This is a genomic window from Xanthomonas sp. NCPPB 3218 (assembly GCF_056725185.1).
The window spans coordinates 1,032,433-1,087,158 of sequence record NZ_CM161516.1 but is presented as its reverse complement, the minus strand read 5'-3'; the positions used below and the strand labels follow the sequence as shown (position 1 = coordinate 1,087,158).

58 protein-coding genes (1 of these 58 only partly in view) are annotated in these 54,726 nt (G+C 66.7%); 35 read left to right on the top strand and 23 right to left on the bottom strand.

Features of this window, described 5'->3' with window-relative positions:
• Positions 1–322, top strand: the 3' portion of a protein-coding gene (locus AC1PLS_RS04660; RefSeq protein ID WP_024940626.1) for an NUDIX hydrolase. 230 nt of this gene lie to the left of the window's left edge; 322 of the gene's 552 nt are visible here — the last part of the coding sequence; its start codon lies beyond the left edge, outside the window; its stop codon occupies positions 320–322.
• The gene (locus AC1PLS_RS04655; RefSeq protein ID WP_184432010.1) at positions 315–1,100 is read left to right on the top strand and encodes an N-formylglutamate amidohydrolase; all 786 of its coding nucleotides are present in this window, start codon (positions 315–317) and stop codon (positions 1,098–1,100) included. The genes AC1PLS_RS04660 and AC1PLS_RS04655 overlap by 8 nt, the downstream gene beginning before the upstream one ends.
• A gap of 176 nt (positions 1,101–1,276) precedes the next feature.
• Here AC1PLS_RS04655 and pip read toward each other — a convergent pair whose 3' ends face one another.
• Both pip and prmC read right to left on the bottom strand, forming a co-directional pair.
• A complete protein-coding gene (pip, locus tag AC1PLS_RS04650) occupies positions 1,277–2,218 on the bottom strand; it encodes a prolyl aminopeptidase (protein WP_039512881.1) in 942 nt (313 codons plus the stop codon).
• Positions 2,219–2,454: 236 nt separating this feature from the next.
• On the bottom strand, positions 2,455–3,306 hold the full coding sequence (gene prmC / locus AC1PLS_RS04645; RefSeq protein ID WP_184432011.1) for a peptide chain release factor N(5)-glutamine methyltransferase: 852 nt from the start codon (positions 3,304–3,306) through the stop codon (positions 2,455–2,457).
• Positions 3,307–3,506: 200 nt separating this feature from the next.
• Between prmC and ahpC the strand changes: the two genes are divergently transcribed.
• From ahpC to AC1PLS_RS04615, 6 genes are all read left to right on the top strand, one after another.
• Positions 3,507–4,070 carry an alkyl hydroperoxide reductase subunit C gene (gene ahpC, locus AC1PLS_RS04640; RefSeq protein ID WP_016900725.1) on the top strand — a complete coding sequence of 188 codons (564 nt, stop codon included), beginning with the start codon at positions 3,507–3,509 and terminating at the stop codon, positions 4,068–4,070.
• 216 nt (positions 4,071–4,286) lie between these two features.
• Positions 4,287–5,879: an alkyl hydroperoxide reductase subunit F gene (gene ahpF, locus AC1PLS_RS04635; protein WP_184432013.1), complete on the top strand. Its 1,593-nt coding sequence runs from the start codon at positions 4,287–4,289 to the stop codon at positions 5,877–5,879.
• A gap of 79 nt (positions 5,880–5,958) precedes the next feature.
• Positions 5,959–6,900 (top strand): LysR substrate-binding domain-containing protein, encoded by a 942-nt coding sequence (locus tag AC1PLS_RS04630; RefSeq protein WP_024940621.1) that lies wholly within the window; start codon positions 5,959–5,961, stop codon positions 6,898–6,900.
• 430 nt (positions 6,901–7,330) lie between these two features.
• Positions 7,331–7,753, top strand: a complete 423-nt coding sequence (gene rnk, locus AC1PLS_RS04625) for a nucleoside diphosphate kinase regulator (protein ID WP_016900728.1) — start codon at positions 7,331–7,333, stop codon at positions 7,751–7,753.
• A gap of 75 nt (positions 7,754–7,828) precedes the next feature.
• A complete protein-coding gene (gene tal / locus AC1PLS_RS04620; RefSeq protein WP_104608422.1) occupies positions 7,829–8,794 on the top strand; it encodes a transaldolase in 966 nt (321 codons plus the stop codon).
• A gap of 336 nt (positions 8,795–9,130) precedes the next feature.
• The gene (locus AC1PLS_RS04615; RefSeq protein ID WP_016900730.1) at positions 9,131–9,700 is read left to right on the top strand and encodes a type 1 glutamine amidotransferase family protein; all 570 of its coding nucleotides are present in this window, start codon (positions 9,131–9,133) and stop codon (positions 9,698–9,700) included.
• A gap of 71 nt (positions 9,701–9,771) precedes the next feature.
• On the opposite strand, the gene AC1PLS_RS04610 is transcribed toward AC1PLS_RS04615, so the two are convergent.
• From AC1PLS_RS04610 to AC1PLS_RS04600, 3 genes are all read right to left on the bottom strand, one after another.
• Positions 9,772–9,909: a hypothetical protein gene (locus AC1PLS_RS04610; RefSeq protein WP_161698209.1), complete on the bottom strand. Its 138-nt coding sequence runs from the start codon at positions 9,907–9,909 to the stop codon at positions 9,772–9,774.
• Between the two features lie 121 nt (positions 9,910–10,030).
• Positions 10,031–10,681: a peptide-methionine (S)-S-oxide reductase MsrA gene (gene msrA, locus AC1PLS_RS04605; protein ID WP_065032008.1), complete on the bottom strand. Its 651-nt coding sequence runs from the start codon at positions 10,679–10,681 to the stop codon at positions 10,031–10,033.
• Between the two features lie 82 nt (positions 10,682–10,763).
• Positions 10,764–11,279 carry an SgcJ/EcaC family oxidoreductase gene (locus AC1PLS_RS04600; RefSeq protein WP_024938253.1) on the bottom strand — a complete coding sequence of 172 codons (516 nt, stop codon included), beginning with the start codon at positions 11,277–11,279 and terminating at the stop codon, positions 10,764–10,766.
• A 124-nt stretch (positions 11,280–11,403) separates the two neighbouring features.
• Here AC1PLS_RS04600 and AC1PLS_RS04595 point away from each other — a divergent pair, with 124 nt between their 5' ends.
• Genes AC1PLS_RS04595 through AC1PLS_RS04585 form a run of 3 tightly spaced genes read left to right on the top strand, consistent with a single transcriptional unit; the run spans position 11,404 to position 14,479 of the window.
• Positions 11,404–12,111 carry a helix-turn-helix transcriptional regulator gene (locus AC1PLS_RS04595; protein WP_184432015.1) on the top strand — a complete coding sequence of 236 codons (708 nt, stop codon included), beginning with the start codon at positions 11,404–11,406 and terminating at the stop codon, positions 12,109–12,111.
• Positions 12,108–14,018, top strand: a complete 1,911-nt coding sequence (locus AC1PLS_RS04590; protein ID WP_184432017.1) for an ATP-binding protein — start codon at positions 12,108–12,110, stop codon at positions 14,016–14,018. The genes AC1PLS_RS04595 and AC1PLS_RS04590 overlap by 4 nt, the downstream gene beginning before the upstream one ends.
• Complete coding sequence (locus tag AC1PLS_RS04585) at positions 14,015–14,479, top strand: response regulator (RefSeq protein ID WP_024938256.1); 465 nt, start codon at positions 14,015–14,017, stop codon at positions 14,477–14,479. The genes AC1PLS_RS04590 and AC1PLS_RS04585 overlap by 4 nt, the downstream gene beginning before the upstream one ends.
• A gap of 141 nt (positions 14,480–14,620) precedes the next feature.
• Here the strand turns inward: AC1PLS_RS04585 and AC1PLS_RS04580 are convergent, their stop codons facing one another.
• Positions 14,621–14,851, bottom strand: a complete 231-nt coding sequence (locus AC1PLS_RS04580; protein WP_016900736.1) for a putative signal transducing protein — start codon at positions 14,849–14,851, stop codon at positions 14,621–14,623.
• A 1-nt stretch (position 14,852) separates the two neighbouring features.
• A complete protein-coding gene (locus AC1PLS_RS04575) occupies positions 14,853–15,494 on the bottom strand; it encodes a glutathione S-transferase family protein (protein WP_102254739.1) in 642 nt (213 codons plus the stop codon).
• Between the two features lie 242 nt (positions 15,495–15,736).
• Between AC1PLS_RS04575 and AC1PLS_RS04570 the strand changes: the two genes are divergently transcribed.
• The 6 genes from AC1PLS_RS04570 to rlmM all read left to right on the top strand — a co-directional run bounded on the left by AC1PLS_RS04570 (position 15,737) and on the right by rlmM (position 21,168).
• Positions 15,737–17,476, top strand: a complete 1,740-nt coding sequence (locus AC1PLS_RS04570) for a glutamine--tRNA ligase/YqeY domain fusion protein (protein WP_054591352.1) — start codon at positions 15,737–15,739, stop codon at positions 17,474–17,476.
• Between the two features lie 217 nt (positions 17,477–17,693).
• Complete coding sequence (locus AC1PLS_RS04565; RefSeq protein WP_046345772.1) at positions 17,694–18,623, top strand: DMT family transporter; 930 nt, start codon at positions 17,694–17,696, stop codon at positions 18,621–18,623.
• A gap of 40 nt (positions 18,624–18,663) precedes the next feature.
• Positions 18,664–18,936, top strand: a complete 273-nt coding sequence (locus AC1PLS_RS04560) for a hypothetical protein (protein ID WP_184517852.1) — start codon at positions 18,664–18,666, stop codon at positions 18,934–18,936.
• 175 nt (positions 18,937–19,111) lie between these two features.
• Positions 19,112–19,528: a hypothetical protein gene (locus AC1PLS_RS04555; protein WP_054591355.1), complete on the top strand. Its 417-nt coding sequence runs from the start codon at positions 19,112–19,114 to the stop codon at positions 19,526–19,528.
• Positions 19,528–20,088: a nucleoside deaminase gene (locus AC1PLS_RS04550; RefSeq protein ID WP_024938261.1), complete on the top strand. Its 561-nt coding sequence runs from the start codon at positions 19,528–19,530 to the stop codon at positions 20,086–20,088. The genes AC1PLS_RS04555 and AC1PLS_RS04550 overlap by 1 nt, the downstream gene beginning before the upstream one ends.
• Before the next feature lie 36 nt (positions 20,089–20,124).
• Positions 20,125–21,168 carry a 23S rRNA (cytidine(2498)-2'-O)-methyltransferase RlmM gene (gene rlmM / locus AC1PLS_RS04545; protein ID WP_184432019.1) on the top strand — a complete coding sequence of 348 codons (1,044 nt, stop codon included), beginning with the start codon at positions 20,125–20,127 and terminating at the stop codon, positions 21,166–21,168.
• 303 nt (positions 21,169–21,471) lie between these two features.
• On the opposite strand, the gene AC1PLS_RS04540 is transcribed toward rlmM, so the two are convergent.
• Entirely contained in the window at positions 21,472–22,581 is a 1,110-nt protein-coding gene (locus AC1PLS_RS04540; RefSeq protein ID WP_039530564.1) for a Gfo/Idh/MocA family protein, read from the bottom strand.
• Positions 22,582–22,840: 259 nt separating this feature from the next.
• On the opposite strand from AC1PLS_RS04540, the gene AC1PLS_RS04535 reads away from it, so the two are divergent.
• The 7 genes from AC1PLS_RS04535 to AC1PLS_RS04505 all read left to right on the top strand — a co-directional run bounded on the left by AC1PLS_RS04535 (position 22,841) and on the right by AC1PLS_RS04505 (position 29,826).
• The gene (locus AC1PLS_RS04535) at positions 22,841–23,743 is read left to right on the top strand and encodes an SMP-30/gluconolactonase/LRE family protein (RefSeq protein WP_184432021.1); all 903 of its coding nucleotides are present in this window, start codon (positions 22,841–22,843) and stop codon (positions 23,741–23,743) included.
• Between the two features lie 81 nt (positions 23,744–23,824).
• Complete coding sequence (locus tag AC1PLS_RS04530) at positions 23,825–24,547, top strand: hypothetical protein (protein ID WP_016900745.1); 723 nt, start codon at positions 23,825–23,827, stop codon at positions 24,545–24,547.
• A 166-nt stretch (positions 24,548–24,713) separates the two neighbouring features.
• A complete protein-coding gene (locus AC1PLS_RS04525; RefSeq protein ID WP_104608416.1) occupies positions 24,714–25,109 on the top strand; it encodes an EF-hand domain-containing protein in 396 nt (131 codons plus the stop codon).
• Positions 25,110–25,254: 145 nt separating this feature from the next.
• Positions 25,255–25,728 (top strand): MarR family winged helix-turn-helix transcriptional regulator, encoded by a 474-nt coding sequence (locus AC1PLS_RS04520; RefSeq protein ID WP_481104249.1) that lies wholly within the window; start codon positions 25,255–25,257, stop codon positions 25,726–25,728.
• Between the two features lie 34 nt (positions 25,729–25,762).
• Positions 25,763–26,590, top strand: a complete 828-nt coding sequence (locus tag AC1PLS_RS04515) for a p-hydroxycinnamoyl CoA hydratase/lyase (RefSeq protein WP_016900748.1) — start codon at positions 25,763–25,765, stop codon at positions 26,588–26,590.
• A gap of 83 nt (positions 26,591–26,673) precedes the next feature.
• Complete coding sequence (locus AC1PLS_RS04510; RefSeq protein WP_167763023.1) at positions 26,674–28,143, top strand: aldehyde dehydrogenase; 1,470 nt, start codon at positions 26,674–26,676, stop codon at positions 28,141–28,143.
• Between the two features lie 204 nt (positions 28,144–28,347).
• Complete coding sequence (locus AC1PLS_RS04505) at positions 28,348–29,826, top strand: AMP-binding protein (protein WP_184432023.1); 1,479 nt, start codon at positions 28,348–28,350, stop codon at positions 29,824–29,826.
• Positions 29,827–30,021: 195 nt separating this feature from the next.
• On the opposite strand, the gene AC1PLS_RS04500 is transcribed toward AC1PLS_RS04505, so the two are convergent.
• The 3 genes from AC1PLS_RS04500 to AC1PLS_RS04490 all read right to left on the bottom strand — a co-directional run bounded on the left by AC1PLS_RS04500 (position 30,022) and on the right by AC1PLS_RS04490 (position 32,365).
• A complete protein-coding gene (locus AC1PLS_RS04500) occupies positions 30,022–31,023 on the bottom strand; it encodes a LysR substrate-binding domain-containing protein (RefSeq protein ID WP_016900751.1) in 1,002 nt (333 codons plus the stop codon).
• A gap of 66 nt (positions 31,024–31,089) precedes the next feature.
• Positions 31,090–31,449: a protocatechuate 3,4-dioxygenase subunit alpha gene (locus tag AC1PLS_RS04495; protein WP_016900752.1), complete on the bottom strand. Its 360-nt coding sequence runs from the start codon at positions 31,447–31,449 to the stop codon at positions 31,090–31,092.
• A 10-nt stretch (positions 31,450–31,459) separates the two neighbouring features.
• Positions 31,460–32,365, bottom strand: a complete 906-nt coding sequence (locus tag AC1PLS_RS04490) for a gallate dioxygenase (RefSeq protein ID WP_184432025.1) — start codon at positions 32,363–32,365, stop codon at positions 31,460–31,462.
• 235 nt (positions 32,366–32,600) lie between these two features.
• On the opposite strand from AC1PLS_RS04490, the gene AC1PLS_RS04485 reads away from it, so the two are divergent.
• Entirely contained in the window at positions 32,601–33,275 is a 675-nt protein-coding gene (locus tag AC1PLS_RS04485; protein WP_024938271.1) for a GntR family transcriptional regulator, read from the top strand.
• A gap of 193 nt (positions 33,276–33,468) precedes the next feature.
• On the opposite strand, the gene AC1PLS_RS04480 is transcribed toward AC1PLS_RS04485, so the two are convergent.
• The 5 genes from AC1PLS_RS04480 to ubiH form a co-directional block, all read right to left on the bottom strand.
• On the bottom strand, positions 33,469–34,503 hold the full coding sequence (locus tag AC1PLS_RS04480) for a SphA family protein (RefSeq protein ID WP_184432027.1): 1,035 nt from the start codon (positions 34,501–34,503) through the stop codon (positions 33,469–33,471).
• A gap of 125 nt (positions 34,504–34,628) precedes the next feature.
• Positions 34,629–35,060 carry a nuclear transport factor 2 family protein gene (locus AC1PLS_RS04475; RefSeq protein ID WP_104577232.1) on the bottom strand — a complete coding sequence of 144 codons (432 nt, stop codon included), beginning with the start codon at positions 35,058–35,060 and terminating at the stop codon, positions 34,629–34,631.
• Between the two features lie 86 nt (positions 35,061–35,146).
• A complete protein-coding gene (locus AC1PLS_RS04470) occupies positions 35,147–35,869 on the bottom strand; it encodes an alpha/beta fold hydrolase (protein ID WP_054591364.1) in 723 nt (240 codons plus the stop codon).
• 114 nt (positions 35,870–35,983) lie between these two features.
• Positions 35,984–37,165 carry a UbiH/UbiF family hydroxylase gene (locus AC1PLS_RS04465; RefSeq protein WP_184432029.1) on the bottom strand — a complete coding sequence of 394 codons (1,182 nt, stop codon included), beginning with the start codon at positions 37,163–37,165 and terminating at the stop codon, positions 35,984–35,986.
• Complete coding sequence (ubiH, locus tag AC1PLS_RS04460; protein ID WP_184432032.1) at positions 37,162–38,370, bottom strand: 2-octaprenyl-6-methoxyphenyl hydroxylase; 1,209 nt, start codon at positions 38,368–38,370, stop codon at positions 37,162–37,164. The genes AC1PLS_RS04465 and ubiH overlap by 4 nt, the downstream gene beginning before the upstream one ends.
• A 269-nt stretch (positions 38,371–38,639) precedes the next feature.
• Between ubiH and AC1PLS_RS04455 the strand changes: the two genes are divergently transcribed.
• The 9 genes from AC1PLS_RS04455 (at position 38,640) to AC1PLS_RS04415 (ending at position 47,962) form a co-directional block, all read left to right on the top strand.
• The gene (locus tag AC1PLS_RS04455) at positions 38,640–39,218 is read left to right on the top strand and encodes a hypothetical protein (RefSeq protein WP_184432034.1); all 579 of its coding nucleotides are present in this window, start codon (positions 38,640–38,642) and stop codon (positions 39,216–39,218) included.
• Position 39,219: 1 nt separating this feature from the next.
• Positions 39,220–39,777: a cob(I)yrinic acid a,c-diamide adenosyltransferase gene (locus AC1PLS_RS04450; protein ID WP_024938278.1), complete on the top strand. Its 558-nt coding sequence runs from the start codon at positions 39,220–39,222 to the stop codon at positions 39,775–39,777.
• A 37-nt stretch (positions 39,778–39,814) separates the two neighbouring features.
• Complete coding sequence (locus AC1PLS_RS04445; protein WP_046345757.1) at positions 39,815–40,723, top strand: histone deacetylase family protein; 909 nt, start codon at positions 39,815–39,817, stop codon at positions 40,721–40,723.
• A gap of 126 nt (positions 40,724–40,849) precedes the next feature.
• On the top strand, positions 40,850–43,282 hold the full coding sequence (gene lptD / locus AC1PLS_RS04440) for an LPS-assembly protein LptD (RefSeq protein WP_024938280.1): 2,433 nt from the start codon (positions 40,850–40,852) through the stop codon (positions 43,280–43,282).
• Positions 43,279–44,679: a peptidylprolyl isomerase gene (locus AC1PLS_RS04435; RefSeq protein WP_184432036.1), complete on the top strand. Its 1,401-nt coding sequence runs from the start codon at positions 43,279–43,281 to the stop codon at positions 44,677–44,679. Before lptD ends, AC1PLS_RS04435 begins: the two co-directional genes overlap by 4 nt.
• A gap of 4 nt (positions 44,680–44,683) precedes the next feature.
• The gene (pdxA, locus tag AC1PLS_RS04430; protein WP_184432038.1) at positions 44,684–45,652 is read left to right on the top strand and encodes a 4-hydroxythreonine-4-phosphate dehydrogenase PdxA; all 969 of its coding nucleotides are present in this window, start codon (positions 44,684–44,686) and stop codon (positions 45,650–45,652) included.
• 113 nt (positions 45,653–45,765) lie between these two features.
• On the top strand, positions 45,766–46,554 hold the full coding sequence (gene rsmA / locus AC1PLS_RS04425) for a 16S rRNA (adenine(1518)-N(6)/adenine(1519)-N(6))-dimethyltransferase RsmA (RefSeq protein WP_024938283.1): 789 nt from the start codon (positions 45,766–45,768) through the stop codon (positions 46,552–46,554).
• A 36-nt stretch (positions 46,555–46,590) separates the two neighbouring features.
• Positions 46,591–46,974 carry a Co2+/Mg2+ efflux protein ApaG gene (apaG, locus tag AC1PLS_RS04420; RefSeq protein WP_039523655.1) on the top strand — a complete coding sequence of 128 codons (384 nt, stop codon included), beginning with the start codon at positions 46,591–46,593 and terminating at the stop codon, positions 46,972–46,974.
• Between the two features lie 28 nt (positions 46,975–47,002).
• A complete protein-coding gene (locus AC1PLS_RS04415; protein WP_184432040.1) occupies positions 47,003–47,962 on the top strand; it encodes a symmetrical bis(5'-nucleosyl)-tetraphosphatase in 960 nt (319 codons plus the stop codon).
• 208 nt (positions 47,963–48,170) lie between these two features.
• Here AC1PLS_RS04415 and AC1PLS_RS04410 read toward each other — a convergent pair whose 3' ends face one another.
• From AC1PLS_RS04410 to AC1PLS_RS04380, 7 genes are all read right to left on the bottom strand, one after another.
• Complete coding sequence (locus tag AC1PLS_RS04410) at positions 48,171–48,665, bottom strand: dihydrofolate reductase (protein WP_154831499.1); 495 nt, start codon at positions 48,663–48,665, stop codon at positions 48,171–48,173.
• Positions 48,666–48,731: 66 nt separating this feature from the next.
• Positions 48,732–49,526 carry a thymidylate synthase gene (locus AC1PLS_RS04405; protein WP_481104248.1) on the bottom strand — a complete coding sequence of 265 codons (795 nt, stop codon included), beginning with the start codon at positions 49,524–49,526 and terminating at the stop codon, positions 48,732–48,734.
• Positions 49,523–50,413: a prolipoprotein diacylglyceryl transferase gene (lgt, locus tag AC1PLS_RS04400; protein ID WP_024938288.1), complete on the bottom strand. Its 891-nt coding sequence runs from the start codon at positions 50,411–50,413 to the stop codon at positions 49,523–49,525. Before lgt ends, AC1PLS_RS04405 begins: the two co-directional genes overlap by 4 nt.
• Positions 50,414–50,467: 54 nt before the next feature.
• Positions 50,468–50,959 (bottom strand): TPM domain-containing protein, encoded by a 492-nt coding sequence (locus AC1PLS_RS04395; protein WP_024938289.1) that lies wholly within the window; start codon positions 50,957–50,959, stop codon positions 50,468–50,470.
• Positions 50,959–51,852 (bottom strand): TPM domain-containing protein, encoded by an 894-nt coding sequence (locus tag AC1PLS_RS04390; RefSeq protein ID WP_184432044.1) that lies wholly within the window; start codon positions 51,850–51,852, stop codon positions 50,959–50,961. Before AC1PLS_RS04390 ends, AC1PLS_RS04395 begins: the two co-directional genes overlap by 1 nt.
• 385 nt (positions 51,853–52,237) lie before the next feature.
• The gene (locus AC1PLS_RS04385; protein ID WP_046346231.1) at positions 52,238–52,870 is read right to left on the bottom strand and encodes a LemA family protein; all 633 of its coding nucleotides are present in this window, start codon (positions 52,868–52,870) and stop codon (positions 52,238–52,240) included.
• 263 nt (positions 52,871–53,133) lie between these two features.
• Complete coding sequence (locus tag AC1PLS_RS04380) at positions 53,134–53,514, bottom strand: diacylglycerol kinase (protein WP_104608404.1); 381 nt, start codon at positions 53,512–53,514, stop codon at positions 53,134–53,136.
• A gap of 318 nt (positions 53,515–53,832) precedes the next feature.
• Between AC1PLS_RS04380 and AC1PLS_RS04375 the strand changes: the two genes are divergently transcribed.
• The gene (locus AC1PLS_RS04375; RefSeq protein WP_184432046.1) at positions 53,833–54,534 is read left to right on the top strand and encodes an SGNH/GDSL hydrolase family protein; all 702 of its coding nucleotides are present in this window, start codon (positions 53,833–53,835) and stop codon (positions 54,532–54,534) included.
• Positions 54,535–54,726: the final 192 nt, after the last annotated feature.

The window sequence follows — 54,726 nt, the reverse complement described above, 5'->3', positions numbered from 1 at the left end:
CGAGTCGATCGAGCTGTCGGCCATTCGCGAACTGGAAGAAGAAACCGGCTGGACCGCCGAGCACGCCGAAGTGCTGATGATCGGCCCGACCTCGGCCGGCGCCAGCAGCGAGAAGATCGCCTTCGTCCGCGCCACCGGCCTGCGCAAGGTCGGCGCCGGCGGCGGCGATGCCAGCGAAGACATCACCGTGCACGAGATCCCGCGCACGCAGGTCGGCGCCTGGCTGGTGCAGAAGATGGCCGAGGGCTATCAGATGGATCCCAAGCTGTGGGCCGGGCTGTATCTGGTCGATCACGCACTGGACGGCACCCCGCGTGGCTGAAGCGACCGCTGCCCGCCTGCTCGGTGCCGACGATCCCGCGCCGTTCAGCGTGCACAACCCGCAGGCCGCCTCGCCGTGGCTGCTGATCGCCGACCACGCCGGTCAGCGCGTGCCGGCGCGGCTGGCCAATCTGGGCCTGCCGCAGCAGGAACTGGACCGCCATATCGGCTGGGATATCGGCATTGCCGAGGTCACCCGCCTGCTGGCCGATGCGCTGGATGCGGTCGCCATCGCGCAGACCTATTCGCGCCTGGTGATCGACTGCAATCGCCCGCATGGTTCGGCCACGCTGATGCCCGAGGTCAGCGACGGCACCCCGGTTCCGGGCAACCTGCAGCTGTCGGCCGACGATCGGCAGCAGCGCATCGATGCGATCTTTGCGCCATACCACGCGCGCATTGCGGCGGAACTGGATGCACGCGCACAGCGCGGGCAACCCACCGTGCTGGTGTCGATGCACAGCTTCACGCCGATCATGGCCGGCAATGCACGGCCCTGGCATGCCGGCGTGCTGTACAACCGCGACACGCGGCTGGCGCACCGCCTGCTGCAGGCCTTGCGCGACGAGCCGGATCTGGTGGTTGGCGACAACCAGCCCTACGCGGTCAGCGACACCAGCGACTATGCGATTCCGGTCTACGGCGAAGGCCGCGGACTGCTGCATGTAGAGCTGGAACTGCGCCAGGATTTGATCGCCGATGCCGCTGGGCAACAGGCGTGGGCGCAGCGCCTGGCACGCATCCTGCTGCCGCTGGCGCAGGCGCTGCTGCCGCACTGACTCCTACGGAGCATGCGGCGGCCGCGCTGATCCGCAGCCTCGGTGACGACGGTTGCCTCGTAGGAGCGCACCCGGGCGCGACAGGCCGTCCCGTTACCCTACGTCGCGCCCGGGTGCGCTCCTACCGCTGGCGCGCGAGCGCTGCTGCAGCTTCCCGTGCACGCTCGCGGTTGCGCTCAGGCGAACCCGTCGGTGGCGCGCACCAGCGCATCGACATTTTCCGGCTCGAAGGCCGAATGCCCCGATGCCGGGCTGATCTGCAGCTGTGCCTTCGGCCAGACCTTGTGCAGGTCCCAGGCGCTTTGCAGCGGGCACACCACGTCGTAACGGCCGTGCACGATCACGCCGGGGATGTCGGCGATGCGGTGCGCGTCGCGCAGCAGCTGGTCTTCGACCTCGAAGAAACCGCCGTTGACGAAGTAGTGGTTCTCGATGCGCGCGAACGCCAGGGCGAAGTGCGCGTCCTCGTGTCCGGTGACGAAGTCGGCGTCCACATGCAGGAAGCTGGTGGCACCTTCCCACACGCTCCACGCCTTGGCCGCGGCCAGACGCGTGGCTTCGTCGTCGCTGGTCAGGCGGCGATGGAAGGCGGAGATCAGATCGGCGCGCTCCACCACTGGAATCGCGTTGACGTAATGCTCCCAGGCATCCGGGAACAGCCGGCTGGCGCCCTGCTGATAGAACCATTCCAGCTCGAAACGGCGCAGCAGGAAGATGCCGCGCAGCACCAGCTCGGTGACCTGCTGCGGATGGGTCTGCGCATAGGCCAGCGCCAGGGTCGAACCCCAGCTGCCACCGAACACCTGCCAGCGTGCGATGCCCAGGTGTTCGCGCAGGCGCTCGATGTCGGCAACCAGGTCCCAGGTGGTGTTGTTCACCAGATCGGCATGCGGGGTGGAGCGGCCCGCGCCGCGCTGGTCGAACAGCACGATGCGGTACTTGGCCGGGTCATGGAAGCGCCGCATCTTGTCGTTGCAACCGCCGCCGGGGCCGCCGTGCAGCATCACCACCGGCTTGCCCTGCGGATTGCCGCACTGCTCGAAATACAGGGTATGGCGGTCGTCGACCTGGAGGGTGCCGTGGTCGTACGGCGTGATCTCGGGATAGAGCGTGCGCATGCGTCGGTCCTGCGGGAAACCGCTAGTGTATCGGCACCCGGTCTGCACACGCGGGCGCCCCATGCGATCGAGCCAGGGCGGGCGCACGGCGAAGCGCGAGGGCGTGGAGCGACGGAGCCAGGCTCCTGCACGCAGCGCCGGAAGGGCACGGTCGGTGCCCGGAAGCGGCATGTCCTGTTTCAGCTCCGAGCGCGCCGTCCCCCCTCCACCTGGCGACCGCTCCGTGGCCGGCCGCGCTAGCCCGCAGCGGGCGACCAGCGCCCCGACGTCACCCGGTCACGCTGCTCCAGGTCCTGATGCGTGGCCACCGCGTCGAAGCCACGCGCCTGCAGCAGCCCGGCCACCGCCGCGCCCTGGTCCCAGCCGTGTTCGAGCAGCAGCCAGCCGCCCTGCAGCAGATGCGCAGGCGCATCGGCGACGATCAGGCGGATGTCGTCCAGGCCATCGGGGCCGGAAGCCAGCGCACTGGCCGGCTCGTAGCGCAGGTCGCCTTCGCCCAGATGCGGATCCTGCGCGGCGATATACGGCGGGTTGCTGGCGATCAGGTCGAAGCGTTCGCCGGCCAGCGGCGCGAACCAGTTGCCCTGCCGGCATTCGACATTGCGCAAGCGGTGGCTGTCGGCATTGCGCCGGGCAACCGCCAGCGCCGCCGCGCTGGCATCGGTGGCGATCACCTGTGCCTGCGGCCGCTCGCTGGCGATGGCCAGCGCGATCGCGCCACTGCCGGTGCCCAGATCGGCAACGCGGCGGCCTGGCCGGGCATCCAGTCGCTCAAGTGCCAGCTCGACCAGCACCTCGGTGTCGGCGCGCGGGATCAGCGTGGCAGTGGAGACCGCCAGATCCAGCGTCCAGAACCCACGCGTGCCGGTCAGGTAGGCCACCGGTTCGCCGGCCTGGCGCCGCTGCACCAATGCCGCGAATGCCTGCGCGACAGACGGCTCGACCGGATCGCGGCCATGCGCGAACAGCCAGGCGCGGTCGCGGCCCAGCGCGTGCAGCAGCAGCGGCTCGGCATCACTGCGCACGATCCGCTCGACCGCACGCCGCAGCAGCTGCTCGGCGGCAAGACCGGCTGGGTCCTCACTCATACGGATCATTCACTCATGCGCAACATCGGCTGACCATTATCGGAGATGGAATCGGCCCCTGCAGCGGCAGACGCCGTCTGCAAACTTGATAGCCACAGCCTATCTATACAATTCCATCAATCGATTTGAGAAATCTATCGATCCTACCTACCATGGCGACTGTTCCATCCCCCGCCCCCTTCATCGCACGAGGAAACTCAATGTCTCTTATCAACACTCAGGTCCAGCCGTTCAAGGCGAATGCGTACCACAACGGCAACTTCATCGAAGTCACCGAGGCCAGCCTGAAGGGCAAGTGGTCGGTGCTGATCTTCATGCCGGCCGCCTTCACCTTCAACTGCCCGACCGAAGTGGAAGACGCCGCCGACAACTATGCCGCGTTCCAGAAGGCAGGCGCCGAGGTCTACATCGTCACCACCGATACGCACTTCTCGCACAAGGTGTGGCATGAAACCTCGCCGGCCGTGGGCAAGGCGCAGTTCCCGCTGATCGGCGATCCGACCCACAAGCTGACCCGTGCGTTCGGCGTGCACATCGAAGAAGAAGGCCTGGCCCTGCGCGGCACCTTCATCATCAACCCGGACGGCGTCATCAAGACCCTCGAGATCCACGACAACGCGATCGCCCGCGACGTCACCGAGACGCTGCGTAAGCTGACTGCTGCCCAGTTCGTCGCCAACAACCCTGGCCAGGTCTGCCCGGCCAAGTGGAAGGAAGGCGCCAAGACCCTGGCTCCGTCGCTGGACCTGGTCGGCAAGATCTAAACCGACTGACACCTCCGGCCTGTGGTTGAGGCCGGAGCATCTCCGGCCCAGCACTGGGCCGGGGGTGAACCGGAGCCGGTGCCGGGCTGCCCGCCAGCCATCGCCAGCACGCATTCCCGACATCGCGCCGGCTGCGGTTCATCCCCTTCCTCCCCGGCGACCTGCCTCAGCGCAGCGACGCCACGCCCTCCCCTTGCCCATTCCCAGGAGTTCTCCATGTTGGATGCCAACCTCAAGACCCAGCTGACCGCCTACCTGGAACGGGTTACCCGTCCGATCCAGATCAATGCCTCGATCGACGACAGCGCCGGCTCGCGCGAAATGCTCGACCTGCTGGAGGATCTGGTGCTGCTGTCGGACAAGATCAGCCTGGACATCCACCGCGATGACAACCAGCGCAAGCCCTCGTTCGCGCTGACCACGCCGGGCCAGGACATCTCGCTGCGCTTTGCCGGCCTGCCGATGGGCCATGAGTTCACCTCGCTGGTGCTGGCGCTGCTGCAGGTGGGCGGCCACCCGTCCAAGGCTGCCGCCGAGCTGATCGAGCAGGTGCAGCACCTGGATGGCGACTACCAGTTCGAAACCTATTTCTCGCTGTCGTGCCAGAACTGCCCGGACGTGGTGCAGGCGCTGAATCTTGCCGCCGTGCTCAACCCGCGCATCAAGCACGTGGCCATCGACGGTGCGTGGTTCCAGGACGAGGTCGAAACCCGCCAGATCATGTCGGTGCCCACCGTCTACTTGAACGGCGAGTTGTTCGACCAGGGCCGCATGACGCTGGAGCAGATCGTCGCCAAGCTCGACACCAACGCGGCCAAGCGCGACGCCGCCAAGATCGCCGCCAAGGACGCCTTCGAGGTGCTGGTGGTCGGCGGTGGCCCGGCCGGCTCGGCAGCGGCCGTCTACGCCGCGCGCAAGGGCATCCGCACCGGCGTGGCCGCCGAGCGTTTCGGTGGTCAGGTGCTGGACACCATGTCGATCGAAAACTTCATCTCGGTGCCGGAAACCGAAGGCCCGAAGATGGCCGCCGCGCTCGAGCAGCATGTGCGCCAGTACGACGTGGACATCATGAACCTGCAGCGCGCCGAGCAGCTGATTCCGGCCGGTGCCGATGGCCTGATCGAGATCAAGCTGGCCAATGGCGCCTCGCTCAAGAGCAAGACCGTGATCCTGTCCACCGGCGCGCGCTGGAGGCAGATGAACGTGCCGGGCGAAGACCAGTACAAGAACAAGGGCGTGGCCTATTGCCCGCACTGCGACGGCCCGCTGTTCAAGGGCAAGCGCGTGGCGGTGATCGGCGGCGGCAATTCGGGCGTCGAGGCGGCGATCGACCTGGCCGGTATCGTGGCGCATGTCACGCTGGTGGAGTTCGACGACAAGCTGCGCGCCGACGAAGTGCTGCAACGCAAGCTGCGCAGCCTGCACAACGTGCGCACCATCACCAGCGCGCAGACCACCGAAGTGCTGGGCGATGGTCAGAAGGTCACCGGCCTGGTCTACAAGGATCGCACCGGCGGCGACATCCAGCACGTGGATCTGGAAGGCGTGTTCGTGCAGATCGGTCTGCTGCCCAACACCGAATTCCTCAAGGGCTCGGTGGCGTTGTCGCCACGCGGCGAAATCATCGTCGACGACCGAGGCCAGACCAATGTTCCGGGCGTATTCGCTGCCGGCGACGCCACCACGGTGCCGTACAAGCAGATCGTGATCGCGATGGGCGAAGGTTCCAAGGCTGCGTTGAGCGCGTTCGATTACCTGATCCGCTCCAGTGCACCGGTCAGCGCCGACAACGTCGCCCAGGCAGCATAAGCGCACTCAAGCCAGCGCCCGGCCAGCCCGGGCGCTAAGCTCCAGTCGTACCCCGTCACCGCAATGAGGGCTGCTGCACATGAATCTGCGTGACCTGAAATATCTGGTCGCCCTGGCCGACCACAAGCATTTCGGCCGTGCTGCGACGGCCTGCTTCGTCAGTCAACCGACGCTGTCCACACAGATCAAGAAACTCGAAGACGAGCTTGGCGTGCCGCTGGTGGAACGTGCGCCGCGCAAGGTGATGCTGACCCCGGCCGGCCGCGAAGCGGCGATGCGCGCGCGCGGCATCGTGGCCGAAGTGGAACAGATGAAGGAAGCCGCGCGGCGCAGCCAGGATCCGGAAGCCGGCACCGTGCGGCTGGGCATCTTTCCCACCCTGGCGCCGTATCTGTTGCCGCATGTGGTGCCGCGGATCCGCGAGCGATTCCCGCGCCTGGAACTGCTGCTGATCGAGGAAAAAAGCGATCAGCTGGTGCACCAGCTGCGCGAAGGCCGGCTGGATGCGGCGCTGCTCGCACTGCCGTTGCAGGATGAGCAACTGCATGCCGAATTCCTGTTCGAGGAACCCTTCGTGCTGGCCGTGCCGGAAGGCCATCCGCTGTCGCGCCACGACAGCATGACGCTGGACGATCTGTCCGAGCAGCGGCTGTTGCTGCTGGAAGATGGCCACTGCCTGCGTGAGCAGGCGCTGGATGTCTGCCATCTTGCCGGCGCCCTGGAAAAATCCGAATTCCAGGCCACCAGCCTGGAGACGCTGCGCCAGATGGTGGCTGCCAATGTCGGTGTGACCTTGCTGCCGCTGCTGGCGGTCAAGCCACCGGTCGCGCGCTCGGAGAACATCCGCCTGATCCGTTTCCGCGAAGACAAGCAGCCCAGCCGCCGCATCGCCATGGCCTGGCGCCGCAGCTCGGCCATGACCGCGTTCCTGGAGCAGCTGGCGCAGTTGTTCAAGGAGTTGCCGGAGAGCCTGTTCACGCTGGACCAGCCGGCGACCGGGCCTAAGGCGGTTGCGGCCTGAGGAATCGGGAATCGGGAATCGGGAATCGGGAAATCGTTTCATGGCTGCGGTTGCTTGGCGGAATGTTTTTTCACCTGTTCTCGGACATAAGCGACGCGCAAGCGTCGTTTTTTGTTTGGCGGGTGGTTATGGCGCGATGTCTCTGGAAGCACCTGGCGGTTGTGGTGTCATTGGCACGTGGTGGACTCGGGCGGGAAACTTCAAGTCAGCCACTTGTCGCTGAGTGAAGGCGCGCACCTGAGCGCTGCAACACTGCCGTGCTTGCGTGGTTCTATGGCCACGGCCCGCAGCTGGTAGTGCCGCGCCTGCATTGCCCGACCCAGCCGGGGCACTGCGCCATCTCGCCATGCATTGCGATCGGGCAGCGGCGCCCTCATCTGGGCAGTGAGGCTTGCCATGTTGGCGAGCCGTCATCGTCAAGGAGATTGCCATGACTTCGCAGCACCACAGCGGCTTGCCGCCGTCCATCCTGGTTTCCAGCCACGACCTCGCCCGGCTCGAGGCCCTGCTCGATTCCCCCGCTTTCAACAAGCACCCGGCCGCCACCGCGCTGAGTGACGAACTGGGCCGCGCACGCGTCGTGCCGCCCGACCAGATTCCCGGCGATGTCGTCACCATGCACTCCCGCATCGATTGCGAAGATGAGCTGCATGGCGAACGACATACGCTCACGCTTGTGTATCCGCACGAGGCCGATGTGCAGCACGGCCGCATCTCGGTGCTGGCGCCGGTCGGCAGTGCGCTGCTCGGCCTGTCGGTCGGTCAGAGCATCGACTGGCGTACGCCCGACGGGCGCGACCTGCGTCTGCGTGTCAGCGCCGTGCACGATCAACATGCCCTGGCCGGCGCCTGACTTCACACGCCAGGCGCGCTACCGTAGCGCGCTGCGCCCTATCCACGACCCGTTCCACGATTCGAGAGAACCCGCATGACTGCTCCCTCCAAGCTTGCCCAGTTGCGTGACCTGTCCGTCGTCGTTGCCGACACCGGCGACTACGACGCCATCAAGCGCCTGAAGCCGGTCGACTGCACCACCAATCCCACCCTGGTCAAAAAGGCATTGGATCTGCCGGTGTATGCCGACCTGATCGAGCGCGAACTGGCCTGGGGCCGCGAACACGGCAGCGAAGACCGCACCAGCACCGTCAACGAAGTGGCCGACCGCCTCACTATCGGCGTCGGCGTCAGGCTGGCCGAGCTGGTCCCTGGCCGCGTCTCCACCGAGGTCGATGCCGACCTGGCGCACGACACCGAGGCGACCATCGCCAAGGCGCGCAAGTTCATCGCGATGTACGCCGAGCGTGGCGTGTCCAAGGACAAGATCCTGATCAAGATCGCGGCCACCTGGGAAGGCATCGAGGCTGCGCGCCAGCTGCAGCGCGAAGGCATCGACTGCAATCTGACCCTGATCTTCAACCGCTCGCAGGCGCTGGCCTGTGCGGAAGCGGGCGTGTTCCTGATCTCGCCATTCGTCGGCCGGATCCTGGACTACTACGTCGCCCAGGGGCAGACCCCGGCCAGCATCGACGAAGACCCGGGCGTGGTGTTCGTGCGCACGGTCTACAACGAGTTCAAGCAGCGCGGCTCGTCCACCGTGGTGATGGGCGCCTCGTTCCGCTCCACCGCGCAGATCGAAGCCCTGGCCGGTTGCGACCGGCTGACCATCTCACCGGAGCTGCTGGAAAAGCTCGACGCCGAACACGGCGAACTGCCGCGCAAGCTCTCGCCTGCGCAGGCCGACAACGCGCAGATCACCCCGATCGACAGCGACAGCTTCGCCACCGATCTGGCAGCCGACCCGATGGCCACCGAAAAGCTGGCCAGCGGCATCGACGCCTTCGCCAAGGATCTGCAGGCACTGCGCAAGACCATCACCGACAAGCTCGCCGGCTGATCGCAGCGCCGCCGTTCGCAGTACCAACGCCTGCAGCCTGGTGGCTGTGGGCGTTTTGGTTTTTGCAGTCTGACTGCGCAGCACGCTGCAGTCACGACGCGTAAGGCAAGGCCCTCGCGATGCTGGCATTGGAAACTGCGGCCGGCCTGGGCCGCCGTACTTTCCAGTCACCGTCGAGCTTGTGGGCGCATCGATGCCTGCGCAGCCGCCGCCGAGCTGCCATGCGCGCGTCTTGGCCTGAGCGGCGCGCGGATCTGCGTCGCTCTCCACGCGCCGCTTACACCCGCGCAAGCCGCACTGCCTAGAATCCGGGTTCCTCAACTGGCGTAGCGGACAATGGCAAACATTGCAGTGGTGATGGTCGACGGCGTGGCCGATTGGGAGATTGGCGTTGTCCTGCCGGCGGCGCGCGAATGGTTCGGCGACCAGGTCGCCATCGCCAGCATCGATGGTCAGCCGGTGCAGTCGATCGGCGGGCTGCGCATCACCCCGGACTTCGCCCTCTCCGATCTGGCGCCGCTGGATGCCGATCTCTGGATCCTGCCCGGCAGCGAGCGTTGGCAGGCCGGCGAAATCCCCGGCCTGAGCGGCCTGCTGGTCGAGCGCGTGCAGCACCAGCGCCCGGTCGCGGCGATCTGCGGCGCCACCATCGCCCTGGCCTATGCCGGCCTGCTCGACCAGCGCGCACACACCAGCAACGCGCTGGCCTTCCTGCAGGAACACGTGGTGCCGTATGCCGGTGCTGCGCAATACCGGCACGAAAAGGTGGTGACCGCCGATGGCGTGATCACCGCACCCGGCACCAGCCCGGTCGGCTTCGCGCTTGCCTGCATGCGACTGCTGCATCCGGAACGCACCGACATGCTCGCCCAGCTGCGCGGCATGTTCGCCGGCGAGTTCGTCTGATCCGGCGGATTCAGGCACGCCTGGCGCATTGGCTGCACTGACTGGATGCAGTGGGTCGCCGCACCGATCCATCACACCGATTGACTGTCGGGATTGACCGCAATGATGCGCTGGGCCGGTTCGCCGCTCGGCCACCCGCGGCGGTGCCGGCGCGTGGTGTGCACGCCGCAAAAAAAGATGGCCACGCCGTCTCCGGCGTAGCCATTCAAGTTGCCTGGCATGCACTCCCATGCGCTGCCTGATCGTGATGACGCTGCCGGTCACTGTTGGCCATCGGCACGCCGCCACGATCACGTGGATGACAGCGCTTCAATCCGGCCCGCCTTTCCGTCAGGCATCCAGCCCGATCGGGCAGCTCACTCCCGTTCCGCCAAGCCCGCAATAGCCATTGGGATGCTTGGCGAGATATTGCTGGTGATCGTCTTCGGCGTAGTAGAACGTGGGCGCCGGGAAACGGATCTCCGTGGTGATCGCGCCATACCCGGCGGCGTCTAGTTGCTGCTGGTACGCATCGCGGCTGGCAAGCGCGGCGTCGTATTGCGCCTGTGTCGTGCAATAGATCGCCGAGCGGTATTGCGTGCCGACGTCGTTGCCCTGCTGCATGCCCTGGGTGGGGTCGTGGCTTTCCCAGAACGTGCGCAGCAACTGTGCGAACGACACCGCCGCTTCGTCGTACACCACCAACACCGCTTCGGTATGGCCGGTCTGCCCGGAACACACTTCGCCGTAGGTGGCGTTGGGTGTCTCGCCGCCGGCGTAACCCACCGCCGTGGTGTACACCCCTGGCAGGTTCCAGAACTTGCGTTCTGCGCCCCAGAAGCAGCCGAGCCCGAACTGCACCTGGGCCAGGCCGGTGAACTCCCCGCGCAACGGATGGCCGTTGATCAGGTGGGTGTTGTGGAGCGGTAGTGCCTGCGCGCGTCCGGGCAAGGCCTCGCCCGGACGTGGCATGCGTTGTTTGAAAGCGCCGATTCCCAGCATGGTGCAACTCCGCAATCGTGAGGATTGCCTGCTGGATGGCGCCGGCCGTAGCGGCTTTCAAGCCACTACGGCCAATGCGGCGTTACTTCCTGGTCACCGAGGCGGTGGCGGTGTCCACTTCCGGCATCGCCGAGCTGTGGTGATTGATGATCAGCCACTTGCCGTCGCGCTTCTCGTACACGAAGGTGTAGCGCGCCTGCACGTCGGTTTTCTTGCCGTCCTTGTCGGTCAGCGTGAAGGTGTAGACGCCGGCATCCACCGCGCTGTCGTCATCGAGCACACGCACGGTGCGGTAGTTGACGACGCCCTGCGGCTTCTTGGTCAGGAACATCTCGAAGTATTTTTCGATCTGCTCGCGCGAGGCGCGGACCTCGTTGGACACGGTCGGCAGCAGCACACCATCCGGGGCATACAGATCGGCCACCTTGTCCGGATTGCCGGTAGCCAGTGCCGCGTTCCAGGTGTCGAACAGCGCGGCGACTTCGCGTTCTTCGCCGCCGGCCGGCAACGTGGCCTTGTCGGTGTAGTGCATCACGCCGCCAGCCAGCGCCGGGGTGGCAGCCAGAGCCAGAACCAGAGAGAACAGAGTGCGACGCATGGGAAATCTCCGTGTGGTTGAGGGGGTTGCCGCATCGGGCGAGCTCAGTATCGAAACCAAGCGGCCCCAACAATTCTGCCGACTGGCATATACTCGAATATGCTGATCGGCCTAGAGCGAACTCATGGAAACCCCTACCAATGCTGGCGATTGGCGCCTGACGCTACGCCGCGAAGCATCCGACAGCGCACGCTGGCAGGCGCTCTGGGAGGTCGCGGTGGCGCTGCGTCAGGCACAGACGCCGGAACAGGCCTGCGACGCGGTACTGGGCCGGGTGCTGCTGTTGCTGGGCCTGGAACATGGCGCGGTGCTGGCACAGCGCGGGCCACGCGCGCAGGTGCTGGCCAGCCGCGGCCGCGCATTGCCGCCAGGTGCCAGCGCAGCCGGCGACAGCCATGAAGCGGCCTGGCTGATGCCACCGCGCCCGGCCGATATCCGCGAGGCCAAGGTGCCGATCCAGGCGCTGGGCAGCACCCTGGGCATGCTGTGCGTGGCCTGGAACGACACCCGTCCCGCCCCCGGCAACGACGATGTGCAGGCGCTGCAGGCCTTCGCACTGCTGCTGCCGGCGATGGTGGCCGAACCGGCCAAACCGCTCGCCACGCGTCGGCGCAAGCCGGTGCAGGACGACCGCCTGGCCGCGCTCAGCAAGCGCGAGAAACAGGTGCTGTCCCTGCTGCCGCGCGGCCTCACCAATGCGACGCTGGCAGCTGAACTGGGGATTTCTCCCGGCACGGTCAAAGTGCATGTGGAGCGAATCCTGCAGAAACTTGAGGTAAAAGATCGCACCCAGGCCGCGGTGTACGCGGTCCAAGCCGGACTCGCGCTATGAATGCAATGGCGGTGCGTTGGAACGATTGGCCGATCACCCGCAAGAGCCTGGCGGTGGTGACCCTGCCCCTGCTGCTGCTGGCGGTGGCCTTGATGGCGATCTACAGCGTGGAGCGGCAGAACATCGCCGCCGAAAACGATGTGCGGCAGACGCTGGAGGTGTTGAGCGATCTGTACGAAGCACACGCGCTATTGGCCGAAACCGCGGCCGGCGTGCGCGGGTATCGGCTGGTGCGCCGCGATGAATTCCTCACCCCGTACCGCGATGCCGAGCCGCGCCTGCAACGGGTGGCCGAACGGCTGTCACAACGCATCACCGACCCGGGGCAGGCGCAGCGGTTTGCGCGCATCAAACCGTTGTTTGCGGAAAAAATGCAGGGGTGGCGCCGGTTGCTGGCACCGGATCTGAGCCGCGAAGAAGAGATCCGCCAGCTGTGGGACGGCAAGTACAAGCTCGACATCCTGCGTGCCGAACTGCGCGAACTGCGCAATTACGAAACCGCGCAATTGCAGCTACGTACCGCCAAGGCGCAGGGGCTGCGCCAGCGCAATCTCATCATCACTTTAAGTGCGGCGATGCTGGGCGGCCTGGGCGCGGTGTTCGCGGTGGCGTGGTTCGCCTCGGCACTGTCCGGACGCCTGCGCACGCTGGCCGCCAATGCCGACCGGCTGGGCGAAGGCTTGCCGCTGGCGCCGCAACCGCGCGCCGGCGACGAGCTGGGCCAGGTCGGCCAGCGCCTGGCGCAGGCCAGCGAACTGCTCGCCGCACGTGCCGCCGAAGCGCAACTGGCACGGCGCGAGGCAGAAACCGCCAACCGCGCAAAGACCGAATTCCTGTCGCGCAGCAGCCACGAATTGCGCACGCCGCTCAATGCGATCCTGGGCTATGCGCAGGTGCTGGAAATGGATCTGCCCGAGCCCGGGCATCGCCGTCATCTGCAGCATATTCTCGGCGCCGGCCGGCACCTGCTGGGGCTGATCACCGAGCTGCTGGACATCGCGCGGATCGAAGCCGACCAACTGGATCTGAGCCCGGAGCCGGTCTCGGTGCGCGCTGCCGTCCACGAGGCCTTGGGCCTGATCGCACCGGACGCGGACAAGCACGGCATCGCGCTGCAGCCGGCTGCCATCGACGGGCCGTGGACGGTGCGCGCCGATGCGCAGCGACTGCGCCAGGTATTGCTCAACCTGCTGTCGAACGCGGTCAAGTTCAATCGCACCGGCGGCCAGGTGCAGGTGAGCGCGCGACCGGATGGCGAGCAGGTGCGCATCACGGTCGCCGACCAGGGCGCGGGCCTGACGCCGGCACAGATCGAGCGGCTGTTCACGCCGTTCGAGCGGCTGGGTGCCGAGCGCTCGGCGGTGGAAGGCACCGGCCTGGGCCTGGCACTGAGCAAGCGGCTGATCGAGGCGATGGGCGGGCGCATCGGCGTGGACAGCAGCCGCGATGGCGCGCGCTTCTGGATCTCGCTGCCGCAGGGCGAACCGCAACGCAGCGAGCCGGCGCGCGCCATCGTGCCGCCGAGTAACGCGGGCACGGGCGTGTGCCGGCTGCTGAGCATCGAAGACAACCCGTCCAACCAGGCCCTGATCCGCACCCTCAGCGAACGCCGCCCGCAATGGCAGCTGCTGGAAGCGGCCAGCCTGGCGCAGGCGCGCGCGCTGCTGCAGCACGGCGTGCCGGACCTGATCCTGCTGGACCTGCATCTGAGCGACGGCAACGGCGAAGAACTGCTGCGCGAGCTGCAGGCGCAACCGGGCACCGTCGGCGTGCCGGTGGTGGTGATCAGTGCCGATGCCACCACCGCCACCCTGGCGCGCGTCGGCAATCAGGGCGTGCGCGCGTATCTGACCAAGCCGCTCGATGTGGCGGAATTCTTCACTGTGATCGACGGGCTGCTGGCATGACACGCGACGAAATCCTGGGTTCCCGCATCCTCATCGTCGACGACGAGCCGGCCAATGTGCGGCTGCTCGAAGACCTGCTGCAGCGCGAAGGCTTCCAGCAGGTCATCGCCACCACCGACCCATTGCGGGTGATGGGGCTGGTGTCGGCATTCGCGCCGGACCTGATCCTGCTGGATCTGAAGATGCCGGAACTCGACGGCTATGCACTACTGGAACAACTGGCGCGGCTGTCCGATCCCGGCCACTTCCTGCCGGTAATCGTGCTCACCGCCGACCCCAGCCGCAGCGCGCGCCATCGCGCCCTGGGCCTGGGCGCCAAGGACTTCCTGACCAAGCCGCTGGACACCTTCGAGGTCGCGCTGCGGGTCTGGAACGTGGCCGAAACCACGGTGCTGTTCAAACGCCTGCGGGCGCTGGCCGCACCGGATGCGGCGCCGCCAGGGTGGCGCCAGCCGGAATGACGCGCGCACATCGTAGGAGCGCACCCGGGCGCGACCGGGGCTGTGCCGATAACACCAGCGTAGGAGCGCACCCGGGCGCGACGTGGCTGTGCCGATGAACGCCACGTCGCGCCCGGGTGCGCTCCTACGACGGGCGCTGCGCTACAGCGCGCGGGTGACCTCGCCGCACAGGCCGATCTCTGCCAGTACCGCCTGTGCCTGGCTCAGGTGCAGGTCGGCCACGCAGACCTGCAGCACGCCGAAGGCAGGCAGTTCCCCGGCACCGCCCAAGAGCGACTCGCCAAACACGAAAGCGGTGATGCCGGCATCCTCCAGCGCGTGCTTGGCCAGATGCGCGTCGATGATGTGACTGGCGCGATACGCGATCTGCATGTCAGCCGCGCTCCAGGCGTTCGCGCGCGGCGTCCTGCTTCCACTCGCGCAGTGCCGGCAATGCATCCAGTGCGGCCAGGTAATCGCCGGCAGCCTCGAACAACGGCACGCCGTAGCTGGCAAAACGCAGCGCGACCGGGGCGAACATCGCATCGACGATGCCGAAGTCGCCGCACAGGAACTGCCCGGCATGGCCATGCTCGGCGCGCAGGCTGGCCCACAGCGCCTGGATGCGGGTGATGTCGCGCTCGGCGGCCGCGTCCCAGCGGGCCGGGCCAGGCGCGCGGGCCAGGTTCATCGGCAGCTGGGTGCGCAAGTCCACAAAGCCCGAGTGCATTTCCGCCGCCGCCGCGCGGGCCTGCGCCCGCACGGACAGCTCGGCCGGCCAGCCGCGGCCATCCAGCCAGCGTTCGTTGACGTATTCGCAGATCGCCAGCGAATCCCAGACATGCAGGGTGTCGTCCCACAGCACCGGCACCTTGCGGGTGGGCGAATAACCGGCGATGCGGGCCTGGAATTGCGGCGTATCCAGCGGCAGCGCGATCTCTTCGAACGGTACCTGGAAATGCCGCAGCAGCAGCCACGGGCGCAGCGACCAGGAGGACAGGGTCTTGTCGCCGATCACCAGGCGGGGCAAAGGCATGCGTGGGGCACTCCGAAGGATCGCCGCAGCGTACGCGCCGGCGGCGGTGCCGGCCAGCCCGCCGTGCCGCCTGCCGATGGCAGCCGGCCTGGCTGCGGCCAGCCATGCAGGCCCCGGCAGCAAGGCGCTTGCGCGCAGGACCACCGCGCGCAGGTGGCGCGCGATGGCCGGCCCCGACACGCCGCCTACCCCTAACCGGTGCCACCGCCTAAACTTGCGGTTTACCTATTGCTGATGCGCGCATGTCCGAGACCCTAGCCACCGACGCCACCGCCCCGGCGGAGAAGAAAGACTTCATCCGCCAGATCGTCCGCGAGGATCTGGCCAGCGGCAAGCACACGGTCATCCGCACCCGCTTCCCGCCCGAGCCCAACGGCTATCTGCATATTGGCCACGCCAAGGCGATCTGCCTGGATTTCGGCCTGGCCGCCGAGTTCGGCGGGCTGTGCAATCTGCGCCTGGACGACACCAACCCGGCCAAGGAAGACCCCGAGTTCGTGGTCGCCATCCAGGACGACGTGCGCTGGCTGGGGTTCGAGTGGGCGCAGCTGCGCCATGCATCGGATTATTTCCAGGTGTATTACCTGGCCGCGGAAAAACTGATCCGCGACGGCCATGCCTTCGTCTGCGACCTGTCCGCCGAGCAGGTGCGCGAATACCGCGGCACGCTGACCGAGCCCGGCCGCAATTCGCCGTTCCGCGAGCGCAGCGTCGAGGAAAACCTGGATTTGTTCCGGCGCATGCGTGCCGGCGAGTTCCCCGATGGCGCACGCACCCTGCGCGCCAGGATCGACATGGCCAGCGGCAACATCAACCTGCGCGACCCGGCGCTGTACCGCATCAAGCACGTCGAGCATCAGAACACCGGCAATGCGTGGCCGATCTATCCGATGTACGACTTCGCGCATTCGCTGGGCGATGCGGTGGAAGGCATCACCCATTCGCTGTGCACGCTGGAATTCGAAGACCACCGCCCGCTCTACGACTGGTGCGTGGACAAGGTGGACCTGGCCGCGCATCCGGAGCTGCTGCAGCCGCTGCTGGACAAGGGCCTGCCGCGCGAGGCCGCCAAGCCGCGCCAGATCGAGTTCTCGCGCCTGAACATCAACTACACGGTGATGAGCAAGCGCAAGCTCACCGCGCTGGTGGAAGAACAGCTGGTGGACGGCTGGGACGACCCGCGCATGTACACGCTGCAGGGCCTGCGCCGGCGCGGCTATACGCCGGCGGCGATGCGCCTGTTCGTGGATCGTGTGGGGATCAGCAAGCAGAACTCGCTGATCGATTTCTCGGTGCTGGAAGGCTGCCTGCGCGAGGACCTGGATGCGGCCGCGCCGCGCCGCATGGCCGTGGTCGACCCGCTCAAGCTGGTGCTGACCAATCTGCCGGAAGGCCACAACGAGACGCTGAGCTTCTCCAACCATCCCAAGGACGAGAGCTTCGGCACGCGCGAGGTGCCGTTCTCACGCGAGCTGTGGATCGAGCGCGAGGATTTTGCCGAAGTCCCGCCCAAGGGCTGGAAGCGCCTGGTGCCCGGCGGCGAGATCCGCCTGCGCGGCGCCGGCATTGCGCGCGTGGACGAGGTGATCAAGAACGACGCAGGCGAGATCGTCGAGCTGCGTGGCTGGCTGGACCCGGAGTCGCGTCCGGGCATGGAAGGCGCCAACCGCAAGGTCAAGGGCACCATCCATTGGGTCAGCGCCGCGCATGCGGTGGAAGCGGAAATACGCCTGTACGACCGCCTGTTCTCGGTGGAAAAGCCCGATGACGAGTCCGAGGGCAAGACCTACCGCGACCATCTCAACCCCGAGTCCAAGCGCAGCGTGCGCGGCTATGTGGAGCCGAGCGCGGCACAGGCTGCACCCGAGCAGTCGTTCCAGTTCGAGCGTACCGGCTACTTCGTTGCCGATCGCCGCGACCATAGCGCCGCCACGCCGGTGTTCAACCGCAGCGTGACCCTGCGCGACACCTGGGCCAAGTGAGTCAGACCGCGCCGGATGCCAGCCATCCGGCGCGGGAACGGCAGCAGGCAGCCGCAGCGAGGCCTGCGGCGATCGGCGCACCCATTGTGGTCATCACGCGTGATGCAGCCAGCGGGGACGGCGCCTCAGAGCGGTATCTGCTGAGTTGATGAACAAGCGCAATGGAGACTGCCTGCCGCACTTCGTTGCATGCTGCATGGCATGAAGGAGCAGCACGATGCGTGAGCGCTTGATGGTGGGTGTTGCCTGCGGCATCGGCGCAGGTGCGTTATGGGGACTGGTGTTTCTGGCGCCGCAGTTGCTGGCGGCGTTCACGCCGTTGCAACTGGCCGTGGCCCGTTACCTGTCGTATGGCGCGGTCGCAGCCCTGGTGCTGGCACCGCGCGCGCGCCAGACCGCTGCGCGGCTGGGGCGCACCGAATGGTGGGCGCTGGTGCGTCTGAGCCTGCTGGGCAACCTGATCTACTACGTGCTGCTCAGCAGCGCGGTGCAGTGGGCCGGCAGTGCGGCGACCGCACTGATCATCGGCCTGCTGCCGGTGGTGGTCACCGTGATCGGTACGCGGGCCGCAGGCGCGGTGCAACTGCGACGCCTGGCCGCGCCCTGCGTGTTGTGCGTCATCGGCGTGGCGCTGGTCGCCCTGGACACCTTGCAGCACGATGCCGCTCACCACGCCAGCGATCGCGCCACCCGCATCGCCGGCCTGCTGTGCGCAGTCGGTGCACTGGTGTCGTGGTCGGCCTATTCCATCGGCAATGCGCGCTGGCTGCGGCGGCGCCCGGACCTGTCAGGTGGCGATTGGTCGCTGCTGACCGGCGTGGTCACCGGCGCATTGGCGCTATTGCTGGCGCCGGCCGCACTGATCGGCAGCGCGCCACATGCGCCGATCGACTGGGCCAGTTTCTGGGGTATTTCGCTGTTGCTGGGCATCCTGGCCTCGGTGATCGGCAACGCCTTGTGGAACCGGGCCAGCCGGGTGCTGCCGCTGACTCTGGTTGGCCAGATGATCGTGTTCGAGACGATCTTTGCGTTGCTGTACGGCTTTGCCTGGGAAATGCGCCTGCCCACGCCACTGGAGCTGGCCGCCATCGCCTGCCTGCTGGTCGGCGTGCTGTGGTGCGCAGCACTGCATGCGGAAGCGAAATGACGCCGGCACCTGATGCACGCAGCGGCCTAGATTGCAGGCTGTGTCCGTCAGCAACGCCGCCATGTGCCTGCCACAACCATGTCCACGCCCGCCTGCAACCACGCTGCGCAGCGCGGTATTTTCGCTGTCGTTCGGCCTAGCGGCCTGCTCGCCGCAGCCACCCGTCTCGAACGCGGTGACCCCGGCCGAGGTGTTCTGCACGCTTCTTCCGGGCCGGCCAGATGACGATCTGCCCAGCGATCGCCGCGACGAAAGCATGCAGCAACTGGACCTTGCCACGCGCTGCCAGCGGGCGCTGCGCAGACAGCGTTGACTGCGGTGAAACTGCAGGCGTGTTGCGGTCACCCGCCGCGCCCCGGCCAGGGTCATCAGCCGCAACGCGCGCAGGGCCCCGATCCCCGGGCTTTCCGTAGCTGATCCAGCGCGCGCCACATTCCGCGCATCCGGGGCTTACCATGGCCGCTCACCTGTCTGATCGGAGCGGCCGCATGTCCCGTCTTTTGTCCCGGTGTCTGAGCACGTTGTTGCTGCTGGCCTGTCTGGTGTCGACCGGCTGTGTGGCCGCGCCGCCGGCCGATACCGCCGCGCCGCCTCCGGCGACCGGCTCGGCAAGTGGCCCGGCCACCGGCAAACCGGTCACCGTGACCACCACCTGCCGCACCGACGCCGATTGCACGGTGAAGAACGTGGGCAACTGCTGCGGCGCCTTCCCGGCCTGCGTCAACGTCAACAGTGCCACCGACCCCAAAGGCGTGATGGCGCAGTGCCAGGCCAGCGGCATGATGAGCGTGTGCGGCTTCCGCGAGATCAGCGCCTGCCAGTGCGTGGCCGGGCAATGTGCCGCAAAGGACGCCCAGGCCGATACACTGCGCCCCGCTCCCCCCTCTACAGAAATGGTCCACTGATGCTTTACGCGCAAGTCCACCTCACGCTGCCCGACTGGATCCACGCGCATGTCGACGACAGCCGCGCCTATCCCAGCGACGAGGACAAGGTGGCGCTGGCAATCGAACTGTCGCGGATGAATGTGCAAGAGCGCAGCGGCGGCCCGTTCGGTGCGGTCGTGTTCGGCCCGGACCACCGCATCATCGCCGCGGCGGTGAACCGCGTGGTGCCGCAGACCACCTCGCTGGCGCATGCCGAAAACATGGCCTACATGCTCGCGCAGCAGCGCCTGCAGACGCCGCGCCTGAACGATGTGCTGTCGCCAGTGACGCTGGCCACCTCCGCGCAGCCGTGCTGCCAGTGCTACGGCGCCACGGTGTGGGCCGGCATCGACCGCCTGCTGATCGGCGCACGCGCCGAAGACGTGATGGCGCTGACCGAATTCGACGAAGGCCCGTTGCCTGCCGACTGGGTGGGCGAGCTCACCCGCCGCGGCATCGAGGTAGTGCGCGACGTGCATCGCGATCAGGCCTGCGCGGTACTGCGCAACTATGGCGAGGGCGGCGGTGACCATTATTGATCTGCCCCGCAGCGATCGCGCACGCCAGGCACTGCGATGAGCGGCCTGCTGTGTTACTGCCGCCAGGGCTTCGAGCCGGAGCTGGCCGCCGAGTTGAGCGCGCGCGCCGCATTCGTCGGCATCGCCGGCTATGCGCGTACCCAGCGCAACGACGGCTATGTGCTGTTCGTCTGCGATGAGGCCACACAACTGGCTGCCAGGCTGCACTGGCGTGAGTTGATCTTCGCGCGGCAGAAGCTGGTGGTGATTGCCGAACTCAAGGGCATCGACCCCAAGGACCGCATCACGCCGATCCTGGCCGCACTGGAAGGCCAGCCGCGTTTCGGCGATCTGTGGGTGGAACACCCGGATTCGGACGCGGGCAAGCCGCTGGCAGGGCTGGCACGCAGCTTCGGCAACGCCTTGCGTCCGGCCTTGCGCAAGGCCGGCCTGCTCACCGACAAGCCGCAGCCGCGCCTGGCACGGCTGCATATCTGTTTTCTCGATGGCGACCACGCCTTGCTGGCAGTGGCCGACAGTGCCGACAGCGCGCCCTGGCCTCTGGGCATTCCACGTTTGAAGCTGTTGCCGGAGGCGCCATCGCGCTCGGCGCTCAAGCTCGACGAAGCCCTGCTCACCCTGCTCGCACCGGACGAACGCGAAGCGCTGGTCAAGCCCGGCATGCGCGCCGCCGACCTGGGCGCAGCCCCCGGCGGCTGGACCTGGGTGCTCACCCGCCAGCACCTGCATGTCACCAGCGTCGACAACGGCCCGCTACGCGAGCACGTGCTGGAGACCGGCCTGGTCGAGCATCTGCGTGCCGACGGCTTCCATTGGAAGCCTGCGCAGGCACTGGACTGGATGGTCTGCGACATGGTCGAGCAACCGCGCCGCGTGGCCGAACGCATGGCCACCTGGATCCGCGAAGGCTGGTGCCGCAACACCATCTTCAACCTCAAGCTGCCGATGAAAAAGCGCTGGGACGAGACCCGCCTGTGCCTGGACCTGTTCGAGCAGCAGGCCGAGAAATCGCTGATCGTGCGTGCCAAGCAGCTGTATCACGATCGTGAGGAGATCACGGTGTTGGCGATGCGGGGTTGAGAGCGGGGAATCGGGAATCGGGATTGGGGAATCGTAAGAGCTGGGAATCGGGAATCGGGAATCGTAAAAGCGCGGATTGGTGGCGTTGTTATTGCGGTGGGTGCTGGCGGGTATCGCGGGAGCTGGTGTGGTGATTCACCTGCGCCAGTCGCACTGATGGCAATCCGGCGTGATTGATCGGTAGCCGCTTTCGGTGCTGGACTGCACGGCATGTGGGAATTTCATCGTGGCAGGCTGGTGCGCGCCAGCCTGCTCGTTTCGCTTCGGCGGGCAGCTCCGTCGATTGACGGAGCTTAGGCGCGATCAGAGCACGATTCGCTTGCTGCCCTCACGGGCCGAGCGGTAGATCGCATCGACGATGCGGATGTCGCGCAGGCCTTCTTCGCCGGGCGCGCGCAGCGGGGTGCCATTGATGATCGCCAGCGCGTCCTCGTCCATCTGCAGTGCCTGCTGGTGCGGCACCTTGGCGTCGAACACGCGCCCGTCGCTGGCCTTGCCGGTCACGCCCTGGTAGCTCTGGAACGGCGACAACTCGTACCAGCCGCGTTCGCATTCGGCACGCAGCACATTCATGTTGTTGCCGAAGCTGGTCTTGCACTCGGCACGCACCGCGTTCGGAAATTCCAGGGTGAAGTCCATATGCTCGTCGACTTCGTCGAACAGCTCGGGGCGATCGGTCCAGCGCTTGGCGGTCACGGCCAACGGCTCGCTGCCCACCGTGTAGCGCGCGGCGTTGAGCGGGTACACGCCCATGTCGTACATCGCCCCGCCGCCGAACTGGGAGCGCAAGCGCCACGGACGGTCGGCCTTGGTCGCATCGTGATAGCCGTTGTACCCGGCCTCGGCGCGCACACGCTGCATCGCGCCGAACGGCTTCTCGCTGGCCATCGCGATCAGGCGACGCGTGTTGGGTTCGTGCTGCATGCGGTAACCGATGGTCAGCGCCACCTTGTTGCGCTTGCACGCCGCGATCATCGCCTCGCATTCGCCGGCATGCATCGCCATCGGCTTTTCGCACCAGACGTGCTTGCCGGCCGCCGCCGCGCGCAGCGTCAGCGGCGCATGCAGATGGGTTGGGGTGACGATGTACACCACGTCGATGTCGTCGTTGTCGGCGATCCGGTCGAAGTTCTCGTAGTTATAGACATTGCGATCGGCGATGCCGTACTTGGCCTGCCACTGCGGAATCTTCGCGGGCGTGCCGGTGACGATGCCGGCCAGCTTGCAATGCTTGGTCAACGCCAGGCCCGGCGCGAGCTGTTCGCTGGCATAACTGCCCAGGCCGGCCAACGCCACGTTGAGCGGTTTGCCCGGCTTTTTCTTCGGCAATGCCCAGCCGGGCGCAGCAAGCAGGATGCCGGCACTGCCGAACGCGGCGAGCAAACGGCGACGTGTGATCGATTCCACGGACATGCAAACCTCCTTGGCAAGATTGAGAGCGGCTGACACCATCGCATGCGGTCGTCAGCGACGACGACACACTCACAGGGAGTGTCAGTGGGTACATGCCGCACCGCGCCCACTCACACTGCCCGCAGATGGGCGCAGTGCTGCTGTTGGTCGCTCGTCGGCCAATGCTGCCCGGGCACCTTACTTGATCGTGCGTGATCACCGCCATGGCCGCTGCGCACGTTCTGGCACACTGGCAACGATCCCATCTGGAGCATGCCGCATGACCGCTGTCGTCCGCTGCCGTTTCCTGCCATTGGCGTTGCTGTTGTCCAGCTCGCTGGCGACCGCTGCCGATGCGCCCTTCGTTGCGCGCGACCTGATCGGCGACGGCACCTTCACCCACAATGCCGAAGGTCCTGCCGCCGGACCGGATGGCGCGCTCTATGCGGTGAATCTGGGCAAGGACGGCACCATCGCGCGCATTGCCCTGCACGCCGATGGCAGCGCCAAGGCAGAGGTCTTCGTGACCCTGCCCGTGGGCAGTACCGGCAATGGCATCCGCTTCCGCGACGGGACGATGTACGTGGCCGACTTCACCGGCCACAAGATCCTGCAGGTGAACCTGCAGACGCGTGCGGTCAGCACCTTCGCCTCGCTGCCCGACGCCGACGGCCCCAACGATCTGGCGATTGCGCCCGATGGCAGCTTCTATGCAAGCGACCCGAACTGGAAGGACAACAGCGGCCGCCTGTGGCACATCAGCCGCGAGGGCGTCGTCGCGTTGATGGAATCGGGCATGACCACGCCCAACGGGTTGGACGTCAGCCCCGACGGCAAGCATCTGTACGTCAACGAAAGCATGTCGCGCAAGGTATGGGTATACGACCGCGTCGACGGCGGCCTGCGCAACAAGCGCCTGCTGATCAGCTTCCCGGACTTCGGCATGGATGGCATGCGTTGCGATGCCGACGGCAACCTCTATATCGCCCGCTACGATGCCGGGCAGATCGCGGTGGTCTCGCCGCAGGGCAAGTTGCTGCGCACGGTCGCGTTGAAAGGCCGCAAGGCCAGCAACGTCGCGTTCGGCGGCACCGATGGCAAACAGGTGTTCGTCACCTTGCAGGATCGTGGCGCAGTTGAAACGTTCAGGTCCGATCGTCCGGGCCGCGAAACCGGACGCTGAAACTGCTGCGCGCGTCGCAACGGTTCTCAGGTCGCGCAACAGCGTCCTGGCATCCTGCAGGTCACCCGTGGAGGACTCCCCATGCAACCGATCGAACTCAAGGACGCGGCTGCCTTCGGCAACGAATTCCTGCGCCTGACCCTGCTGCAGGGATTCCAATCGCTGACCAAGCGCGATCTGGAATTGCTGATCTTCGTGCTGCTCGAACGCGACGGCGCCATCTCACGCAACAGCTCCAACGCGATGGTCGCGCTGCAGCTGCGGGTGACCTCGGCCAAGGTCAAGGCGCTGCGTCGTGACGGCTATGCGCGCTGGCGCTCGCTGGTACCCGAGGAAGGCGACGCGGCAATGCAGCGCATCGTCGCCAACGTGCTCACCGAAGACAACCTGCGCTCCGGTGCCAAGCACGTCAGCGAGCGTAGCCGCAAGGAAGGCTTTCTGGCGGTACGCATCGAGCACCCGGACGATGCGCAGCAATTCGAACAGGCCATCCTGGATGTGGGTGCCTTGCCGGTGTACGAGCGCAATCGCGAAGTGGTCGCGGTACGCTTCGACACGCTGCTGAAAGTCGCCGAGCGCTGGGGCTATCTGCAACCGGACCCGCAGGCCACCGTGCGCGAACTGCAAAAGCTCACGCCCACCGCCGAAGAAGTGGCGGACCTGTTGAAGAAGGACATCGCGCAGGTGCGTTGGGAAGACGTACGGCGCGCGCTCAACAGCCTGGGCGCCAAGGCCGTGGCCAGCACTGCCGAGGGCGGTCTGAAGGGCTTGTTGAAGATCGTGTTTCCATTCATCCCCGGCTGAGCCGCTGTCCTGGATGCGGCGTGCGACGGTGCGCTGCGGCCATGGGTTCCGGTTGCCGATGCCGCATCGCGCACGCTGCACTGCCGTCAGCCCAAGCGCACGTTGCACACCTCAGGACGCCCGACAGCCTCTATGCTTGCGGGCTGTTCCACATCAGGGGGATCTGATGACTACCGTTCGTACCGTTTCGTTTTCCGTATTGCTGTTGCTTGGCGGCCACGCGCTCGCGCAACAGGCGCCAACGCCGGCCAGCAGCATGCCGCTGATCGACGTACCCAATGTGATTCGCACCCAGCCGCTGTCCAGCGGCGAGGTCACCCATCAGGCCCAGCTGGAACGCCCGCGCGGCGAGTCCAGCGTGATCGTGCGCTCGATCCAGCCCAACAGCGTGGTCGGCAGCTACCGCATCGACTTCCAGGCCATGGATACCGACGGCGACGGCAGCATCAGCCGCGCCGAGGCACAGGCCAACCCGGCACTGGCCGATGAATTCGACGCGCTCGACACCCAGCACAGCGGCCACCTGAGCCGCGAACAGCTGGCCGGCTGGCTGATCCGGTAAGTCATTCGGCAGCATCGCAAACAGGGCCGCGCGCACCCGCGCTACGCAGGCGCGCACGGCCCTTCGTTTATGACCGCCACAACCTCTTGCAGTGCCCGCTTCGGTCGGCTAGATTGTATTTAACGGATACAATTTGGATGGATCGATGAGCGCTCGCCTGACCCTTGCCGCAGACCTTGGCTATCAATTGCAACTGGCAACCCTGGCCTCCAGCCATGCCGCGCGCCAGGAACTGGCCGAACTGCATCTGACCCCGGCGCGCGTCACCGCCTTGATCCACATCCGCGACCAGCCCGGCTGCGACCAGACCGAACTGGGCAACCGCCTGCTGGTCAATCGCGCTGCCGGCATGAAGATCGCCAACGCACTGGCCGAGCAGGGCCTGATCGAGCGCCTGGCCGGCCGCGACCGACGCAGCAAGGGCCTGTACCTCACCCCGCTTGGCGAGCGCACGCTCGGCACCGCGCAGGGCTGCCTGGCGCGGGCGGTCGCGCGCACCTGCACCGGCCTGCAGGCCAGCGAGCAGCAGACCTTGCTGCGCCTGCTCTGCAAGTTGAACGCCAGCGCCACGTTGGAACGGGCAAACGTGCCGGACGCCGCGCTCGCCGAAGAACTGTGATTTCCACTCTGTACCGACTCGAAGGAGACGCCGCTTGAACGAGCATGACGTGGTATCGGTCCGCATCGAAAACCGCATTGCCTGGGTGAAGTTCGCACGCCCCGACAAACGCAATGCGATGAGCCCGGCGCTCAACCGCCGCATGATGGACGTACTGGACGAGCTGGAATTCGACGACAACGTCGGCGTGCTGGTACTCGGTGGCGAAGGCACCGCCTGGTCGGCCGGCATGGATCTGAAGGAATACTTCCGCGAAACCGAGGCCCAGGGCCTGCGCGGCGTGCGTCGCTCGCAGCGCGAATCCTACGGCTGGTTCCGCCGCCTGCGCTGGTACCAGAAACCCACCATCGCGATGGTCAACGGCTGGTGCTTCGGTGGCGGTTTCGGGCCGTTGTTCGCCTGCGACCTGGCGATCGCCGCCGACGAGGCGCAGTTCGGCCTGTCGGAAATCAACTGGGGCATCCTGCCCGGCGGCGGCGTCACCAAGGTCGCGGTGGAACTGCTGTCCATGCGCGATGCGATGTGGATGACGCTGACCGGCGAGATGGTCGACGGCAAGAAGGCCGCCGAATGGCGCCTGGTCAACGAAAGCGTGCCGCTGGAACGGCTGGAAGCACGCACCCGCGAAGTGGCCCAGTTACTGCTCAAGAAGAATCCGGTCGCGCTGAAGTATGCAAAGGACGCAGTGCGCCGCGTCGGCACCATGACCTACGACGAAGCCGAAGATTACTTGGTGCGCATGCAGGAAGCGGCCAATTCGTTCGACAACAACGCCCGCAAGGAAGGCATCCGTCAGTTCATCGACGAGAAGAGCTACAAGCCTGGCCTGGGCGAATACGACCTGACCAAAAACAGCGCCTGAGCACGTCCTACGGCGCCTGAAGCGATGCGCGCCGCACGCGCATCGCTGGCGCTGCCAGTGGTTTTCTGCACCGAGGAGGGAGTATGGAAGCCTTGTCCGCAACCCTGCGCGGGATCGCTGCGCGTGGGCCGTTGGGCCTGTTCATCGACGGCCAATGGCGCGCAAGCAGCGGCGATCGCGACGTCGATGTGATTGCCCCGCACACCGAACAACGCCTGCTGCGCTACACCGAGCCCTCGCCGGCAGACACCGAGGCGGCCATCGCCGCCGCGCGTGCCGCGTTCGACAGCGGCCCCTGGCCGCAGCTATCGCCGCAAGAGCGTGGCGTCGTGCTCAAGCGCGTGGCCGCACAGCTGCGTGCGCGCCTGCCGGAGCTGGCCGAAGCCTGGACCGGACAGGTCGGCGCCACCATCGGCTTCAGTCGCCGCGCCTCGCAGCAGGCACCCGGCCTGTTCGACTATTACGGCGACCTGATCGCAACCCACCCATTCGTGGAGCCGCGTGCACGTGCCAACGGCGGCCGCGTGCATATCGTGCAGGAGCCGGTGGGCGTGGTCGCCACGATCACTCCCTGGAACGCACCGCTGGTGTTGCTCTGCTACAAGGTCGCTGCGGCCCTGGCGGCCGGTTGCACGGTGGTGGCCAAACCCTCACCGGAAACGCCGATCGATGCCTACATCCTGGCCGAATGCATCAGCGCCGCCGGCGTACCCGATGGCGTGTTCAATCTGCTGCCGGGCGGTCGCGAGGTCGGCGAACAGCTGATCCGCCATCCGCAGGTGGACAAGGTGAGTTTCACCGGTTCCACCCAGGCCGGGCGGCTGATCGGGGTGGCCTGCGCCGAGCGGCTGGCGCGGGTCGGGCTGGAGCTGGGCGGCAAGTCGGCCGCGATCGTGCTGGACGATGCAGACATCGCCAAGCTGCTGCCCAGCCTGGTGCCCTACTCGATGCCGATCACCGGCCAGGTGTGCTTCGCGCTCACCCGGGTGCTGGTGCCGGCGCAGCGACGCGACCAGATCCTGCAGGCGTACTGCGCGGCCGTGGGCGCGCTCAAGCTGGGCGACCCGTTCGCAGCGGAGACCGGCATGGGCCCGTTGGCGCTTGGCCGCCAGCTCGAGCGCGTGCAGTCCTACATCGCACAAGGCCGCGCCGAGGGCGCGCGCCTGGTCATGGGCGGCGGCCGCCCGACGCATCTGCCGCGCGGCTTCTTCATCGAGCCGACGGTGTTTGCCGGGGTGACGCCGGACATGACCATCGCCCGCGAAGAGATCTTCGGCCCGGTGGTGAGCTTCATCGATTACCACGACGAGGCCGACCTGATCGCCAAGGTCAATGCCAGTGACTTCGGCCTGCACGGCACGGTCTACAGCGAGGACCCCGATCGCGCCTACCGCATCGCCCGCCGCGTGCGCAGCGGCAGTCATTCGATCAATGGCATGTGGGTGGACTTCGACATGCCGTTCGGCGGGGTCAAACATTCCGGGATCGGCCGCGAAGGCGGCATCGAAGGGCTGCACGCCTTCCTCGAAACCAAGACCATCTATCTCAGTTAGGCCCTTCAGCCCACCGACCGCGCAATCACCAGAGCGCGGTCGCAACGCGATGCGACAGGCACTGCCTTGTCCATCGGTTCCTGCGGTGTGTCCGCACTTTCTGGTGAACGTTCGCCAGGTGTTTTCGCACACGCGTCAACCTTCAGCCGCAGCCGTCGCACTCACGCCAGTCACTCCCCCAATCTGCATTCGGAAGACAGCGCCATGACCATGCCGACCGACTCGATCTCCTTCCACGCCCGCCTTACCCCACACCGGCTTGCCGCCCGCGACCTGCTGCAGGACCGGCAATGGACGTACGCAGAACTGGATGTCTTGATCGGCCGTCTGGCCGCCTTGCTGCAGGCGCGCGGCTGCATCGATGGCGAACGGCTCGCCGTGCTGGCGCGCAATTCGGTCTGGCAGGTGGCGCTGCATTTCGCCTGCGGACGCGTCGGCGCCATTTATGTGCCGCTGAACTGGCGGCTGAGCACGGCCGAACTGGATGCATTGCTGCAGCGCGCCGAGCCACGCCTGCTGTTGGGCGACGACGTTGCGGCAGGGCGCGCCGATGTCGCCTCGCTGGCCGACTTCGTCGATGCGGCGAACACGCTCGAACCGGCGGACACCGGGTCGATTCCACCCGAACGCATCAGCCTGATCCTGTTTACCTCCGGCACCTCCGGCCAGCCCAAAGGCGTGATGCTGAGCGAGCAGAACCTGCAGCAGGTGGCGCACAACTTCGGCGTCACCACGCGCGTGGATGCCGGCAGCAGTTTCCTGTGCGAAGCGCCGATGTTCCACATCATCGGCCTGGCCACCAACGTGCGCCCGGTGCTGGCGGTGGGCGGCTCGATCCAGGTCTCCAATGGCTTCGAGCCCAGGCGCACGCTGGCCTGGCTGAGCGACCAGTCGCTGGGCATCACCCATTACGTCGGTGTGCCGCAGATGATGCAGGCCTTCCGCAGCCAGCCCGGTTTCGACGCGGCGTCGCTGCGGCATCTCACCGCGCTGGTCAGCGGCGGCGCGCCGCACGCCAGCGATGACCTGCTCGGCTGGCTGGACGACGGTGTGCCGATGGTCAGCGGCTTCGGCATGAGCGAGGCCGGCACGGTGTTCGGCATGTCGGTGGACTGCGCGGTGATCCGCGACAAGCTGGGCGCGGTCGGCATTTCGACCCCTGCAGTGCAGACGCGCGTGGTCGATGGCGATGGCAACGACTGCCCGGTCGGCGTGCCCGGCGAGCTGTTGTTGCGCGGCGCCAACCTCAGCCCCGGCTACTGGCGCGACCCGCAGGCAAGCGCCGCTGCGCTCGACGAGCACGGCTGGTTCCGCACCGGCGACATCGTGCGGCGCGATGCCGACGGGTTCTTCTGGGTCGTCGATCGCAAGAAGGACATGTTCATTTCCGGCGGCGAGAACGTGTATCCGGCCGAGATCGAAGCGCTGCTTGCCGATCACCCGCAGGTGCGCGAATGCGCAGTGGTGGGGATCGCCGACCCGCAATGGGGAGAGGTGGGCTACCTGGCGATCGTGCCGGCCGACGAGACGCCGGATCTGGAGCAGATCCGCGCCTATCTGATCGAACGGCTGGCCAAATACAAGGTGCCCAAACACCTGCGCGTGGTCGAGGCGCTGCCGCGCACCGCGACCGGCAAGCTGCAGAAGGCGCGCCTGAAAGATGCCCTGGCTACCGAAGCGTGATGCGCCCGGATGTGGATTGCGCCGCGAGCAGCCGGCAGTGACGCGCAGGCTGCTGCCCTGCCACACCAGCGACACGGCAGCGGCCGATGCCAGACAGCACAACGGGCAGCCTGAGCTGCCCATTGCGTGCATGCCGCACTCCAGCGCCATCGCGACACGGCAGCGGCTTGCGCCGCGCATGCCGCGCTCAATCGATCAGGCGGACTCGCCCAGCAACAGGTTGTCCTCGCTGATCTGGTCGTCCACCCACACCGCTCCCTGCTCGGCCATGACCGCCAACTGGTGTTCCAGTTCGCGCATCAACAGGCGCACGCCGGGCTTGTGGATGGCACTGCCATCGCGATAGATCACCCCGCCTGCGCGCGCCTGCGAGGGCTGCTGCAGCTGGAAGGCGCGCAGCTCGCCGCGTGCGATATCCCCGGCCACCATCATGCTCGGCATCACCGCGATGCTGTCGGTGCCGAGCAGGATCTCGCGGGTGAAGCTGGCCGAACTGGAACGCAGCTGATCGCGCGTGGCCAGCCCGTGCTCGCGCATCACCTGCGCCACGTCGCGCTCGACATGCTGGCTGAGTGTCGGCAGCACCTGGCGATACGCAGCGGCTTCGGCGATGCGCACCTGGCCGTTGGCAAACAGGGGGTGATCGCTGCGCGCCACCAGCGCGATCGGGTCCTGGTACAGCACCTTGCGGATCAACGCGTCGTAGCGGGCCAACGGATACAGCCGGCCCACCACCAGGTCGATCTCGTTACCGGCCAGCTTGGGCAGCAGTTCGTCGGTGCGTCCGTGCAGCAGGCGTACCCGCAGCGTGGGTTCGGCGCGATACAAGGCGGCCAGCACGGCCGGCAACAGGCCGCTGGCGGCGACCGGCAACGCGCCCACGGTGATGGTAAGCGCGTCGTCCTGCAGCAGCCCTTCGAAGGTGTCCTGCGCGCGGCGCAACTGGCCGAGCACGACATGCGCGGTCTGTACCAGCACCTCGCCCATCGCATTGGGGCGCACGCCGCGCGAATGGCGCTCGAACAGCGGCGCGCCGACGATCTCTTCGATCTCCTGCAGGGCACGCGTCAATGCGGGCTGGGTGACGTTCAACACGCGTGAGGCGCGGAGCAGGCTTTTCTGCCGGTCCAGCGCCTCGATGACACGTAGATGCCGGACCTTGATGCGGTGTTCGAAGAACACGGAGGACATGGTCATGGGGGTAGACCTTACGTTGGGAAGTCGGGGAATGCGGCGGGACGGCACCAGGCCGCCGCCTGCAGCTCAGCGTGCATCGGGTACACGCCGGGTCTGCATGAAATCTTCGAAGGATTCGCCACGCATGATGGCGTAGACCTGCAGATTGGTCATGCGCACCACGCGGGCAAATTTTTCGATGACGAAGAAGTTGGCGCCGTACTGCACCAGCCCGAGCCAGTCGCGTGCACGGATCAGCGCCTTTTCATGCTCGGTGAGGCCGGCTTCCTGCATCAGGGTTTCGGAATCTTCGAGAAAGCGATCGCGCCATGGGGCGCGGATCATATGCCAGAAGAATCGGTTGATGCGCAACGCGCGGTTGCTGGTGCGCAGATCGAACAGGTAAGTGCCGCCGATCTGCTCCATGCCCTGTACTTGCGGATTCATCGGCCGGCCCTCATGCAGCATTCGCGGTAGACGTGGCGTGCGCGAGCAACTGCGCCGAAGACGGCGCGTCAGCGGCTTCGACGCCCGGCTCGTACAACACTACCGTCATCGCGGTGGTGGTCATCAGGTAGTAGTTCTGATGCAGCTTGCGGATCGGCCCGCCCAGCGCGCCACGCATCGCCAGCCACATGATCTGCTCCACGCTCTCGGCGCCACCCAGGCGCACGTAATCGGTGTGGGTGAGATCGGTCAGCGTTTCCGGCGCATGCTGGAAGCGGTCCAGAAATTCCATGTCCCAGTCGGTGTTGTTGAAACCGGTGCGCTCGCCGTGGATCTGGTGCGACAGCCCGCCGGTGCCCACCACCACCACCCTGAGATCTTCCGGATAGGATTCGATCGCCCGCCGCACCGCCTGGCCCAGGCGGTAGCAGCGGCGCGCGGTCGGCAGCGGGTACTGCAGCACGTTGATCGCGATCGGCACCACCGTGCCCGGCCAGTCCGGCACGTGCGGCCACAGCAACGGCAGCGGCGCCGCGCAGCCATGGTCGATCGGCTTGTCCTGAAAGACAGTCAGATCGAACTCGTCGTTGACCAGACATTCGGCGATATGCGCCTGCAATTGCACATCGCCGCGGATCGGCGGCAGGTTGCGCAGCCCTGCGCCTTCGTCGGCCACCGGGAAGCGCTCGCCGATGCCCAGGGCGAAGGTCGGATACAGGTCGAAGAAGAACGTCGTGCAATGGTCGTTGTAGAAGAACACCAGCACGTCTACCTGCTGCTCGGCCAACCAGGCAGCCACCGGTGTGTAGCCGTCGAACAACGGCTTCCACAACGGATCCTGCTGTTTGCCCTTGTCGTAGGCCACCCCGATGGTGGGAACGTGCGAGGTTCCGATGCCGCCGATGATGCTTGCCATGCTGCACTCCTGCGATGCACGCCGGCCACTTTCCCTGGCCGGGTGCGCACCATTGATTGAGTCGAAATCCGTCCCGCCATGGGATCCCAACAACGCCGACCAGCCACTCCGGACCGCCAAAACGGTATCCTTGGGATCCAAAGTGCCACCAAGCGCTCTCATCTGCAAGGTTTTTATACCGGTTTTGCGAGTTTTCCCCGTCGAAGGAACGTGCGCTGCGGTACGGCGCGAGAGAATGGAGCCAATGGCGAACAACCACCGATTGCAAGCGGTCCAGCAGCTACGCGAACTGATCCTGTGCGGCACCTTCGCCCCCGGTGAGCGCATCACCGAGGCCGCGCTGGCCGAACGACTGGCCATCTCGCGCACCCCCATCCGTCAGGCCCTGCCGGCGCTGTGCCAGGAAGGCCTGCTGGTGCAGGCCGGCAACCGCGGCTATGCGGTGCGACGTTTCAGCCAGCAGGAAAGCCTGGACGCCCTGGCGGTGCGTGCCCTGATGGAAGGCATGGCCGCACGCGCCGTCGCCGAACAGGGCGCCTCGGCTGCGTTGCTGGCCACGCTGCATGCCTGTCTGGGCGAAGGCGACCGGATCCTGGCCTCGCGCAGCCTGGATGCCGACGACGAGCAGGCCTATGGCGCGATGAATGCCCGCTTCCACCGTGCCATCGTGGTGGCCGCCAACAAGCCGATCCTGACCGAGACCGTGGACCGGTGCACCGTGGTGCCCTTCGTCAGCCCGGTCAATGTGGTGTTCGGCCAACGCTCGCCCACCCTGGCCTACGACGATCTGTACTACGGGCATCGGCAGCACGGCGCCATCGTCTCGGCCATCGAACAACGCGATGGCGCGCGTGCCGAGCTGTTGTTCCGCGAGCATGCCAATACCCAGCGCCACAGCATGGGCATCTGACGCGCGCACGGGTTTGGCGCGGACAGCGTGCACTGGCGAGGCCTGGTCTGGCGCAGCAGCCTGCATAGCTCAGAACTCGAACGTAGGACTACCCGGGCTTGCGCTGCATGCAGCGTTGCCTGCATCCGTCTGCGCCGCAGCATGCACGCAGACCCGCCGGCGTGCATGCTGCGGATATGTGCGTGCTTCCACGTCAAAGGGAATGCACGAACATCAGGTTGACGCTGGTGCCGGCCACCGAGTTCTTCACCTCTACCGGCAGATAGACATTGAAATTCAGCAGGTTGTTGGCATCCAGCCGCCAGGACAGCCCCGGCCCGAGATAGAACTGCATGCGTTTGCTGTCGGGCACACGCTGCCCATTGGTGCGGTTGTCCTTCAGCTGCTGAAGGTAATACCCGTTGAAGCCCAGGCGCAGTTGCTCGCTGACCCTGACCGAGCTGGCCAGGTTGGCCCACAGCACATCGCCGGCCTGACCATTGCGAAAACGGAATCCCGGGATCGGCGGTACGCCGCCGGCGCGATCGGTGCGGAAATTGTAGAGATAGTTCAGCCGCATGCTGATCTCCCAGTTGTCGCTGGGCTGCACGGTGAACGCCCAATGCGGCGCCACCGACCAGAATCCGGTGCTCTGGTTGATCGCGACATCGCGATCGAACTTGCCCACCGGAGCGAACGCATCGATTGCGAAGCGCTGGAAGAACAGGACTCGTCCGTTGCGCATCACCGGGTCGATCTGCAGCGCCGGGCCGAAGGAAATGTCGCCCATCCCGAACCCGTTGCCGCGCAACTGCACGGGGCTGTCTGCGGCGAAGGACATGTCGTAATTGACCAGCGGCACGATCGCATTGAGGCTCAGCGACGCGCGCTTCCACCGATAGGGCGTGACGTAGATCAGCTGGGTCAGCAGGACGCTGACACCGACCTTGGGATCGCGGAAGGCGGCCGAATCGTCGCCGCGCGCGTCCTTGATCGCGTCGAAGTCGTAGTGGCGCAGATACTCGATCACCGTCCAGCCCGGCGTCGAGGAGCCGAAGCCATCGAGAAAACTCGTCCCGCCCAGGTTGATGCCCTGCGGCGGTGCAGCGGTTTCCGGCACCGCTTGTGCGGATGCCGCAACGGGCACGCCGGCGCCCAGCAGTGTCAGCAAGGTCAGGACACGGCGCCGGTACGACGGCAACCGTGGCGGTGCAACGGCACAACGGGCAGATGAGCTCACGCGTTCCACTAGGCGATTCTCCAATGCGATGGATGGATGACTGCGGCGCGACGTGGGGGAGGAAAGCGGTGCTGCGGTACGCGGCGGCGGCGAACGCGCCGTCTGTGCGTCGTTGAATGGGTTAGAGGCAGCGATCAGTCAGCGCCGATGCGCATCAGCAAGGCGCCAAGCCGCTGCTTGAACAACCAGCGCCCCTGCTCCAGTACCAGCACGTCGTCGAAACTGCCGAGCAACGCAGGCGATTGAGCCGTCCAGGGCGGCGCCGTCGAGGTGTCTGCAGCGGTGTACAGCAGGACCTTGCTGTGCGCATGCGCCAGGGTCGGCGACTGGATGCTGACCAGGGTGTTGAGCATCAGGTGACAGGTCGTCCGCGGCGGGCGGGCGCGGAACGATTGCAGAATCGCCTCGCGCCCGTGCACCGGCAGCTCCGGCGCACTGGGGCGGGCGAACACGCCGTCGGCAGTGAACAATGCGGCGAGCCCGTCGTGATCGTGTCGATCATTGAGCAGTGCGAATTGGCGAATCGCCTGCTCGCAGGCAATGATGATCGATGCATCGTTGGGCATGCAGCCTCCTCGGGGTGTTGCTGAAAAAACCGACACGCCTGGTCAGCGACGGCAGCGCACGCGCCGCCGGCCGGACCAGGCCGCCATCACGCGTCCTGCAGCCAGTCGCGCATTGCTGCACTGACGGCCGCGGGTGCTTCCAGCGGCGCCATATGCCCGCTGTTTTCGAAGACCACCAGCCGTGCGTGCGGGATCTGCCGCGCCATCTGCTGGTGCTGGGCCAAGGGGCTCCAGACGTCCTGCCGACCCACGCCCAGCAAGGTCGGGCAGCGGATCTGCGCCAGCACCGGCGCGGCATCGGGGCGCTCCAGCAGGGCTTCGATCTGGCCGGCGTAGGTCTGCACGCTATGCCGCTGCACCATCGCCATCAGTGGGTTCATCAGCCCGGCATCGGCGTGCCGGTCCGGATGCAGCATCGGCGGCAGCCATTGCCGTGCCAGCGCCTGCATGCCTTGCGTCTGCGCAAGCCGCACCAGCGCCGCGCGCTGCTCACGCTCGCCGTCGCGGCGTGGCGCAATACCGGTGTCCAGCAAGGCCAGGCGCTGCACGCGTTGCGGCGCCTGGCGCACGATTTCCAGCGCCACCCGCCCGCCCATCGAATGGCCCGCCACCGCGAACTGCGGCGGAGCGACGGCCAATACGTGTGCTGCCATCTGCACGATGCTGTCGAAGCCGGCGAAGTCCAGCACCTGCACCTCGGCCAGATCGCTCAGCGCCGCGCGTTGCGGCTGCCAGATGCTGGCGTCGCAGAGCAGGCCGCAGAGCAGCAGCAGGCCGGGCTTGGACGAACGGGTGGTGGAAGATGACATGGCTCGACTGTAGCCACGCCGGCTGCGCCCGTCGTATGGAACATGCTGCCCGCGCTATAAGCGGATCGACATACCAACACATGACCGACGCCATGCGCGTCGGCCGTCAGGCGATCACGCGCTGCCGGAAGCGCGCTTCCACAGAATATCGACCAGCGGCGGCAACGTGCCGGCCAGCCCGAGCACCGACCCGCGCAACAGGGTCAGATGCATGTCGTCGTTGGAAAACACCGTGTTGATCGCATCGAAGCCATAGGCGGCCACGGTGTTCTCGCTACGCCGGGTGCGCGCCCAGCGCTGCAGCCGATGCGGGGCGGCCCAGTCCGCACGCCTTGCCAGCGCATTGCGCACCTCATCGCGCAACGCAACGACATCGCGCAGGCCCAGATTGACGCCCTGCCCGGCCAGCGGATGCACCACGTGCGCGGCGTCGCCCAAGGTCAGCACGCGGCCGCTGACGTATTGCTCCACCAGTTGCCGTTGCAGCGGAAACGCCGTGCGCGCGGAGACCACACGCACCTGCCCCAGCCGCGCCGCGAAGGCCTGGGTCAGCTCGCGCGAGAAGTCGGCATCGTCCAGCGCCAGCACACGCGCGGCCTCGGCATCCGGCAAGGTCCATACGATCGAACTGCGGCCATCGGCGAACGGCAGGAATGCCAGCGGGCCGGTGGTCAGGAAACGCTGCCAGGCAGTGGCCTGATGCGGCTGTTCGGTCTCCACGAAGGCGACCACGCCGCGCTGCGCGTAGGCATGTCGCGACACCGGCAGACCGGCGAGCTCGCGCAAGGTGGATGCGGCGCCGTCGGCGGCGATGGCGAGCGCCGCTTCCAGGCGGCTGCCATCGTCCAGGCGCAGGCGCACGCTGTGTGCGTCCTGCTCCAGCTCGACCACGCGTGCCGGGCAATGCACCTCGATGCCGGCCGCATGCACGGCGGCCCACAGGCGATCGACCAGCACCGCGTGTTCGATGATCCAGCCGAGTTGTTCGCGGCCCAGGGTGTCGGTATCGAAGCTCAGCTCGCCACCACCGGCCGCATCCCAGACCCGCATGCGCCGGTACGGCTGCACGCGGGCAGCGCGTACCAAGGACCATACGCCCAGGCTGTCGAGTAACGCGGCATTGTCGGCGGCGAAGGCATAGACGCGCAGATCGGGCTGGTCGGCCCGCCAGCGCGCGGGCTCGCGGCCTTCGATCAGGGCCACGCTCAGGCCGGCATCGGCCAGCGCCAGCGCGCAGGCGGCACCGACCACGCCACCGCCAACGATCAAGGCATCACGATTACCACGACGGCTCATGCGACGCCCCTGCACAACTGCGGCACATCGCCCCGGAAACCCATCGCCCCGCCGACCAGCATCGACTGCAGCGGCGCCGCCTGCGAGGTGGCGAGCAGGCCGAGGCTGCGCAACGGCCGCAGCAACGGCGCCGGATTCCCCGTAAGCCGCGCCAGCCCGCTGGAAAACCCGATGGTCTGCTCGCGGTCCACGCGTCGGCGTGCCAGGTAACCGGCCAGCAATGCGCCGGCCCCGGCATCGCTGCGATCGTGCTCGATCAATTCGGCCAGCGTCAGTGCATCGCGCAAGCCGAGGTTGAAGCCTTGCGCGCCGATCGGATGCAGCGTCTGCGCGGCGTTGCCGAGCAGCACCACGCGCTCGGCAACCAACTCGTTGGCCAGCACCTGCACCAGCGGGTACGCGCTGCGCTCGCCGCTGGCGACAAAGCGCCCGGCGCGCCATCCAGCCGCCCGCTGCAACCTGGCCAGCCATCCGGTCTCGTCGAGCGCGGCCACCGCCTCGGCCTCGGCGCGCGCCACGCAGTGGATCGCGCCGTAATGGCGGTCGCCGCGCGGCAACAGCGCAGTCGGCCCGTGCTCGCCGAAGCGCTCCCAGGCGGTGCCATCCGGTGGGCGGGAGGCACGCACCCGCGCCACGAACAAGGTCTGCAGGAAGTCGTGCGCATCGCTGCCGATATGCAGCAGCTCGCGCACTGCGCTATGAGTGCCGTCGGCGCCCACCACCAGCCGGGCCTGCACGCGCTGCTCGCCATCGGCAGTGGCAATCCGCAGCGCGCGCAGACCGTCCTGCACCGGCTCGACCCCGATGCAGCGTGCCGGGCGATAGCGGCGCAACCGGGTCAGCTCGTCCAGGCGTGCCGCCAATGCCTCGCCGAAATCGCGCGCCACCACCACCTGGCCGAAGCTGTCGCGGCCGTAATCGGCCGCATCCAGCTGCACCCGGCCGAAGTCGCCGGCCCGGCTGACGTGGATGCGCCGGATCGGCCCGGGGGGGCTGCGCAGCTTGGCCATCACCCCCAGCACGCTCAGCGCATTGACGGTGGCAGCGGCAAAACTCAGGTTGCGCTGGTCGAACACCGCTGGCGGCGTGCCGGCCGGGGTGGCTTCCACCAGCCCGACATCCAGGCCGATGCGGTCCAGCGCAATCGCCAGGCTGGAGCCGACCAGGCCGCCGCCGACGATCAGAACGTCATGTGGATGTGTCATTGCCACATGATAAGCCTTCGCCCATGACCCGTTGCCGCGAGCGGGCGGGACAGCTTGCCGCGCCCTAGCTGGTCTGACGCGGCCGGCTGCTCGCGCAGGGAGCGCTGCCGGCCCTGGCCGGTGCAGGACGCATCCGGGCACCCACCGATTTGCGTCCGTCGTGTCCAGCAACGGGGGCGGCCAGGCGGGCCACCGCAAGGCCGCCAATGGCGCGGGCGTGCCGGGTTCCACGCTACACTCGCCAGCCTGTGATCCGGCCACCTCCGCGCATGACTCCTCGCTCGCACGACACCCTGGTTTTGAGTCTGCTTGCCGTCCTGATGGCGGCCACGCGGATCAATCACTTCGCGCCGATCCCCGACGCGTCCTGGGCGGTGTTCTTCATCGGCGGCTTCCATCTGGCCGCGCGCACCAGGCTGGCGTTCCCGCTGCTGATGCTGCTGGCAGTGGCGGTGGATTGGCTGGTGATCACCAGCCAGGGCCTGAGCTTCTGGCAGCACTACTGCGTGTCGCCGGCGTACTGGTGCCTGATCCCGGCGTATTTCGCGCTATGGGCCGGCGGCATGTGGCTGCGTCGGCAGTACCACGGCGCGCAGTGGAGCGCGCTGGCCCGGCTGGTGCCGGCGCTGTTGCTCTCGGTGGCGCTGTGCCAGTTGATCGCCCAGGGCAGCTTCTACTGGATCAGTGCCAGCGTGGCCGAGCCGACCGTGGCCGGCTGGTTCAAGAACTACACCGACTGGCTTGGGCCGTATCTGCGCAGCGCCGCGCTATATGTTGCCGCAGCCGCGGCGATCCAGGTGGCCGCCGAGCGCCTGACCAGCGCACCCGGCCAGACCCAGGCCGGCTGAGATGGGCAACCGGCTCTCGCGGATCTATACGCGCACCGGCGACGACGGCAGCACCGGGCTGGGCGACGGCAGCCGTACCGGCAAGGATGCGCTGCGGGTCAACGCCTACGGCACCGTGGACGAGGCCAATTCCGCCATCGGCGTGCTGCTGGCTGCCCCCGGCGTGCCGGAACCGATCGCCGGGCTGCTGACCACCATCCAGCACCAGTTGTTCGATCTGGGCGGCGAGCTGTGCATCCCCGGCCATGCCGCCATCGATAGCGCCGATATCGATGCGCTGGAGCGCCAGCTGGACCTTTTCAACGACACGCTGCCCCCGCTGAAGGAGTTCATCCTGCCGGCCGGGGGCGAGGCCGCTGCGCGCTGCCACCTGGCCCGCACCATCGTGCGCCGGGCCGAGCGCGAGACCGTTGCGCTATCGCGCCAGGAGACCGTGCGCAGCGAGGCGATCGGTTACCTGAACCGGCTGTCCGACCTGCTGTTCGTGCTGGCGCGCGTGCTGGCGCGCGCCGATGGCCAGCAGGAAGTGCTGTGGCGGCACGACCGCCGGCGCGGCTGACCTGCACATGGCACGGCGGAAAGGCTAGATTTGCCCCATGTTGGTCTTTACCCATCCCGCCTGCCTCGGGCACGACGCCGGCCCCGAGCATCCCGAAAGCCCCGCCCGCCTGGAAGCGGTGGTGGAGGCACTGCGCGACGCGTTCCCAGACCTGGACTGGCGCGAGGCGCCGCTGGCCAAGCTCGGCGACCTGTGCCGGGTGCACGAGCGAGAACAAGTCGACGCGGTGCTGGAAACCGCCTTCGAAGGCCACCACCGGCTCGACGTGGACACCGTGATGTCGCCCGGCTCGCGCGCGGCGGCGTTGCGCGCGGCCGGGGCCGGCATCGCCGCGGTGGACGCGGTGATGCAGGACGCCACCCGCACCGCCTTCTGCGCCGTGCGCCCACCCGGGCACCATGCCACCGCGCAGGTGTCGATGGGCTTTTGCCTGTTCAACAACATTGCCGTGGCCGCCGCGCATGCGCGCGACCGGCATGGGCTGGAACGGATCAGCATCGTCGATTTCGACGTCCACCACGGCAACGGCACGCAGGCGATCTTCGAGCGCGACCCGAGCGTGCAGTATCTCAGCACCCACCAGTCCGGGCTCTATCCGCACTCGGGCAGCGTTTACGAGCGCGGCATCGGCAACATTCACAACCTGCTGCTGCAACCAGGCAGCGACGGGCTGCGCTTCCGCAACGTGTGGGAAGACGAGATGCTGCCGCTGGTCGATGCCTTCCGCCCGCAGCTGATCCTGATCTCGGCCGGCTTCGATGCGCATCTGCGCGATCCGCTGGCCGATCTGATGCTCGATGCCGACGACTTCGCCTGGCTGACCGGCGCGCTGCGCACCCTGGCCGAGCGGCATGCCCGTGGCCGGGTGGTGTCCATGCTGGAAGGCGGCTACGACCTGCAGGCCTTGCGCGAAAGCAGCGTGGCGCACGTGGCCGCGCTGCGTTGAACCCTACCGGCGCCTTGCTCGCGCCCCCCATCGCGATGAACCTCGCCCTCCCGACCAGGGAGCTCTTCATTGCCCCTATGCGGGGTATACGGCAAGCTAGTCGCCATTTTATTGGTTGAATCACGCGTGCGCCGAGTTCTCCGCCTGCTGCCCCTGCCTTTGAGCATCGCCATCTGCCTCCCGGCCATGGCTGCCGACAAGCCGTTGAACTGGGGACTGTGCCCGGCCGTGGATCCGCTGCCAGGCTTCGACGGCGCGCCCGCCGCAGATGCCAAGGCCGCCGAGATGCGCCAGCAGTTGCCGACCGACATCGAAGGCGACCAGCTGTCCGGCACCAGCACCACCCCGCAGTACCAGGGCAATGTGGCGCTCAAGCGCGGCGACCAGTTCCTGGGCGCCGACAACCTGCGCATGGACACCGAGACCGGCAACTACATCGCCGAAGGCCATGTCCGCTACCAGGACACCTCCTTCCGCATGGTGGCCGACCGCGCCGAAGGCAATCAGGACACCGACGCCCACAAGGTCACCAACATCCAGTACCAGCTGGTGGACCGACGCGGCAACGGCGCGGCCGAGTCGGTGGACCTGCAGGGCCAGGTCGGGCAGATGCACCGCTCGACCTATACCACCTGCGATCCCTCGCAGCCGATCTGGCGCGTGCGCGCGCCGGAGATCGACGTCGACAACGAAGAAGGCTTCGGCACCGCCCGCAACGCCGTGCTGCAGATCGGCAAGGTGCCGGTGCTGTACTTCCCCTGGTTCAAGTTCCCGATCGACGACCGTCGCCAGACCGGCCTGCTGTTCCCGCAGTTCGGCCTGTCCGGTCGCAATGGCTTCGACTACCTGCAGCCGATCTACTTGAACCTGGCGCCGAACTACGACGCGACCCTGCTGCCGCGCTACATGAGCAAGCGCGGTTTCATGTTCGGCACCGAGTTCCGCTACCTGTACGAAGGCGGTCGCGGCGAGATCACCGGCAACTACCTGCCCAACGACAAGTTGCGCGACAAGGATCGCGGCAGCGTCTTCTATAGCGGCTATCACAACGTCAACAAGTACTGGCAGGCGCGCGCCAGCATCTCCTGGGTCAGCGACACCCGCTATGTGGAAGACTTCACCAGCCGCCTGAACGGCATGGGCTCGGCCTCCAGCCTGCAGAGCACCGTGGGCATCTACGGTACCGGCGAAACCTGGACCGCCGGCCTGATGGCCGATCGCTGGCAGCTGACCGACTACACGCTGGACGAGCAGGCACTGCCCTACAACCGCCAGCCGCGCGCGTATTTCACCTGGGACAAGCCATTCGGCATCTTCGAGGCCGGCGTGTACGCCGAAGCGGTGCGTTTCAACCACGACGACTCTTACTTTGTCAGGCCTCCGACCGACGGGAACACCAACGGCGACGACGGCGATGATTACGTACGCACCAACATCCGCAACAAGGAATACGGCAGCGGTTCGCGCTTTGACATCAAGCCCTATATCTCGATGCCGCTGTCCGGCGCAGCCTGGTTCTTCACTCCGACCGTGGCATGGCGCTACACCGCGTATCAGCTGGATTCGACGCTGGCCAACACCGCGCCGCTGACCGGCGACCGTTCTCCGTCGCGCAGCCTGCCGATCGCATCGGTGGACGCCGGTCTGTATTTCGACCGCGAGACCTCGGTATTCGGCACCAACTATCTCAACACGCTGGAACCGCGCATGTACTACCTGTACGTGCCGTACCGCGACCAGGACGATCTGCCGGTCTTCGATACCCGCCCGTTCACCTTCAGCTACGGGCAGTTGTTCCGCGACTCACGCTACACCGGCGCCGACCGTCAGAACGATGCCAACCAGCTGACCCTGGCAGTGACCTCGCGCTGGCTGCGCCAGGACGATGGCCGCGAGAAACTGTCGCTGAGTGCGGGGCAGATCCTGTACTTCAACGACTCGCTGGTCACCATCAACAACAGCACCAACACTGCCACGGGCGGCAGCGAGCAGCCGATCGAGCAGGGCAAATCCGCCTGGGTGGCCGACGCCAACTACATGATCAACGACCGCTGGTCGATGGGCGCCACCTATCAATGGAACCCGAATTCGCGCAAGGAAGATCTGGCCAGCCTGCGTACGCGCTACCTGCTCAACAACGACGGCATCATCAATCTGGCGTATCGCTACCGTCGCAACCTGATCGATGACAGCGACCAGCTCAAGCAGGCCGACTTCTCCTTCCTGTACCCGATCAACCCCAGCTGGAGTGCGGTCGGCCGTTATTACTACTCGCTGCTGGACCGCAAGCCACTGGAAATCATCGGTGGCGTGCAGTGGGACAGCTGCTGCCTGGCGGTGCGCGCGCTGGTGCGCCGGTTCGTGCGCAACCGCAATGGCGAGATGGACAACTCCATCCAGGTGGAGTTCGTGCTGAAGGGCCTGAGCTCGTTCGGGCAGAACACGGACCGCACTTTGCGCCGTGCTATTCTCGGCTATTACCGCGACGACCTGTACCTGGTCCCGCCCAGCAATACCACGACTAATCCGGACGATTACGATCCGAACTTGATTCCATGACCAAGCCTTTCTCTGTTGTTCTTGCCTCGCTGCTGGTACTCACCAGCACGCTCTCGCCGTTGGCCTCGGCACAGCAATCCCAGCCGCTGGATCGCATTGCCGCTATCGTCGATGAAGACGTGGTGCTGCAGAGCGAGCTCGATCGCGCCGTACGCAACGTCAAGTCGCAGTATGCCGGCCGGGAAAACCAGCTGCCGCCGGACGATGTCCTGCAGCGCCAGGTGCTGGAGCGTCTGGTTCTGGTCAAATTGCAGGTCGGTCGCGCCGATGGCAGCGGTATCCGCGTCAGCGACGAGGAACTCAACCGGGCAATCGCCAGCATCGCTCAGCAGAACGGCACCACCGTCGATGGCCTGCGCCAGAAACTGGCGGCCGACGGCATGGGCTATGGCGATTTCCGTGCTTCGGTGCGCGACGAAATCATCGTGCAGCGCCTGCGTCAGAGCTTTGCGCAGAGCCGCATCAGCGTGAGCGAAGGTGAAGTGGACACTGCGCTGGCGCAGCAGGCCACCACCGGCAGCCAATATCACCTGGCGCACATCCTGGTCGGCCTGCCGGAAGGCGCGACGGCCGACCAGATCGCCACCGGCCAGAAAAAGGTCGATGGCGTGAAGGCATTGATCGACAAGGGCGAGCTGGACTTCTCGGCAGCGGCAGTGCGGTATTCCGACAGCCCGAACGCGCTGGAAGGCGGCGACCTGGGCTGGCGCAGCCTGGACGAGATCCCCAACGCATTCGCCCAGCTGATCCGTGACATGCAGCCTGGTCAGGTCGCCGGTCCGTTGCGTGGCCCGAGCGGTTTCCAGTTGCTCAAGCTAGTGGAAATGCGCGACGCCAATGCCGGCGGCGAGAAGAAGCTGGTCACCGAATACAACGCACGCCATATCCTGGTGCGCATCAACGACAGCCAGACCGAGGCGCAGGCCAAGGCCAAGATCGACACGCTGCGTGCCCGCATCACCGGCGGCGCCGATTTCCAGGCTACCGCGAAGGAATCTTCCGAAGACACCAACAGCCGTGGCCAGGGTGGTGATCTGGGCTGGTTCCCGGCCGATGCGTTCGGCCCGGACTTCGGCAAGCAAGTCGAAGGCTTGGCCGATGGCGCGGTGTCCGAACCGTTCCGCACCCAGGCGGGCTGGCACATCGTGCAGCGCGTGGGCAGCCGTCAGACCGACGTCAGCGCCGAAAGCCAGCGTGCGCAGATCCGTGAAACGATCGGCCGCCGCAAGCTGGAAGAAGAGTACAACCGCTATCTGCAGGAACTGCGTGGCGAAGCCTACGTGAGCTTCCGCACCGGCGACCGCGCCGACGGCGATGCCAGTGCCGCTCCGGCCAAGCCAGCCGACCCTGCAGCGCCTGCCGCGCCGACGCCGCCGCCGGCACAGCCGACGCGCTGATTCGATGCTCCCGTCGCTCGCGCTGGTGCCAGGCGAGCCGGCCGGGATCGGGCCGGAACTGTGCGTCCGGCTCGCCCAGCGGCCGCGCTCGGATGCCCACCTGATCGCCTACGCCGACCCGGACACCCTGCACAGCGCCGCAAAGGCGCTGTCTTTGTCTGTGCGGCTGCTCGATCCGGACCAGCGCGCGCGCGCGCCCGGCGACCTGCCGCTGCATCCGATCCCTCAGGCGGTGCCGACCCGTTTCGGCACCGCGGACCCCGCCAATGCGTTGGCGGTCATTGCCGGCCTGCGTGGCGCTGCCGGCGACTGCCTGTCCGGCAAGCTGCAGGGCATCGTCACCGGCCCGGTGCACAAGGCGGTGATCAATGCCGGCGGCATTCCCTACACCGGCACCACCGAGCTGCTGGCCGAGCAGGCGGGCTGCCCGGTGGTGATGATGCTGGCCAATGCCATCGTGCGCGTCGCCCTGGTGACTACCCATCTGCCGCTGCGCGCAGTGGCCGATGCGATCACTGCCGACGCGGTGGCGCGCTGCCTGCGCATCACCGACGCCGCGATGCGACGCGACTTCGGCCTGGAGCGCCCGCGCATCGCGGTGCTGGGCCTCAATCCGCATGCCGGCGAAGATGGGCACCTGGGCCGGGAGGAACTGGACGTCATCATCCCGGTACTGGAGCAGCTGCGCGGCGGCGGCATGCAGCTGATCGGCCCGCTGCCGGCCGATACCGCATTCCTGCCGCAGAAGCTCAGCGGCTTCGATGCGGTGGTGGCGATGTATCACGACCAGGGCCTGCCGGTGCTCAAGTACAGCGGCTTCGAGCAGGCGGTCAACATCACGCTCGGCCTGCCCTATCCGCGCGTGGCGGTCGATCACGGCACCGCGCTGGAGCTGGCCGGGCGCGGTATCGCCGACCCCTCCAGCCTGATGGCGGCGACCGAGCTATGCGCGCGCCTGGCGGCACGCGGCTGAGCGGGACCTGATTGCCCGATCGACGGGGCGCAGCGTGCACGCAGCCCGTCTGGCGTGCCGGCGATGCGCAGAACCGGCACCGCGTGCAGGCGCTGCCACGTTAAACTGCGCACATGAATCATTCTTTCAGCGCACCGGCCAAGAAGTCGCTTGGCCAGCACTTTCTTGCCGACCGGTATTACATCGACCGCATCGTGCAGGCAGTGGACCCGCGCGCCGGCCAGCACCTGGTCGAAATCGGTCCTGGTCAGGGCGCGATCACCTTTCCGCTGCTGCGCAAGCACGGCGCACTGACCGTGATCGAATTCGACCGCGACCTGATCGCACCACTGACCGACGCGGCCGCACCGATCGGCGCGCTGAGCATCATCCATCGCGATGTGCTCAGTGTGGATTTCACTGCACTGGCCGATGGCACGCCGATCCGGCTGGTCGGCAACCTGCCCTACAACATCTCCTCGCCAATCCTGTTCCACGCGCTGGACCATGCCGGTGCGGTAGCCGACATGCACTTCATGCTGCAAAAGGAAGTGGTCGACCGCATGGCCGCCGGCCCCGGCAGCAAGGTGTACGGGCGCTTGAGCGTGATGCTGCAGGCGTATTGCGAGGTCACCGCACTGTTCGTGGTACCACCGGGCGCATTCCGGCCGCCGCCGAAGGTGGACTCGGCGGTGGTACGGCTGGTGCCGCGCGATCCGGCCACGGTGCAGATCAGGGATCGGCGGCGCTTTGCCGACGTGGTGCGCGCCGGTTTCGGCCAGCGTCGCAAGACCCTGCGCAATGCCTTGTCCAACGTCTGCGAGCCCGCCCACTTCGAGGCCGCGCAGGTGCGTCCGGATGCTCGCGCCGAACAACTCGAGGTCGCGGATTTCATCCGCCTGGCCAATGTCGAGCCGGCTTGAGCGCCGCTCCCACACGGTTTTATTTAGACTTTCCGCATGCACGATGATCCGCGCTACCGGGTCGAGGTCGAGGTGTCGCCCCGCTTCCTCGCCCATCAATCGACCCCCGACGAAGGCCGCTATGCCTTCGCCTACAGCATCCGCATCCAGAACGCGGGGGCCGTGCCTGCGCGCCTGATCGCGCGCCATTGGCAGATCACCGACGCCAACGGACGCACCGAACGGGTGGATGGCGAAGGCGTGGTCGGCGAACAGCCCTGGCTGCGTCCCGGCGAGGCGTTCAGTTACACCTCCGGCGTGCTGCTGGAGACCGAGCAGGGACAGATGCAAGGTCATTACGACATGGTGGCCGACGATGGCACCGAATTCACCGCCCCGATCGCCGCCTTCGTGCTGAGCGTACCCAGGACGCTGCACTGATGGATGCTGGACTGATGGAGCGCACGCGATGAGCGTCTGGGCAATTGGCGACCTGCAGGGGTGTTACGACATCACCCAGCGCCTGCTGGAAAAAATCAACTTCGACCCCGCGCAGGACACCCTGTGGTTCTGTGGCGACCTGGTCAACCGCGGCGGTCAATCGCTGGAAACGCTGCGCCTGGTGCATTCGCTGCGCGCGCATAGCGTGGTGGTGCTGGGCAACCATGACCTGTCGCTGCTGGCGATCGGCGCGCGTTCGGAAGAGGAACAGCGCAAGGTCAACCCGGATCTGCTGCGCATCGTGCTGGCCGAGGACCGCGACCTGCTGCTCGACTGGCTGCGGATGCAGAAGCTGGCGCACGTGGACCGCGAACTGGGCTGGATGATGATCCATGCCGGGCTGGCGCCGAAATGGACCACGCAGATGGCCGAGAAACATGCGCGCGAGGTCGAGCAGCAACTGCAGGGCGGCGGCTATCGCAAACTGCTGCGCAACATGTACGGCGATCAGCCGGGCTGGTCGCCGGGCCTGAGCGGGTACGACCGCAGCCGCGCAATCATCAACCTGTTCACGCGAATGCGCTATTGCACCCCGCGCGGGCGCATCGCCACCGACGACAAGGGCACGCCGGGTACCCAGGCGCAGGGCCTGTATCCCTGGTTCGAAGTACCGGGCCGGGTCGAGCGCGATCTCAAGATCGTCTGTGGGCATTGGTCCGCACTCGGGCTGACCATCACCCAGGGCGTGCATGCCATCGATACCGGTGCGGTATGGGGCGGCAAGCTCACCGCCTTGCAGCTGGATACCGACGAACTGCGCGTGGTGCAGGTGCCGGGAATCCCGATCACGCAGCCGCAGAAGACCGCACAGCGCAGCCGGCCACCGCGCCGCCGGCAACGCCAGCGCGGCGGTGGCGGAGACAATGCGAACGCAGGCACCGGCTCCGCCGCTTCCAGTGCCGCCCCGCCCGCTGCCACTGCGGACTAAGTAACGGGCGTGGCGGCGCACTGCCGCAGCATGCCGGGGTAATGCCTCGGCGCTTGCGAATCAGCCTGATCCTGCATCCGCCACGTGACTGGCACGCTTGCACATTGGGCCTTTCGGCACGCAAGCGCATCGATTTGCATCGCTGTCTCGAAACCGCCGGACTGGCATGCCCCCGGCAGCACCATCGTGCGTGCGCGGCTAAGTGAGCTCAGCGCCGCTGATAGTCCACGTAATCGAATGCGAAGGCATGCCGCGCATCGGCCGCATGCGACGCGCGTTGCACCGGTTCCCACACGGCTGGGTCGATCGGTGGAAAGTAGGTGTCGGCCCGTTCCACGGTGGTGTCCACTTCGGTGACAGCTAGCAGGTCCGCACGCTCCATGGTCAGGCGATAGACCTCGCCGCCACCGATCACGCACAGCTCCTGTGCACCTGCTGCCTCGGCCTGCGCAATCGCCTCATCGAGCGACGCCACCGCCTGCATGTCTGCGAACGGCACCTGCCCCGAACGCGTCAGCACCAGGTTCAATCGCCCCGGCAAGGCACGCCCCAGCGACTGCGCGGTCTTGCGCCCCATCAGGATCGGCTTGCCCACGGTCAGCGCCTTGAAGCGCTTGAGATCGTCCGGCAACTTCCACGGCAATTCGTTGTCGCGGCCGATGGCGTTGTTGCGGTCGAAGGCGACGATCAGGATAAGTTTCATGCAGCGGACGATATCCCTTTGAACATCAAATCAATGTGTGGCACCACTCAGCCAGTGAAGCGACGCTCACACCGCCACCGGCGCCTTGATTGCCGGATGCGGGTCGTAACCCTCGATGGCGATGTCCTCGAAGCGGAACGCGAACAAGTCGGTCACGGCGGGATTCAGGCGCAGGCACGGCAGCGCGCGCGGTGTGCGGGTCAGTTGCTCGCGCGCCTGCGCGAAGTGATTCGAATACAGGTGCGCATCGCCCAGCGTGTGCACGAAATCGCCCACGCCCAGGCCGGTGGCCTGCGCCACCATATGCGTCAGCAGTGCATAGCTGGCGATATTGAACGGCACGCCGAGAAAGATGTCGCCGCTGCGCTGATACAGCTGGCAGCTGAGCTTGCCGTTCACCACATAGAACTGGAACAGGCTGTGGCACGGCATCAAGGCCATCTGCGGCAGCTCGCCGACATTCCAGGCGCTGACCACCAGCCGGCGCGAATCCGGGTTGCGCTTGATCTCGTCCACCAGCCATTGCATCTGGTCGATCTCGACGCCGTCCGGGCCGGTCCAGCGCCGCCACTGCTTACCGTAGACCGGGCCGAGATCGCCGTTGTCGTCGGCCCATTCGTCCCAGATGCGGACCTGGTGGTCCTTGAGATAGCCGATGTTGGTGTCGCCCTGCAGGAACCACAGCAGCTCATGGATGATCGAGCGCAGGTGCAGCTTCTTGGTGGTGACCAGCGGAAAGCCATCGTTGAGGTCGAAGCGCATCTGCCAGCCGAACACGCTGCGCGTGCCGGTACCGGTGCGATCGGACTTCTCGGCGCCGTGTTCCAGCACATGCTGCAGCAGGTCCAGATAGGGCTTCACTTGGCCGCCTCCGCGCCCGCGGTCTGCGCCAGCATCGGCTGCAGCACTGGCGCGCGGCGCGACATCGCCAGCAACACCAGGCCGCCGATGATCAACGGCAGGCTCAGGATCTGCCCCATCGTCAGCCAGTTGAAGGCCAGGTAGCCGATCGGTGCGTCCGGCACGCGCACGAATTCCACGATGAAACGGAACACGCCGTACAGCAGCGCGAACATCCCCGACACCGCATAGCGTGCGCGCGGCTTCATCGAGAAGGTCCACAGCACCACGAACATCACCACCCCTTCCAGCGCCGCCTCGTAGAGCTGCGAAGGATGCCGCGCGAACTGGTTCAACGCACCGGCGGCGTACTGCGCCTGGAGTTCTGCCGGCAACTTGCCGGCCAGTTCCGGTGCAAGCGGGAAGATCACGCCCCAGCCGGCATCGGTGAACTTGCCCCACAGCTCGCCGCCGACGAAATTGCCGAGCCTCCCGAAGCCCAGGCCCAGCGGCACCAGCGGCGCCACGAAATCCATCACGTCGAAGAAGTGCAGCCGGTGCTTGCGCGCCCACAGCCCGCAGGCGATCAGCACGCCCAGCAGGCCGCCGTGGAAGCTCATGCCGCCCTGCCACACCTTGAACAGGATCAACGGGTTGGCCAGCAGGCTGTCGAACGCATAGAACAGCATGTAGCCGATGCGCCCGCCCAGCACCACGCCGAGCATGCCGTAGAACAACAGGTCGGAAAATCCGTCCATGTCCACGCCCGGCAGGCGGCCGCGCAGGATGCGCGAGCGCCCCAGCGCCCAGGCAGAGAAGAATGCGGCCAGGTACATCAACCCGTACCAGTGCACCTGCACCGGTCCAAGCGAGAAGGCGATGGGGTCGATGGCGTGCAGATAGATCATGCGGACCGCGGATCACGAAAAAGCGAGGCGTCTATTCTGACACCTCGCACGCGTTCAGCCTAAGAGCTGGGGACGATCGGGCAGCTCATCTTCATGCTGGGAGCCGGCAGCGGCAGGAAAATGCTCGGTCAACAGCTCGGTTACCGCCTCGATCCCGGCCAGCACCGCCGCCTCGTGCTCGCCCTCGCGCAGGAACTGCTGCATGCGCCGGCACACCTCGGCCCACTGCGCTTCCGGCACCCGGCTGCGCAGCCCACGGTCGGCGACCACTTCGATGGCGTGGTCGGCCAGCAGCAGATACAGCAGCACCCCGTTGTTGGCTTCGGTGTCCCAGGTGCGCAATTGCGCGAAGGCCTGCTCGGCACGCTGGCGCGCGGTGTGCCCGCGCCATAGCGCGTCCAGCGGCAGGTCGGCTTCCACCGCCACCATGACCTGGCCAGTATGGGTGCGCTCGCTGGCGGCAACCGCCGCGGCGATCGCGTCCATGCAGCCGGCCGGGAAACTGCGCTGCGCCGAGGGCGCGAAGACATGCCTGAGCCACCGCATTACCAGCTCCCCGAGGCGCCACCGCCTCCCGATGATCCGCCACCACCACCCCAGCCGCCGCCGAAACCGCCGCGGCCACCGCCTCCAAAGCCACCGAATCCGCCACCGCCCCAGCCACCGCCGCCGACAAAGCGCCCCGGCGAACCGGACGCCAGACCGGCCAGCAGCCCGATCACCGCAGCGCCGGCGCTGGCGAACAGCAGCGAGGTAAACAGCAAGGCGGCGCCACCGGCGGCGACGCCGGTCAGCAGCGCGCGCAGCGGCCGTGGCAGGGCACCAAGAATGCCGCGCGCCACCATCGCGACCACAAAACCGATGAACAAGGCCATTATCCAGCCGCCGCCACCCGAGCCATTGCCCGCGCCGCCATCGGCGTGCCCGCTGACCGGCGCGGGCAAGGCCTCGCCCTCGATCAGGCCGGCCAGCGTCGCAGTCGCCGCACTGATGCCACCGGCGTAGTCGCCCTCACGGAAGCGCGGCGCCAGATACTCCTGGATGATGCGGTTGGCCGTGATGTCGGGGATCGCACCTTCCAGGCCGTAGCCGGGCTGGATCCGCACCCGGCGGTCGTCCTTGGCCACCAGCAGCAACACACCGTCGTCCACGCCCTTGCGGCCGATCTTCCACTGGTCGAACACGCGCTGGGTGTACTGCTCGATCGCCTCCGGCTGCGTGGTCGGCACGATCAGGACCTGCAACTGCGCGCCCTTGCGCTGCTGCAAGGCCAGCGCCTGCTGCTCGAGTTGCCGGGTCTGCGTGGCGTCCAATGTGCCGGTGGTATCGACCACGGGCGAGTGCAGTGGCGGAATGGCTGCCAGATCCTGCGCCAGGAGCGAGGCCGGCAACAGCAACAGCGCCAACATCCAGAACACCTGCATGTAGTTCTTCCGCATTCGCAACTCCTGGCTGATTAGCACTGACACGTCATCGGCACTGGCTTGACTGATGCTTCTCCCTGCGGGAGAAGCTGCCCGAAGGGGCGGATGAGGATGCGAGCGAAGCTTCGTGTGAATGAATAACGCACAGGTTTCGCCTAGTACCCTCCCCCGCACCGCGCCCCAGCCCTCGTTAGCAGCGTGGCCGCTCCAAGGCACGTGCGCCAGCGGCGCGCAAGCCGTGCCTTATCGCCCCCAAGGCAGAGAGGCTTGATGTGCCGCTCCTGAAAGTTGGCATTGATCCAACTGACGATCGATGGGTTGCCATCGCAAACCTAACGATTGCCTCGACATGCCGTGCGGCATATTGCGCAGTATTTGGTACTGCGCAAATTGCATGTGTTTACTGCGCGGGCTGCGGTTGCTGCGCGGGCTGCTGCTGCGGCGCCTGCTGATTACCGAAATCCACCTGCGGTGCGCGCGAAATCTGCGCCTCGTTTTCCACGCTGAAATTGGGCTTGGGTTGGTAGCCGAAGATCTTGGCGGTGATCACCTGCGGAAACGAACGGATGTAGGTGTTGTACTCCTGCACCGTCTGGATGTAGCGACCGCGCGCCACGGTGATGCGGTTTTCGGTGCCTTCCAGCTGCACCTGCAGATCGCGGAACGACTGGTCGGATTTCAGCTGCGGATAGTTTTCGCTGACCACCAACAGGCGCGACAGTGCGCTGCCGAGTTCGCCCTGCGCCTGCTGGAACTGCTTGAGCGAGGCTTCGTCGTCGGCATTCACCTGGATCTGCCCGACCCGCGAGCGCGCATTGGTCACCTCGGTCAGCACCTGGCGCTCCTGCTGGGCATAGCCCTGCACGGTGCGCACCAGATTGGGAATCAGGTCGGCGCGACGCTGATATTGATTCAGCACCTCCGACCAACCTGCCTTGACGCCTTCTTCCTTCTGCTGGATCGCGTTGTAGCCGCAACCGGACAGCGAGACGGTCAGGATCAGCAACACCAGGGCGCGAATCAGGACGGGCATGCAGGCGATTCCGTTGAAAGAGAGCCGCAGCATGCCACGCGGCGAGTCAAGCCGGCATGCACGCGTGCGCCTGGCAGGCGATTCGGCCAGGCATGATGACGCCCGGCCATCGGCAGAAGCAGTCGCTGCATGCCGCGTGACAGGTTGATACGTCAGCTGGCGCGATCCGGTGCGCCCCATCGCAACGAAGGTCTCCATGCACCTGCCAATCCAGTCGCCTACAGAAGCCGACTGGCGGCTGCGCGTCGCGCAGCCCACACTCTTTAGAACAAGCGCGGCAGCAGGATCAGTCCCCAGCACAGCAGCACATTGATCAGCAGCAGGAACACCGCCGCCGAGCCCATGTCCTTGGCACGGCCGGCCAGCACGTGGTGCTCGGGGCCGTAACGTTCGATCACCGCCTCGATGGCCGAGTTCAGCAGTTCGGCGGCCAGCACGATCAGCAACGGCGCGATCAGCGCAATGCGTTCCAGGCCGGACTGGCCAAGCCACAGCCCCAGCGGCAGTAGCACTACCGCCAGGCATACCTCCAGCCGAAACGAGGATTCGTGCAGCCATGCCGCGCGCAGGCCCTGCCATGACCAGACCGCTGCCTTGAGCATGCGGCGCGGACCGCGCGGCACGTGTCCCAGTTGATCGGCCATGCGTCAGTGCTTCCGGCCGCAAGGGCATATCTGGGGACGGCTCGAACGCATGGCGTGGTCACTGCTGGGGAAAGTGCGAATCTTGCACCGTCGTGCAGCGCGCCGCCAGGGCGTGACTAGGTGCCGCAACAGCTGGCGTTGGGCCTGCAAGGCCGTCAGATGCTGCCGCATGGCGCAATCTTTTCCACATTGCCGGTGCAGGCCCGGCGGCAGGCTCTGCGAGCAACCCGTGGCAGGCGCTGGACGCCCGCCGGTTTGCCCTCGGCTTCCAGCCTGTCGCACCATGGTGGTCCGCTTCACTGTCGCAGGTTCTTTCGCATGACCAAACATCCCTTGCGCACGCTGCTGTGCGCGCTTGCCTTGTTGTCCGGCCACGTCCACGCCGCCGCCCCGCACACCGCGCCACAGATACCGGCGCAGGTGTCCAACGCCGCCTGGGAAGAGGACATGCGGCGCTTTTCCGACAGCGATGCGCAACAACCGCCGCCCAAGCACGGCATCGTCTTCGTCGGCAGTTCGTCGATCCGTTTCTGGGACACGCTGGCCCAGGATTTCCCCGGCATGCCGGTGATCAATCGCGGCTTCGGCGGTTCGGAGGTGCGCGACAGCACCTGGTACGCCGACCGCATCGTGATCCCGTATGCGCCGCGCCAGGTGGTGCTGTATGCCGGCGACAACGATCTCAACAGCGGCCGCACGCCGCAGCAGGTGCGCGATGACGTGCTGGCATTCGTGCAGCGCATCCGCCGTGATCTGCCCACCGCGCGCATCAGCTATCTGTCGATCAAACCCAGCCCGTCGCGCGCGCATCTGCTGCCTTCGATCGTCACTGCCAACCGCCTGATCAAGGACGCACTCGCGCCGCTGCCGCACGTGGACTACGTGGACGTCTACACGCCGATGCTCGACACAGACGGCAAACCGCGCGCCGAGCTGTTTCGCCAGGACATGCTGCATATGACCGCCGATGGCTACGCCATCTGGCGCAAGGCGGTGACCCCGGTGTTGGAGCAGAAGTAGCGCCCTGCGGATCGATCTGGCGAGGCGCTTGCCAGATCGGTCGATCAATTGCGGCAAGCGATCCCGCAGATGCAGCTGGCGTCTGCGGTGGATCGCCACGACGCGCGGGATCAATGCAGCGCAGTCGAAAACACCATCATCGCAACCGCAAACGGCGCCCCAGGCGCATGCAGCGCGCCGGCCTCGTCAGCA

What these genes read in the sequence shown, in the direction of transcription:
- AC1PLS_RS04510 (WP_167763023.1), top strand. Translation starts at nt 26,674, where the DNA reads ATGGAAGCCTTGTCCGCAACCCTGCGCGGGATCGCTGCGCGTGGGCCG.
- AC1PLS_RS04570 (WP_054591352.1), top strand. Translation starts at nt 15,737, where the DNA reads ATGTCCGAGACCCTAGCCACCGACGCCACCGCCCCGGCGGAGAAGAAA.
- AC1PLS_RS04485 (WP_024938271.1), top strand. Translation starts at nt 32,601, where the DNA reads ATGGAGCCAATGGCGAACAACCACCGATTGCAAGCGGTCCAGCAGCTA.
- AC1PLS_RS04470 (WP_054591364.1), bottom strand. Translation starts at nt 35,869, where the DNA reads ATGTCATCTTCCACCACCCGTTCGTCCAAGCCCGGCCTGCTGCTGCTC.
- AC1PLS_RS04500 (WP_016900751.1), bottom strand. Translation starts at nt 31,023, where the DNA reads ATGACCATGTCCTCCGTGTTCTTCGAACACCGCATCAAGGTCCGGCAT.
- pip (WP_039512881.1), bottom strand. Translation starts at nt 2,218, where the DNA reads ATGCGCACGCTCTATCCCGAGATCACGCCGTACGACCACGGCACCCTC.
- AC1PLS_RS04410 (WP_154831499.1), bottom strand. Translation starts at nt 48,665, where the DNA reads ATGAAACTTATCCTGATCGTCGCCTTCGACCGCAACAACGCCATCGGC.
- tal (WP_104608422.1), top strand. Translation starts at nt 7,829, where the DNA reads ATGACTGCTCCCTCCAAGCTTGCCCAGTTGCGTGACCTGTCCGTCGTC.
- AC1PLS_RS04595 (WP_184432015.1), top strand. Translation starts at nt 11,404, where the DNA reads ATGGAAACCCCTACCAATGCTGGCGATTGGCGCCTGACGCTACGCCGC.
- AC1PLS_RS04585 (WP_024938256.1), top strand. Translation starts at nt 14,015, where the DNA reads ATGACACGCGACGAAATCCTGGGTTCCCGCATCCTCATCGTCGACGAC.
- AC1PLS_RS04525 (WP_104608416.1), top strand. Translation starts at nt 24,714, where the DNA reads ATGACTACCGTTCGTACCGTTTCGTTTTCCGTATTGCTGTTGCTTGGC.
- AC1PLS_RS04580 (WP_016900736.1), bottom strand. Translation starts at nt 14,851, where the DNA reads ATGCAGATCGCGTATCGCGCCAGTCACATCATCGACGCGCATCTGGCC.
- AC1PLS_RS04615 (WP_016900730.1), top strand. Translation starts at nt 9,131, where the DNA reads ATGGCAAACATTGCAGTGGTGATGGTCGACGGCGTGGCCGATTGGGAG.
- AC1PLS_RS04550 (WP_024938261.1), top strand. Translation starts at nt 19,528, where the DNA reads ATGCTTTACGCGCAAGTCCACCTCACGCTGCCCGACTGGATCCACGCG.
- AC1PLS_RS04455 (WP_184432034.1), top strand. Translation starts at nt 38,640, where the DNA reads ATGACTCCTCGCTCGCACGACACCCTGGTTTTGAGTCTGCTTGCCGTC.
- AC1PLS_RS04495 (WP_016900752.1), bottom strand. Translation starts at nt 31,449, where the DNA reads ATGAATCCGCAAGTACAGGGCATGGAGCAGATCGGCGGCACTTACCTG.
- AC1PLS_RS04530 (WP_016900745.1), top strand. Translation starts at nt 23,825, where the DNA reads ATGCAACCGATCGAACTCAAGGACGCGGCTGCCTTCGGCAACGAATTC.
- msrA (WP_065032008.1), bottom strand. Translation starts at nt 10,681, where the DNA reads ATGCTGGGAATCGGCGCTTTCAAACAACGCATGCCACGTCCGGGCGAG.
- AC1PLS_RS04590 (WP_184432017.1), top strand. Translation starts at nt 12,108, where the DNA reads ATGAATGCAATGGCGGTGCGTTGGAACGATTGGCCGATCACCCGCAAG.
- AC1PLS_RS04385 (WP_046346231.1), bottom strand. Translation starts at nt 52,870, where the DNA reads ATGCCCGTCCTGATTCGCGCCCTGGTGTTGCTGATCCTGACCGTCTCG.
- ahpC (WP_016900725.1), top strand. Translation starts at nt 3,507, where the DNA reads ATGTCTCTTATCAACACTCAGGTCCAGCCGTTCAAGGCGAATGCGTAC.
- AC1PLS_RS04540 (WP_039530564.1), bottom strand. Translation starts at nt 22,581, where the DNA reads ATGTCCGTGGAATCGATCACACGTCGCCGTTTGCTCGCCGCGTTCGGC.
- AC1PLS_RS04520 (WP_481104249.1), top strand. Translation starts at nt 25,255, where the DNA reads ATGAGCGCTCGCCTGACCCTTGCCGCAGACCTTGGCTATCAATTGCAA.
- lgt (WP_024938288.1), bottom strand. Translation starts at nt 50,413, where the DNA reads ATGATCTATCTGCACGCCATCGACCCCATCGCCTTCTCGCTTGGACCG.
- rsmA (WP_024938283.1), top strand. Translation starts at nt 45,766, where the DNA reads ATGAATCATTCTTTCAGCGCACCGGCCAAGAAGTCGCTTGGCCAGCAC.
- AC1PLS_RS04415 (WP_184432040.1), top strand. Translation starts at nt 47,003, where the DNA reads ATGAGCGTCTGGGCAATTGGCGACCTGCAGGGGTGTTACGACATCACC.
- AC1PLS_RS04600 (WP_024938253.1), bottom strand. Translation starts at nt 11,279, where the DNA reads ATGCGTCGCACTCTGTTCTCTCTGGTTCTGGCTCTGGCTGCCACCCCG.
- AC1PLS_RS04555 (WP_054591355.1), top strand. Translation starts at nt 19,112, where the DNA reads ATGTCCCGTCTTTTGTCCCGGTGTCTGAGCACGTTGTTGCTGCTGGCC.
- AC1PLS_RS04475 (WP_104577232.1), bottom strand. Translation starts at nt 35,060, where the DNA reads ATGCCCAACGATGCATCGATCATCATTGCCTGCGAGCAGGCGATTCGC.
- prmC (WP_184432011.1), bottom strand. Translation starts at nt 3,306, where the DNA reads ATGAGTGAGGACCCAGCCGGTCTTGCCGCCGAGCAGCTGCTGCGGCGT.
- AC1PLS_RS04395 (WP_024938289.1), bottom strand. Translation starts at nt 50,959, where the DNA reads ATGCGGTGGCTCAGGCATGTCTTCGCGCCCTCGGCGCAGCGCAGTTTC.
- AC1PLS_RS04565 (WP_046345772.1), top strand. Translation starts at nt 17,694, where the DNA reads ATGCGTGAGCGCTTGATGGTGGGTGTTGCCTGCGGCATCGGCGCAGGT.
- apaG (WP_039523655.1), top strand. Translation starts at nt 46,591, where the DNA reads ATGCACGATGATCCGCGCTACCGGGTCGAGGTCGAGGTGTCGCCCCGC.
- pdxA (WP_184432038.1), top strand. Translation starts at nt 44,684, where the DNA reads ATGCTCCCGTCGCTCGCGCTGGTGCCAGGCGAGCCGGCCGGGATCGGG.
- AC1PLS_RS04445 (WP_046345757.1), top strand. Translation starts at nt 39,815, where the DNA reads ATGTTGGTCTTTACCCATCCCGCCTGCCTCGGGCACGACGCCGGCCCC.
- AC1PLS_RS04390 (WP_184432044.1), bottom strand. Translation starts at nt 51,852, where the DNA reads ATGCGGAAGAACTACATGCAGGTGTTCTGGATGTTGGCGCTGTTGCTG.
- AC1PLS_RS04630 (WP_024940621.1), top strand. Translation starts at nt 5,959, where the DNA reads ATGAATCTGCGTGACCTGAAATATCTGGTCGCCCTGGCCGACCACAAG.
- AC1PLS_RS04490 (WP_184432025.1), bottom strand. Translation starts at nt 32,365, where the DNA reads ATGGCAAGCATCATCGGCGGCATCGGAACCTCGCACGTTCCCACCATC.
- ahpF (WP_184432013.1), top strand. Translation starts at nt 4,287, where the DNA reads ATGTTGGATGCCAACCTCAAGACCCAGCTGACCGCCTACCTGGAACGG.
- ubiH (WP_184432032.1), bottom strand. Translation starts at nt 38,370, where the DNA reads ATGACACATCCACATGACGTTCTGATCGTCGGCGGCGGCCTGGTCGGC.
- AC1PLS_RS04380 (WP_104608404.1), bottom strand. Translation starts at nt 53,514, where the DNA reads ATGGCCGATCAACTGGGACACGTGCCGCGCGGTCCGCGCCGCATGCTC.
- AC1PLS_RS04435 (WP_184432036.1), top strand. Translation starts at nt 43,279, where the DNA reads ATGACCAAGCCTTTCTCTGTTGTTCTTGCCTCGCTGCTGGTACTCACC.
- rlmM (WP_184432019.1), top strand. Translation starts at nt 20,125, where the DNA reads ATGAGCGGCCTGCTGTGTTACTGCCGCCAGGGCTTCGAGCCGGAGCTG.
- AC1PLS_RS04465 (WP_184432029.1), bottom strand. Translation starts at nt 37,165, where the DNA reads ATGAGCCGTCGTGGTAATCGTGATGCCTTGATCGTTGGCGGTGGCGTG.
- AC1PLS_RS04575 (WP_102254739.1), bottom strand. Translation starts at nt 15,494, where the DNA reads ATGCCTTTGCCCCGCCTGGTGATCGGCGACAAGACCCTGTCCTCCTGG.
- rnk (WP_016900728.1), top strand. Translation starts at nt 7,331, where the DNA reads ATGACTTCGCAGCACCACAGCGGCTTGCCGCCGTCCATCCTGGTTTCC.
- AC1PLS_RS04375 (WP_184432046.1), top strand. Translation starts at nt 53,833, where the DNA reads ATGACCAAACATCCCTTGCGCACGCTGCTGTGCGCGCTTGCCTTGTTG.
- AC1PLS_RS04505 (WP_184432023.1), top strand. Translation starts at nt 28,348, where the DNA reads ATGACCATGCCGACCGACTCGATCTCCTTCCACGCCCGCCTTACCCCA.
- AC1PLS_RS04535 (WP_184432021.1), top strand. Translation starts at nt 22,841, where the DNA reads ATGACCGCTGTCGTCCGCTGCCGTTTCCTGCCATTGGCGTTGCTGTTG.
- AC1PLS_RS04450 (WP_024938278.1), top strand. Translation starts at nt 39,220, where the DNA reads ATGGGCAACCGGCTCTCGCGGATCTATACGCGCACCGGCGACGACGGC.